This is a genomic window from Corynebacterium sp. HMSC078A10 (assembly GCF_001811565.1).
In the GTDB taxonomy this organism is placed as follows: domain Bacteria; phylum Actinomycetota; class Actinomycetes; order Mycobacteriales; family Mycobacteriaceae; genus Corynebacterium; species Corynebacterium hesseae.
On record NZ_KV805195.1, the window covers coordinates 89078 to 145615 of the forward strand.

General features: G+C 59.9%; 51 protein-coding genes and 1 pseudogene (1 of these 52 running past the window's edge). 28 read left to right on the forward strand and 24 right to left on the reverse strand.

Annotation, left to right across the window (positions count from 1 at the left end):
- Positions 1-224, reverse strand: a pseudogene (locus tag HMPREF2808_RS13685) (HNH endonuclease); the annotation flags it as partial.
- A gap of 310 nt (positions 225-534) precedes the next feature.
- Between HMPREF2808_RS13685 and dapB the strand changes: the two are divergent.
- From dapB to HMPREF2808_RS04100, 7 genes are all read left to right on the forward strand, one after another.
- Positions 535-1281: a 4-hydroxy-tetrahydrodipicolinate reductase gene (dapB, locus tag HMPREF2808_RS04070; protein WP_070524515.1), complete on the forward strand. Its 747-nt coding sequence runs from the start codon at positions 535-537 to the stop codon at positions 1279-1281.
- Positions 1281-2030 carry an FAD-dependent thymidylate synthase gene (thyX, locus tag HMPREF2808_RS04075; protein ID WP_070524513.1) on the forward strand — a complete coding sequence of 250 codons (750 nt, stop codon included), beginning with the start codon at positions 1281-1283 and terminating at the stop codon, positions 2028-2030. Before dapB ends, thyX begins: the two co-directional genes overlap by 1 nt.
- A gap of 71 nt (positions 2031-2101) precedes the next feature.
- Positions 2102-3010 (forward strand): 4-hydroxy-tetrahydrodipicolinate synthase, encoded by a 909-nt coding sequence (dapA, locus tag HMPREF2808_RS04080; protein WP_070524512.1) that lies wholly within the window; start codon positions 2102-2104, stop codon positions 3008-3010.
- A 2-nt stretch (positions 3011-3012) separates the two neighbouring features.
- Complete coding sequence (locus HMPREF2808_RS04085) at positions 3013-5082, forward strand: ribonuclease J (RefSeq protein WP_083299156.1); 2070 nt, start codon at positions 3013-3015, stop codon at positions 5080-5082.
- Positions 5083-5125: 43 nt separating this feature from the next.
- Complete coding sequence (locus HMPREF2808_RS04090) at positions 5126-5767, forward strand: TIGR03085 family metal-binding protein (RefSeq protein WP_070524511.1); 642 nt, start codon at positions 5126-5128, stop codon at positions 5765-5767.
- A 77-nt stretch (positions 5768-5844) separates the two neighbouring features.
- Positions 5845-9093 (forward strand): DNA translocase FtsK, encoded by a 3249-nt coding sequence (locus HMPREF2808_RS04095; RefSeq protein WP_070524510.1) that lies wholly within the window; start codon positions 5845-5847, stop codon positions 9091-9093.
- A 179-nt stretch (positions 9094-9272) separates the two neighbouring features.
- Positions 9273-10391 (forward strand): TerC family protein, encoded by a 1119-nt coding sequence (locus tag HMPREF2808_RS04100; protein WP_070524509.1) that lies wholly within the window; start codon positions 9273-9275, stop codon positions 10389-10391.
- Between the two features lie 43 nt (positions 10392-10434).
- On the opposite strand, the gene HMPREF2808_RS04105 is transcribed toward HMPREF2808_RS04100, so the two are convergent.
- Complete coding sequence (locus tag HMPREF2808_RS04105; protein WP_070524508.1) at positions 10435-10725, reverse strand: YciI family protein; 291 nt, start codon at positions 10723-10725, stop codon at positions 10435-10437.
- A 47-nt stretch (positions 10726-10772) separates the two neighbouring features.
- Here HMPREF2808_RS04105 and pgsA point away from each other — a divergent pair, with 47 nt between their 5' ends.
- From pgsA to HMPREF2808_RS04125, 4 genes are all read left to right on the forward strand, one after another.
- A complete protein-coding gene (gene pgsA / locus HMPREF2808_RS04110) occupies positions 10773-11363 on the forward strand; it encodes a CDP-diacylglycerol--glycerol-3-phosphate 3-phosphatidyltransferase (RefSeq protein WP_198530979.1) in 591 nt (196 codons plus the stop codon).
- Entirely contained in the window at positions 11360-11845 is a 486-nt protein-coding gene (locus HMPREF2808_RS04115; protein ID WP_070563138.1) for a nicotinamide-nucleotide amidohydrolase family protein, read from the forward strand. The genes pgsA and HMPREF2808_RS04115 overlap by 4 nt, the downstream gene beginning before the upstream one ends.
- Positions 11846-11890: 45 nt before the next feature.
- Positions 11891-12238 carry a helix-turn-helix domain-containing protein gene (locus HMPREF2808_RS04120; protein ID WP_070563143.1) on the forward strand — a complete coding sequence of 116 codons (348 nt, stop codon included), beginning with the start codon at positions 11891-11893 and terminating at the stop codon, positions 12236-12238.
- Positions 12239-12344: 106 nt separating this feature from the next.
- Positions 12345-13181 (forward strand): PspA/IM30 family protein, encoded by an 837-nt coding sequence (locus HMPREF2808_RS04125; protein WP_070623894.1) that lies wholly within the window; start codon positions 12345-12347, stop codon positions 13179-13181.
- Between the two features lie 12 nt (positions 13182-13193).
- Here the strand turns inward: HMPREF2808_RS04125 and HMPREF2808_RS04130 are convergent, their stop codons facing one another.
- From HMPREF2808_RS04130 to HMPREF2808_RS04140, 3 genes are read right to left on the reverse strand one after another with little or no spacing between them, the layout of a single operon-like run.
- On the reverse strand, positions 13194-13808 hold the full coding sequence (locus tag HMPREF2808_RS04130) for an energy-coupling factor transporter transmembrane component T family protein (protein WP_070524506.1): 615 nt from the start codon (positions 13806-13808) through the stop codon (positions 13194-13196).
- A gap of 5 nt (positions 13809-13813) precedes the next feature.
- Positions 13814-14506, reverse strand: a complete 693-nt coding sequence (locus HMPREF2808_RS04135) for an energy-coupling factor ABC transporter ATP-binding protein (protein ID WP_070524505.1) — start codon at positions 14504-14506, stop codon at positions 13814-13816.
- A 5-nt stretch (positions 14507-14511) separates the two neighbouring features.
- Entirely contained in the window at positions 14512-15087 is a 576-nt protein-coding gene (locus HMPREF2808_RS04140; protein ID WP_070524504.1) for a biotin transporter BioY, read from the reverse strand.
- A 228-nt stretch (positions 15088-15315) separates the two neighbouring features.
- Here HMPREF2808_RS04140 and HMPREF2808_RS04145 point away from each other — a divergent pair, with 228 nt between their 5' ends.
- The 6 genes from HMPREF2808_RS04145 to HMPREF2808_RS04170 all read left to right on the forward strand — a co-directional run bounded on the left by HMPREF2808_RS04145 (position 15316) and on the right by HMPREF2808_RS04170 (position 21031).
- Positions 15316-15720: a hypothetical protein gene (locus HMPREF2808_RS04145; RefSeq protein ID WP_070563145.1), complete on the forward strand. Its 405-nt coding sequence runs from the start codon at positions 15316-15318 to the stop codon at positions 15718-15720.
- A 238-nt stretch (positions 15721-15958) separates the two neighbouring features.
- Entirely contained in the window at positions 15959-17092 is a 1134-nt protein-coding gene (gene recA / locus HMPREF2808_RS04150) for a recombinase RecA (RefSeq protein WP_070524502.1), read from the forward strand.
- 9 nt (positions 17093-17101) lie between these two features.
- Positions 17102-17701, forward strand: a complete 600-nt coding sequence (gene recX, locus HMPREF2808_RS04155) for a recombination regulator RecX (protein WP_070524501.1) — start codon at positions 17102-17104, stop codon at positions 17699-17701.
- A gap of 8 nt (positions 17702-17709) precedes the next feature.
- Entirely contained in the window at positions 17710-19260 is a 1551-nt protein-coding gene (gene miaB, locus HMPREF2808_RS04160) for a tRNA (N6-isopentenyl adenosine(37)-C2)-methylthiotransferase MiaB (protein WP_083299157.1), read from the forward strand.
- A gap of 21 nt (positions 19261-19281) precedes the next feature.
- Positions 19282-19914 carry an Rv2732c family membrane protein gene (locus HMPREF2808_RS04165; protein WP_070623897.1) on the forward strand — a complete coding sequence of 211 codons (633 nt, stop codon included), beginning with the start codon at positions 19282-19284 and terminating at the stop codon, positions 19912-19914.
- A 28-nt stretch (positions 19915-19942) separates the two neighbouring features.
- Positions 19943-21031: an alkene reductase gene (locus tag HMPREF2808_RS04170; RefSeq protein WP_083306846.1), complete on the forward strand. Its 1089-nt coding sequence runs from the start codon at positions 19943-19945 to the stop codon at positions 21029-21031.
- Here the strand turns inward: HMPREF2808_RS04170 and HMPREF2808_RS04175 are convergent.
- Both HMPREF2808_RS04175 and HMPREF2808_RS04180 read right to left on the reverse strand, forming a co-directional pair.
- Positions 21013-22089 (reverse strand): GNAT family N-acetyltransferase, encoded by a 1077-nt coding sequence (locus tag HMPREF2808_RS04175; protein ID WP_070524497.1) that lies wholly within the window; start codon positions 22087-22089, stop codon positions 21013-21015. The genes HMPREF2808_RS04170 and HMPREF2808_RS04175 overlap by 19 nt on opposite strands.
- An 18-nt stretch (positions 22090-22107) precedes the next feature.
- The gene (locus HMPREF2808_RS04180; RefSeq protein WP_070524496.1) at positions 22108-23424 is read right to left on the reverse strand and encodes a DUF349 domain-containing protein; all 1317 of its coding nucleotides are present in this window, start codon (positions 23422-23424) and stop codon (positions 22108-22110) included.
- A gap of 131 nt (positions 23425-23555) precedes the next feature.
- Here HMPREF2808_RS04180 and HMPREF2808_RS04185 point away from each other — a divergent pair, with 131 nt between their 5' ends.
- Genes HMPREF2808_RS04185 through dapF form a run of 3 tightly spaced genes read left to right on the forward strand, consistent with a single transcriptional unit; the run spans position 23556 to position 25962 of the window.
- Positions 23556-24188, forward strand: coding sequence for a hypothetical protein (locus HMPREF2808_RS04185; protein WP_070524495.1), 633 nt, complete (start codon positions 23556-23558; stop codon positions 24186-24188).
- Positions 24188-25114 (forward strand): tRNA (adenosine(37)-N6)-dimethylallyltransferase MiaA, encoded by a 927-nt coding sequence (gene miaA / locus HMPREF2808_RS04190; RefSeq protein ID WP_070623900.1) that lies wholly within the window; start codon positions 24188-24190, stop codon positions 25112-25114. The genes HMPREF2808_RS04185 and miaA overlap by 1 nt, the downstream gene beginning before the upstream one ends.
- An 11-nt stretch (positions 25115-25125) precedes the next feature.
- The gene (gene dapF / locus HMPREF2808_RS04195; protein ID WP_070524493.1) at positions 25126-25962 is read left to right on the forward strand and encodes a diaminopimelate epimerase; all 837 of its coding nucleotides are present in this window, start codon (positions 25126-25128) and stop codon (positions 25960-25962) included.
- Positions 25963-25979: 17 nt separating this feature from the next.
- Here the strand turns inward: dapF and HMPREF2808_RS04200 are convergent, their stop codons facing one another.
- Together HMPREF2808_RS04200 and HMPREF2808_RS04205 are read right to left on the reverse strand one after the other, a co-directional pair.
- Positions 25980-26513: a hypothetical protein gene (locus HMPREF2808_RS04200; RefSeq protein WP_070524492.1), complete on the reverse strand. Its 534-nt coding sequence runs from the start codon at positions 26511-26513 to the stop codon at positions 25980-25982.
- 21 nt (positions 26514-26534) lie between these two features.
- Entirely contained in the window at positions 26535-27317 is a 783-nt protein-coding gene (locus tag HMPREF2808_RS04205) for a hypothetical protein (protein ID WP_070524490.1), read from the reverse strand.
- 122 nt (positions 27318-27439) lie between these two features.
- Between HMPREF2808_RS04205 and hflX the strand changes: the two genes are divergently transcribed.
- Both hflX and HMPREF2808_RS04215 read left to right on the forward strand, forming a co-directional pair.
- Positions 27440-28918, forward strand: a complete 1479-nt coding sequence (gene hflX / locus HMPREF2808_RS04210) for a GTPase HflX (protein ID WP_070524488.1) — start codon at positions 27440-27442, stop codon at positions 28916-28918.
- 34 nt (positions 28919-28952) lie between these two features.
- Entirely contained in the window at positions 28953-30233 is a 1281-nt protein-coding gene (locus HMPREF2808_RS04215) for a uracil-xanthine permease family protein (RefSeq protein WP_070524486.1), read from the forward strand.
- 363 nt (positions 30234-30596) lie between these two features.
- Here the strand turns inward: HMPREF2808_RS04215 and HMPREF2808_RS04220 are convergent, their stop codons facing one another.
- From HMPREF2808_RS04220 to HMPREF2808_RS04230, 3 genes are read right to left on the reverse strand one after another with little or no spacing between them, the layout of a single operon-like run.
- On the reverse strand, positions 30597-30866 hold the full coding sequence (locus HMPREF2808_RS04220; RefSeq protein ID WP_070524483.1) for an HPr family phosphocarrier protein: 270 nt from the start codon (positions 30864-30866) through the stop codon (positions 30597-30599).
- Between the two features lie 58 nt (positions 30867-30924).
- A complete protein-coding gene (locus HMPREF2808_RS04225; RefSeq protein ID WP_070524481.1) occupies positions 30925-33021 on the reverse strand; it encodes a PTS fructose transporter subunit IIABC in 2097 nt (698 codons plus the stop codon).
- A 22-nt stretch (positions 33022-33043) separates the two neighbouring features.
- On the reverse strand, positions 33044-34015 hold the full coding sequence (locus HMPREF2808_RS04230; protein ID WP_070524479.1) for a 1-phosphofructokinase family hexose kinase: 972 nt from the start codon (positions 34013-34015) through the stop codon (positions 33044-33046).
- A gap of 237 nt (positions 34016-34252) precedes the next feature.
- Between HMPREF2808_RS04230 and ptsP the strand changes: the two genes are divergently transcribed.
- Positions 34253-35947 (forward strand): phosphoenolpyruvate--protein phosphotransferase, encoded by a 1695-nt coding sequence (gene ptsP, locus HMPREF2808_RS04235; protein ID WP_070524477.1) that lies wholly within the window; start codon positions 34253-34255, stop codon positions 35945-35947.
- Positions 35948-36045: 98 nt separating this feature from the next.
- Here ptsP and HMPREF2808_RS04240 read toward each other — a convergent pair whose 3' ends face one another.
- Together HMPREF2808_RS04240 and lexA are read right to left on the reverse strand one after the other, a co-directional pair.
- Positions 36046-36828, reverse strand: coding sequence for a DeoR/GlpR family DNA-binding transcription regulator (locus HMPREF2808_RS04240; protein WP_070524475.1), 783 nt, complete (start codon positions 36826-36828; stop codon positions 36046-36048).
- 366 nt (positions 36829-37194) lie between these two features.
- Complete coding sequence (gene lexA / locus HMPREF2808_RS04245) at positions 37195-37917, reverse strand: transcriptional repressor LexA (RefSeq protein WP_070524473.1); 723 nt, start codon at positions 37915-37917, stop codon at positions 37195-37197.
- Positions 37918-38673: 756 nt separating this feature from the next.
- On the opposite strand from lexA, the gene nrdR reads away from it, so the two are divergent.
- Positions 38674-39132, forward strand: coding sequence for a transcriptional regulator NrdR (nrdR, locus tag HMPREF2808_RS04250; RefSeq protein ID WP_010190258.1), 459 nt, complete (start codon positions 38674-38676; stop codon positions 39130-39132).
- On the opposite strand, the gene hrpA is transcribed toward nrdR, so the two are convergent.
- Positions 39129-43004, reverse strand: coding sequence for an ATP-dependent RNA helicase HrpA (gene hrpA, locus HMPREF2808_RS04255; RefSeq protein WP_070524471.1), 3876 nt, complete (start codon positions 43002-43004; stop codon positions 39129-39131). The genes nrdR and hrpA overlap by 4 nt on opposite strands.
- Positions 43005-43112: 108 nt before the next feature.
- Here hrpA and HMPREF2808_RS04260 point away from each other — a divergent pair, with 108 nt between their 5' ends.
- Positions 43113-44180 (forward strand): hypothetical protein, encoded by a 1068-nt coding sequence (locus tag HMPREF2808_RS04260; RefSeq protein ID WP_070596681.1) that lies wholly within the window; start codon positions 43113-43115, stop codon positions 44178-44180.
- A gap of 140 nt (positions 44181-44320) precedes the next feature.
- Here HMPREF2808_RS04260 and HMPREF2808_RS04265 read toward each other — a convergent pair whose 3' ends face one another.
- On the reverse strand, positions 44321-45280 hold the full coding sequence (locus tag HMPREF2808_RS04265) for a hydrogen peroxide-inducible genes activator (RefSeq protein WP_070596682.1): 960 nt from the start codon (positions 45278-45280) through the stop codon (positions 44321-44323).
- 173 nt (positions 45281-45453) lie between these two features.
- Between HMPREF2808_RS04265 and HMPREF2808_RS04270 the strand changes: the two genes are divergently transcribed.
- A complete protein-coding gene (locus tag HMPREF2808_RS04270) occupies positions 45454-46047 on the forward strand; it encodes a peroxiredoxin (protein WP_070524465.1) in 594 nt (197 codons plus the stop codon).
- 43 nt (positions 46048-46090) lie between these two features.
- Positions 46091-46624, forward strand: coding sequence for an alkylhydroperoxidase, AhpD family (locus HMPREF2808_RS04275; RefSeq protein WP_070524463.1), 534 nt, complete (start codon positions 46091-46093; stop codon positions 46622-46624).
- A gap of 110 nt (positions 46625-46734) precedes the next feature.
- Here HMPREF2808_RS04275 and HMPREF2808_RS04280 read toward each other — a convergent pair whose 3' ends face one another.
- The 5 genes from HMPREF2808_RS04280 to HMPREF2808_RS04300 form a co-directional block, all read right to left on the reverse strand.
- Positions 46735-47445 carry a VIT1/CCC1 transporter family protein gene (locus tag HMPREF2808_RS04280; RefSeq protein WP_070562945.1) on the reverse strand — a complete coding sequence of 237 codons (711 nt, stop codon included), beginning with the start codon at positions 47443-47445 and terminating at the stop codon, positions 46735-46737.
- Between the two features lie 104 nt (positions 47446-47549).
- On the reverse strand, positions 47550-47927 hold the full coding sequence (locus HMPREF2808_RS04285; RefSeq protein WP_070522231.1) for a hypothetical protein: 378 nt from the start codon (positions 47925-47927) through the stop codon (positions 47550-47552).
- 28 nt (positions 47928-47955) lie between these two features.
- Entirely contained in the window at positions 47956-48981 is a 1026-nt protein-coding gene (locus tag HMPREF2808_RS04290; protein WP_369815747.1) for a PTS sugar transporter subunit IIC, read from the reverse strand.
- A 167-nt stretch (positions 48982-49148) separates the two neighbouring features.
- The gene (locus tag HMPREF2808_RS04295; RefSeq protein ID WP_070521984.1) at positions 49149-51722 is read right to left on the reverse strand and encodes a DEAD/DEAH box helicase; all 2574 of its coding nucleotides are present in this window, start codon (positions 51720-51722) and stop codon (positions 49149-49151) included.
- A 102-nt stretch (positions 51723-51824) separates the two neighbouring features.
- The gene (locus HMPREF2808_RS04300) at positions 51825-52844 is read right to left on the reverse strand and encodes a PAC2 family protein (RefSeq protein WP_070521987.1); all 1020 of its coding nucleotides are present in this window, start codon (positions 52842-52844) and stop codon (positions 51825-51827) included.
- A gap of 349 nt (positions 52845-53193) precedes the next feature.
- On the opposite strand from HMPREF2808_RS04300, the gene HMPREF2808_RS04305 reads away from it, so the two are divergent.
- Complete coding sequence (locus tag HMPREF2808_RS04305) at positions 53194-54348, forward strand: DUF4192 domain-containing protein (RefSeq protein ID WP_070521990.1); 1155 nt, start codon at positions 53194-53196, stop codon at positions 54346-54348.
- Here the strand turns inward: HMPREF2808_RS04305 and galE are convergent.
- From galE to HMPREF2808_RS04320, 3 genes are all read right to left on the reverse strand, one after another.
- A complete protein-coding gene (gene galE / locus HMPREF2808_RS04310; protein ID WP_070521993.1) occupies positions 54305-55288 on the reverse strand; it encodes a UDP-glucose 4-epimerase GalE in 984 nt (327 codons plus the stop codon). The two genes, HMPREF2808_RS04305 and galE, sit on opposite strands and share 44 nt — an antisense overlap.
- A gap of 4 nt (positions 55289-55292) precedes the next feature.
- Positions 55293-55973 carry a metal-dependent transcriptional regulator gene (locus tag HMPREF2808_RS04315; protein ID WP_070521996.1) on the reverse strand — a complete coding sequence of 227 codons (681 nt, stop codon included), beginning with the start codon at positions 55971-55973 and terminating at the stop codon, positions 55293-55295.
- A 283-nt stretch (positions 55974-56256) separates the two neighbouring features.
- Positions 56257-56538, reverse strand: the 3' portion of a protein-coding gene (locus HMPREF2808_RS04320; protein WP_010190233.1) for a sigma-70 family RNA polymerase sigma factor. It continues 714 nt past the right edge of the window; 282 of the gene's 996 nt are visible here — the last part of the coding sequence; its start codon lies beyond the right edge, outside the window — the gene reads right to left on this strand; the stop codon is at positions 56257-56259.

Here is a 56538-nt window from a genome sequence, read left to right on the forward strand (position 1 = left end):
ATAGCACGCAGACCTGCTTTGATGTGGCCTTCGGGCAGTGACCAGGCCGCCACTAAAGATAGTGCGGTGGTGTTGATATCAGCCTGCAGGCTGGGCATAGCACCAACCCAGGTGTTGTAGATAGCGCGGCGGGCTGCCGCGCGGGCTATAGCGTGTGGATTATTCGGATTCGTTGTTGAGAAGAAGAAAGAAGAGGAGGTTGAAGGGTGCGTGGCGGTGGTCATGAATGTCTCCCCCGAGACTGATACTATTTTAGAAGCTGTGTTCTAACGATAATTCTAGTACCACATGACCTGCATGGCTATAGGCCGTGGTAAATTGATGTCAAGTCGTTACTACAAACGGGGGTATCCGCGTCAAAATAGATTGGATGTGCGATATAAATGTGGAAGGTTGTAAAACCGCCTAAACGCCAGTGAACTACGCAATTGGTCGAGGTTTATGGCGGTCCTCTCCGCCCTGTCCCAAACCCTGCCGGCGGCGGGGATAGACTAGGCACAGCTAACCGTATGAACACGTATGAAGGGATTGTGAATGACTATCAAGGTGGGTGTCCTTGGCGCTAAGGGTCGCGTGGGGCAGGCAATCGTGGAGGGCGTCAACGCTGCAGAAGATCTGGAGCTTGTCGCTGAAATTGATCGCGAAACCCCGCTGGAGAAGCTAGTTGAAGCAGGCGCCGAGGTCGCCGTCGACTTCACTCAGCCCGCTTCGGTTATGGATAATCTTGAGTTTTGTATCGCCAATGGAATCCATGCTGTTGTCGGTACCACGGGCTTCGACGAGGAGCGGCTAGCCAAGGTAGAGGAGTGGACTAAGAAGGAGGGCGCTGGCAACGTTCTCATCGCTCCGAACTTTGCTGTCTCAGCTGTATTGACCATGGTGTTTGCTGCCCAAGCGGCGAAGTTCTTCGATAGCGCCGAAGTTGTTGAATACCACCACCCGAATAAGCTTGACGCGCCGTCCGGCACGGCGGTTCATACTGCGCAGGGAATTGCGAAGGCTCGTAAGGAAGCTGGCCTGGATGCAATGCCGGACAAGACCGAGCAGTCCCTTGACGGTGCGCGAGGTGCAGACGTTGATGGCGTCCACGTCCATGCAGTTCGCATGCAGGGAATGGTGGCGCATGAAGAGGTAATCTTCGGTACCCAAGGGCAATCCCTGACCATCCGCCAAGATTCCTATGACCGCTCTTCCTTTACTCCCGGTGTTTTGCTTGGTGTGCGCGAGATTTCCTCCCACGCAGGTTTGACCGTGGGGCTTGAGAAGTACCTGGGGCTGTAATGGCAAAGGTCTCTGAGCTTGATGTCCAACTCATCGCGGCAACGGCGTTTTATGCACCACGAGGGGTGGATTGGAAGGCGGACGAGGGGGCGTCGGAAAGCGAGGCTTTAGTCGAGTTTGCTGGGCGTGCGTGTTACGAGTCCTTCGATAAGCCAAATCCTCGTACCGCGTCGAACCAGGCTTATTTGCACCACATCTTGGAGGTAGGCCACGACGCGCTTCTGGAGCATGCCACCGCGACGCTGTATATAAGAGGGTTGTCGCGCTCCGCAACACATGAGTTGGTGCGCCACCGGCATTTCTCCTTCTCCCAGCTTTCACAACGCTTCGTACACTCCGACGAAGCAGAGGTCGTGCTGCCCAAGTTCATTGCAGAAGATGAGCAGCTAAAGCGGTTAACGCTACAGGCGGCCGACGAAGCGCGGTTTGTCTACGAAGAGCTGCTCGACGCCCTCGAGTCCAAACTGGAAGAGGAACCAAACGCATTGCTTCGTAAGAAGCAGGCGCGGCAGGCAGCGCGTGCGGTTTTGCCTAATCTCACAGAGTCCCGCATAGTAGTGACCGGCAACTACCGTGCGTGGCGCCACTTTATCGGTGCTCGGGCAACGGAGCAGGCTGATACTGAGATGCGCCAATTGGCGGTGACATGCTTGAAGCTGTTGAGAGAGCAATCGCCGGTGCTTTTCGACGACTTCCACATCACCACTTTGTCCGACGGGACCGAAATGGCTTCGAGCCCGTACGCTTAAAGGCTTTGCAGGAGACTCGCGCACGACCCCGATGCGGCCAATAGGGGCGAAAGCGGGTAATCTTGACGCCTATGAGCACAGGTATGACAGCACAGACAGGCGTCGACACCTTCGGACGCGTAGGCGTAGCTATGGTCACTCCATTTGACCAGGATGGCGCCTTGGACGTGTCCGCTGGTCGTCGCCTGGCAGCTCATCTGGTTGATAACGGTATTGATTCGCTCATTTTGGCTGGGACCACGGGTGAGTCACCGACGACGTCGTTGGATGAGAAACTGGAGCTGTTTGCAGCTGTAAAGGAAGAGGTAGGCAGTCGCGCTAAATTGTGTGCGGGAGCGGGAACCAATAACACCGCCACCAGCATTTCAGCAGCGCGCGCTTTCGCTGATGCGGGAGCAGACAGCCTCTTGGTTGTAACTCCGTATTACTCCAAGCCTTCCCAAGCCGGTGTGTATGCGCACTTTAGCGCTGTCGCTGACGCCGTGGACCTCCCCATTTGTCTGTATGACATCCCTGGCCGCTCGGGCATTCCGATTGAGACGGAGACCCTTCTTCGCCTCGCGGAAGTGCCGAACATCAAGGCCGTCAAGGACGCCAAGGGCGATCTTGTAGCGGCTGCACCGCTTATCCAGGAAACCGGATTGGCATGGTACTCCGGAGATGACGGGCTGAACTTGCCGTGGCTGGCCCTCGGTGCTTCAGGCGTTATTTCCGTGATTGGTCATATTGCCCCGCGTGCCCTGGCTGATCTCTACGTGGCCTTCGACGAAGGTGATATCGCACGTGCGCGAGAGATCAACGCGAAAACTTTGTCCCCGCTCGTCGAGGCGCAAGGCCGCCTCGGAGGAGCAACTCTTGTTAAAGCTGCCTTGCGCCTGCAGGGCATTGAAGTTGGAGAACCTCGTCTCCCGGTTTCCGCGGCTGACGCGGATGAGATTGAGGTTCTCCGTCACGATTTGGAAAAGGCTGGAGTCCTTTAAGAATGACTGAATCCCGTAACCGTTCCCGCAAGGTGACCCGTAAGGCGGGTCCGCCTTCGGAGACCGAGACCGCCTCGAATGAGGCGGCTTCGCCGGTTTTCCAAGCGCCGAAGGAATCGGCTGCTTCCGGTGCATCCTCTAAGGAGTCTGGAAGCTCTGACGACGGCAACCGTCGTTCCCGTTCTCGTGGTTCCCGTGGCGGCCGTGGTCGCGGCCGCGGCGGCAACAACAACCACAACAACGGCAATAACAACAACGGTGGTCGTAACAACCGCAATCGCAACAACAACCGCGGCCGTCGCAATGTACCTAAGTCCATGCAAGGCGCGGATCTGACCAAGCGTCTGCCGGAGCCGCCGAAGCAGCAGAAGGACTCTCTGCGTATCTATGCCTTGGGCGGTATTTCCGAGATCGGTCGAAACATGACCGTCTTTGAGTACCAGGATGAGATGCTCATCATCGACTGTGGTGTGCTTTTCCCGTCCTCCGGTGAGCCAGGCGTGGACCTGATTCTCCCGGACTTTGGTCCGATTGAGAAGAAGATTCACAAGGTCAAGGCGCTCGTCGTAACCCACGCGCACGAGGACCACATTGGTGCTATCCCGTGGCTGCTGAAGCTGCGCCCGGATATCCCGATCGTGGCTTCGCGCTTCACCATTGCGCTGATTGCTGCCAAGTGTAAGGAACACCGCCAGAAGCCGAAGTTCGTTGAGGTCAATGAGATGTCCGATGTGAATTACGGTCCGTTCCGTTGCCGCTTCTGGGCAGTGAACCACTCCGTCCCGGATGCCCTCGGCGTCATGCTGGGAACCCCGGCTGGCAACATCATCCACACCGGTGATATCAAGCTGGACCAGACCCCGCTGGATAACCGCCCGACGGACCTGCCGGCCCTGTCGCGCTACGGCGACGAAGGCGTGGACCTCATGCTGTGCGATTCCACCAACGCCAACATCCCGGGTGTGTCCGCCTCTGAGGGCGACATTCCGGCAACGTTTAAGCGCCTAGTTTCTGGGGCCAAGCAGCGCGTGATCATCGCTTCCTTCGCCTCGAACGTCTACCGCGTGCAGGCGGCTATCGACGCCGCCGTGGCCGCCGGCCGCAAGGTTGCGTTCAACGGCCGCTCCATGATGCGCAACATGGAAATCGCGGAGAAGATGGGCTTCCTGAAGGTTCCGCGCGGCACCATCATCCCGATCGATGAGGCAGCCAAGATGGCTCCGCACAAGGTACTGCTCATCACCACCGGTACCCAGGGTGAGCCGATGGCGGCGCTGTCCCGCATGGCCCGTCGTGAGCATCGCCAGATCACCGTCCGCGATGGTGACCTCATCATCTTCTCCTCCTCCCTGATTCCGGGTAATGAGGAGGCCGTGTTCGGCGTTATCAACATGCTGTCCCAGATTGGCGCTGAGGTCATCACGAACAAGGAAGCTAAGGTCCACGCCTCCGGCCACGGTTATGGTGGCGAGCTGCTCTTCCTTTACAACGCTGCACGCCCGAAGAATGCCATGCCGGTGCACGGCGAGTGGCGCCACCTGCGTGCAAACAAGGAGCTGGCAGTCTCCACTGGTGTGGCCCGTGATCGCGTGGTCCTTGCGCAGAACGGCGTTGTCGTCGATCTGCGCAACGGCCGTGCTGAGGTCGTCGGCCAGATCCCGGTGGGCAACCTCTACGTCGATGGTGTGTCGATGGGTGATGTCGACGCCGATACCCTCGCGGACCGCACCAACCTGGGTGCCGGCGGTGTCGTTTCCATCACCTGTGTCATCGATAACCGCACGTCGCGCCTGCTTGAGCATCCGACGGTGTCCACGACGGGCTTCTCCGACGATGATCGCGGTATCGTGCCTGAGGTCGCCGAGATGGTGGAGAACACCATGAATGACCTCGCCGCTGAGGGGGAGAACGATACCTACCGCATGGTGCAGAAGCTGCGCCGCAAGGTCTCGAAGCTCATGGACTCCAAGTACAAGCGCGAGCCGGTGATTCTGCCGACCATCGTTCCGACGAACTCGGATATCCTGCTGCCTGACGACGACGAAGTTCACGCTTCCCGCGAATCGCTCTAAAGCTAAGGCCGCAAGCGCCCCAGTGTTCCCGCCTCCGGTGGGTATGCTGGGGCGCATGTCGTTTTCTTCAGCAGAGCGCGCCAAGATGGTGGCGTTGTTCCATGAGCTTGGCCCTGATGCCCCGACGTTGTGCGAAGGGTGGACAACCCGAGACCTAGCAACGCACTTGTGGGTGCGTGAGAACCGCCCTGATGCAGCGCTCGGTTCCTTTATTCCAGCGCTGTCCTCTCATGCACGGAGCGTCGCTAATGGGGTCCGCGAGGGCATGACGTATGAGGAGTTGGTGGATGCGTGGGGGAGGGGAGCATCTAGGTTTAGCCCTCTGCGCTATGTAGACTCCGTGTTCAACGCGGCCGAGCACTTTGTCCACCATGAGGATCTCCGCCGAGCTAATGGCCACATTGAACCAAGGGATCTTTCACGAGCAGTCAACAAAGAGCTACTGGCGCCGTTGAAACTGCTAGGCACACGGCTGCTGTCGCACTCGCGCCTGCCCGTTGTCCTGGAGCCACAAGGTTTCCCGCCGATCGTGGCTGCGGATAGACATCGTGTGTCTGGACAAGGCGACGCTGTGGTTCGCGTACGAGGTACCGTGTCCGAGGTGCTCTTGTGGGCCTTCGGCCGCGACGCTGCTGATGTCGAGATTGAAGGCGATGAATCCGCAATCGTAAGGTCAAGCCTGTAGGCTGAACCGCTAATTTTCTTCGCCATACGTGTGTGGCGCATGTTGTTAATGGGGCTTTTGCTACTAGAGTGGCAATCATGTCTGTCAAGAACGCTCCGTCTCGCGCCTCCGGCCGAGGTCGCACGGCCAATCGCTCGCGACCGTCGGGCCGCACAAGCTACTCGCTGACGTCTGCTACTCGCGCTGCCGAGACCTCCGAAGAGAGGACCGGCAGCGCCTTTCGTGCCGTTGGTCACGGACTGGGCACCGTATTTGGCGCTACGGCCCGGGGCATGGGGAGTATGGCGCGGGGAGTCGGGCATGGCCTCGCCGGACTCAAGCCAGCTGAAGCGAGAGATCGGGACGAGGATCTTTATGATCCCGCTTATGATGCGTCCTATGACGAAGAGGCTTTTGATGATTACGACGATGTGAGGGAGCCAGGGGAAATTTCTGGACGCGCGAAGAATAAGAGAACTAGCAACAGGGCTGAGGGTGGCACTTCGTCGAAAAGCAAGGTGACCCGTGCCCAGGACGTTGACGGCGAGATGCCGACGAGCATCATGGAGCGCCCCGCCCGGGTAGAGAAGAGCATTCGCGTCTCCAACCCGGATGCGGTCGCGCTCGTGCTGATTGGTGTGGCCATCGTCTTGGCCTGCGCTACGTGGTTCCAGGTGGCTGGCATTATCGGTGAGTACCTCACCAATGCTGTGCGCTATGTGATTGGCGCGGGCGCCTATGTTCTTCCTGTTGCGCTCATCGCCGTAGCCATCGCGCTCATGATGGACCTTTCCGGCCCGGCCGGCCACTTCAAGCCGCGCGTGGTTGGCGGCACGGCCCTGATCGTGGTCTGCATGCTGAGCCTTATCCATATCTTTGCTGGGCTCCCGGACCTTACGTGGAATAATAACGCCGCCGGAGAGGCCGGAGGCGCTATCGGTTTTGCTATCGGTGAGCTGCTCGTAGCAGCCTTCTCTAGCTACGTGGCCGTGCCGTTGCTCTTCCTGTTGATTGTCTATGGGGCGCTCAACATCACTGGCATCACTCTGCGCGAAGCCTATGACTTCGTGGCTGCCCAATTCTCTACACTCGTCGGTGGACTCCGTGACCGGAAGGACCGCTCGGAGCATGAGCTGCTTGACGACGCCTCCGCAGACGACTACGGCTATGTCAGCGATGACATCGACGCCATTGCCGAGGGGCGCGAGCGCCCCACGCGCCCGGTCCATACCCCGCGTCCGCGTCAGCGCCAGCGCACGCAGCACACGCAGAGCTACCCGGCTCTGCCGGATGAAAACGCCACGGTCTCCTTTGACTCGGCGGCACAGCCCACGAAGCAGGAACCGGTCCAACACGGCCGCCCCTCCTTTGATGCCGTGCCCGAGCGCCGCGTCGATGACACCGACGAGATCCCCGTTGTTCCGGAGCCGGAGCAGAAGCAGAAGGCAGCACCGAAGCCTGTCGAGAAGCCGGTTGAGAAACCTGCGCACAAGCCTGCACAGCAGAAGCGTCCCCGCGTAGACGTTGGCGGTGCCGCCGGTGCGGCGCTGGGGGCGGCAGCCGCGGGGGCGTCGGCAAGCGTAGCGTCTGCTGGGGCGGCCGGGGAGGACGTTGTCTCTGCCGCACACTCCGAGGCCGTCCGTATGTTCCAGGAGCGTTCCGGCCGCGATGCGCGCACGGGCGCCAAGGTCGACGAGGATGTTCAAGACGCGGCGCAACAAGCACCCGCGGCCCCGAGCGGTGCGGAAGATACCGCACTGGGAGGCGGTTATGACGTGCCGACGACTGACCTGCTTACGGCCGGCAAGCCTGCGAAGGCTCGCACGGAGGCCAACGACCGCATCATCGAAGCCATCACTGAAGTATTTGAGGAGTTTAAGGTCGATGCCCAGGTCACCGGGTTTAGCCGTGGCCCGACAGTGACGCGCTATGAGATTGAGCTGGGACCAGGCGTCAAGGTTTCGAAGATTACCAACCTGCAGTCCAATCTGGCTTATGCAGTGGCGACGGATAACCTGCGCCTGTTGACCCCGATTCCGGGCAAGTCTGCAGTCGGTATCGAGGTGCCTAATGCGGACCGTGAAATGGTGCGCCTGCGTGATGTTTTGGATTCCCCGGCATTGCGTGCTGATAACGATCCGATGCTCATCGGCTTGGGTAAGGACATCGAGGGTCAATTCACCTCCTTCTCCGTGAAGAAGATGCCGCACCTTCTCGTGGCCGGCGCAACCGGTTCAGGTAAGTCGGCGTTCGTGAACTCGATGCTGGTCTCGCTGCTGACCCGCGCGACCCCGGAGGACGTTCGCCTCATCCTGGTGGATCCGAAGATGGTCGAGCTCACGCCCTACGAGGGTATCCCGCACCTCATCACCCCGATCATTACGCAGCCAAAGAAGGCTGCTGCGGCCCTGCAATGGCTGGTGGAGGAGATGGAGCAGCGCTACATGGACATGCAGGCTGCCCGCGTGCGCAAGATCGAGGATTTCAACCGCAAGGTTCGCAGCGGCGAATACCAGGCCCCGGCCGGCTCCCAGCGAGAGATGCGCCCGTACCCCTACATCGTGTGCGTCGTGGACGAGCTCGCGGACCTCATGATGACGGCGCCGAAGGAGATCGAGGACTCCATCGTCCGCATCACCCAGAAGGCCCGTGCGGCGGGTATTCACCTCGTGCTCGCAACACAGCGCCCGTCCGTGGACGTGGTCACCGGCCTTATCAAGACCAACGTGCCGTCCCGCCTGGCGTTCGCGACGTCCTCGCTCACGGACTCCCGCGTCATCTTGGACCAGGGTGGTGCCGAAAAGCTCATCGGTATGGGCGATGGCCTGTTTATCCCGCAGGGCGGGCGCCCAGTGCGCATGCAGGGCGCGTTCGTCTCCGACGAAGAGGTGCAGGCGGTTGTCGACGCCGCGAAGGCACAAGGCGCACCGAACTACACCGAAGGTGTCACGGAGGATAAAGCCAAGGACGCCAAGAAGGAGATCGACGAGGAGATCGGCAAGGACATGGACGACCTCTTGGAGGCCGTCGACCTCGTGGTCACGTCCCAGCTGGGTTCCACCTCGATGCTCCAGCGCAAGTTGCGTATCGGATTCGCCAAGGCCGGCCGACTCATGGACCTCATGGAATCACGCGGTGTGGTCGGGCCATCGGAAGGCTCCAAGGCCCGTGAGGTGCTGGTCAAACCGGAAGAGCTCGACACCATCATTTGGATGATCAAGGGGGCGGACCCAGCAGAGGCACCGAAGGAAGTCCAGGAAGCTGAAGGCACTGACGGTGCTGACGAGGAGTCAGCAGATACCCGCACCGTCGAAATCTCTGCCAACCCCTCCACAGGTGCGTTCTAAGTTCCGTGTAGGATAGGACGAGTCTTGGAGGGGAGTACCCCAATCCTCGGCGTCGATCGTCAACACGGCAACTGCGGTACAGTTCCCGGTCGCGCCGGCTAGCGTTGCTCTGCGTAAGCATCACTAGCGGGGGAGACCTCCGGTCTTTGTTGTCGCGTCGACCGGAGGGATAGCGCATTATGCACGTACCATTGTGGGTTTGGGCCATCACCATGGTGGTGATTCTGGGCTTTTTTATTTTCGATTTCTACAGCCACGTTCGCTCGCCCCATGAGCCTACGCTCAAGGAATCCGGTGGGTGGACGCTGTTCTATATGGCAATCGCCGTTGTCTTCGGCGGAGTTGTATGGGTGCTGTGGGACAGCGAACATGCCGCTCAGTTCTACACCGGTTGGGTGACGGAACAGGCGCTGAGCGTGGACAATCTATTCGTCTTCTCGCTCATCATGGGATCCTTCAAAATCCCCCGCAGATACCAGCAGAAGGTGCTCCTCATCGGAATCGTTTTGGCACTGGTATTCCGTCTCATTTTCATTTTGTTGGGCGCGGCAATTATCGCTGCATGGTCCGATGTCTTCTACATCTTCGCAATCTTCCTCATTTACACCGCAGTGAAGCTGCTCATCGATGAGATCAACGACGCCCCGGAGACTGACCCCAATGACATGTTGGTGGTCAAATGGCTGCGCAAGGTCGTACACGTAACCCCGCGCTACCACGGCGATAAGCTCACCCACCGTGAAGAGTCCGGGGAGAAGAAGGGGAAGTTCGCGCTTACCCCGCTGTTCGTGGCGCTGGCAGCAATTGGGCTTATCGACGTCATGTTTGCTTTCGACTCCATCCCCGCCATCTACGGCATTACCTCGGAGCCCTTCCTGGTATTCACCACCAACGCATTCGCGCTCATGGGGCTGCGTCAGATGTTCTTCCTCATCGATGGCCTGTTGGACCGTCTGGTTTACCTGCCCTATGGCCTGGGTATCATTCTGCTGTTCATCGGCGTCAAGCTGTTGTTCCACGCATTGCATGAGAACAACTTGCCGTTTATTAATGGCGGTGAGGATGTTTCCGCCGTGCCGGAGATTTCCACGCTGATGTCGCTGCTGGTCATCGTCGGCGTGCTCGCAATCACTGTGTTGCTGTCCGTGTGGAAAGACAAGCGCGACCAAACTCAGGGTGGCGTGGTGATTTCCCACAACCACTACGACTGGGACGATTTTGGCAACAAGATCGTTCGTAACAAGCAGGGAGAGCTTGTGGGCAAGGCAGAGGACCTGCCGAAATCCGAGCTGCCCTAACTCCGAGTGCTGCCCGAGTCCCGGGCAGCATGGGGGGAAGAGTTTAAAAGGAATTGATAACGGGATTCCACTCGCGGAAGGCACGGCCCGTAACAGCGCCTTCGGTGTAGAAGGGATCTTGGTCCATGAGGGCGATTACCTCGGCCACCTCAATTGACTCGTCCTCAAACTGCAGGACGATGAGAGCCCCACCCTTGGAATCGGTGAAGGGGCCCGATCCGCAGATCTGGCCTTTCTCATGGAGCGCGCCGATGAACTCGCGGTGTTTCGGGCGAACATTTGCGATGACTGGGTTGGATGGATTGTATTCATAGGAGACAGCGAAGTACTTCATATTTTCCATGGTAGTGCTCGCGCGAGGGGTAGGGAGGCCACGGTAGGATGAAGGGCGTGAATGATTCTCAGGCTGCGCACAACCACTCTCAAACCGCGGATGTAAATCCCGAGGTCTCCAATTGGAATCTTCCCAATATCTTGACCAGTTTGCGCATCCTCTTTATCCCCCTGTTCGCCTGGTTGGTTCTGGCCGGACATGAGTGGTGGGCCTTTGTATGCTTTGCGCTCCTCATGCTCACAGACAAGCTGGACGGCGATATTGCACGCTCGCGTGGGCTCATTACAAATTTCGGCAAGATTGCGGATCCCATCGCGGATAAGGCTCTGATGACTGCGGCCTTCGTGTGCCTCAACATCACTGGTGCTCTGCCCGTGTGGATCACCGTCGTCATTCTTTTCCGTGAGTTCGGGATTACTATTTGGCGCTTCTTCTTGCTGCGCCAAGGAAAAGTGGTGCCGGCTTCCCAAGGTGGAAAGCTCAAGACAGCGCTGCAGACCTTGGCGGTGGCGTTGTATCTCTGTCCGCTGCCGGGGTGGATGGACCTTCCGAGCTTCCTCGTCATGTTGGCTGCCGCCTTCGTTACTGTCCTGACCGGCATCCAGTATCTCATTGATGGCCGTAGGGAGAACCAGTGAGCATCGAGAAGCAATTAGTGTCCAAGCTCCGCGAGCGCGGCGAAACCGTGGCGTTCTGTGAGTCCCTTACTGCAGGTTTAGCCGCTGCCACTGTGGCGAGCGTGCCGGGAGCCTCGGCGGTGTTGCGGGGCGGTCTGGTGACGTATGCGACAGAGGTCAAGGCACATTTCCTCAACACCACCGTGGAAGAGCTTGACGATCAAGGCGTGGTGTCTGCCGCTACTGCCGCGCAGATGGCTGAGGCCGCAGTTGTCGAAACGCGTGCGGATTGGGGGCTAGGGCTGACTGGTGTGGCCGGGCCGGACCTCCAAGAAGGTAAACCTGCGGGAACCGTGTATGTGGGGCTGTGCGGGAGGGGCGACGGGGGCGTCGCCAAGCGCGGCGTCCTCTATGAGCTTTCTGCTGAGGGGCGCAACGCGATTCGTGCCGGTGCAGTTGAGGCAGCATTGAGTCTTCTCCTATCAACTCTTGAAGAAAAATAGTTGATTGTGGGAACAAGGAGGAGTGCTGGGCCGTTGTACGGAGTGATGAACACTTCAGTTGCATTACTTGATAAGCCCACCCAGACCAGCACGCGGTCGACGCGGACCCCTGAGCCGCTGCTGCGTGAGGCACTCGGACTGACGCTTCGCGCCTTCCGTGCGGATAAGGGCGTGACCCTTCGTGAGCTCGCCGGTGTAGCGCGCGTGTCCCCGGGATACCTTTCGGAGTTGGAGCGCGGCCGCAAGGAGGTTTCCTCTGAGCTTCTGGCATCCGTGTGCCATGCGCTTGATGTCAGTGTTTCCGATGTTCTCATCGAGGCCGCTGGCTACATGGCGCTGCCATCGATGGATGAGGAGCTAGCGTCCACCGCACCCGCAGCATCGGAACCGTAGAACTGCGGCGTAGCACTGCTTGCTTCGCTAATATTAGGCAGGCAGAGAATTCTTTTCGAACACTTTTTATAGACACAACGAACTGCTGAGAAAGGCACCTTCTGTTATGGCGAATCCATTCGTAAAGGCCTGGAAGTACTTGATGGCTCTCTTCGATTCGAAGATCGAGGAGAACGCTGATCCGAAGGTACAGATTGAGCAGGCAATCGAGGAAGCTCAGCGCCAGCACCAGGAGCTCTCGCAGCAGGCTGCGGCGGTCATCGGCAACCAGCGTCAGCTGGAGATGCAGCTCAACCGCCGTCTCAGCGAGATCGAAAAGCTGCAGCAGAACACCCGCAACGCTCTGAACTTGGCGGACAAGGCTCGTGCTGAAGGCGATGCACAGAAGGCTACCGAGTATGAGAACGCAGCAGAAGCCTTCGCCGCCCAGTTGGTAACTGCCGAGGAGTCTGTTGAGGACACCAAGAAGCTGCATGATCAGGCACTGCAGCAGGCGGAGCAGGCTAAGAAGGCCGTCGAGCGCAATGGCATGGCCCTGCGTGAGAAGGTCAACGAGCGCTCGAAGCTGCTGTCCCAGCTTGAGCAGGCCAAGATGCAGGAGAAGGTTTCCGAGTCCCTCAACTCGATGAATGAGCTTTCTGCCAACGGCAACACCCCGTCCCTGGACGCGGTGCGCGACAAGATTGAGCGCCGTTACTCCAAGGCCCTGGGCCAGGCAGAGCTCGCGGAGAACTCCGTGTCTAACCGTATGCAGGAGATTGAGCAGGCTGGCGTGCAACTGGCTGGCCACTCCCGTCTCGAGCAGATTCGCGCGGAGATGAATACCCCGAAGGCCGTGGAGGGCAACTCCCAGCAGGCAATCGGCTCGGCAGGAACCCAGGCTCAGCCGAACGTGCAGAACGATGCTGTTCAGGCTCGCCTGCGCGAGCTGCGCGGAGAATAGGCGAGAATAGGCTTAGTCGCCGACGCCGCGCGCTTGAAGCGCCTCACCCATGGCGCGTGCGCGGCGGATAGAGCGAATGATAACCGGGGTGCCAAAAGCGGTTAATGATGCCGTGGCGCCCCGGGCTTTTCGTGCGTCTAGCACCTCGACCACGGTTCCCAGCATGAGGGGAAGCAGTCGAATAGTCAGGGACATCGCCAGCGTGATGTTCTCAACGGGGACCCCGAGGCGCCCCAGCGGGGCAACGGCGCGATCCAGGGAGTCCATCATCTCCGAGACTTTCGTCGTGAGTGTCAGCAGGACTGCCGCGCTAATCGCCGCGTAAATCGTGAGGAACATGATGGCAGCCTCCGTGAAGTCCTTCTGCCACCACTGAAAAGCAGCGAGTGCGACGAGGAGATAGAGCGGCGGCGCGAGCTGGCCGAGCGCGACGCGGAAGGGGACCCGGGCAATGGGGAAGAGGGCAAGAGGGAGAGCGAGGCTTAGCGCTGCCCAGCCGATCGTGTGAACGGCCAGCGAAGTCACGAGGATGAAGCCGATGAGTACGAGGAATTTCACCGCGGCGGGGATGCGGTGGATGATGGTGTCGGCGTCGACATAGAAGCCGAGTGGGATGTTCTTGGGCATGATCGCTAGAGGGGGCGGGATTCCATGAGCTTCGTATAGAAGGGGATGACCTCGTTGGGTGTTCCATCGGCGGCTACGTGGTGGTCGTCAATGCACAGAACGCGGTCAAAGTCGGAGAGGAAGTCGAGGTCGTGAGTAACGACGATCAGCTGCTGCTCCAGGCTGGCGAACTCGCGGCGAATGCGGTCACGGTTGCGAAGATCGAGCAGGGTTGTCGGCTCGTCGGCGATGATAACGGTCGGTTCCATGACCAGCACCGCAGCCAGCGCAAGGAGCTGTTTCTGCCCGCCGGAGAGCGAGTGTGGGGATTGCTCGGCCAGGGCGTCGAGGTCGAAGCGTTCGAGTGCGGCGTCGACACGCGCGGTGCGTTCCTCCCGAGGCAGCTTGAGGCGCCGCAGGGAGAATTCCACGTCATCGCGTACCTGCGGCATGACGATTTGGTTCTCGGCGTCTGAGAACACGAATCCCACGCGGCGCCGGATTTCTTTGCCGTGCTTGGCGACGTCCATGTTGTCCACCAAGACCTCACCGCGTGAGGGCTCACCGAGACCATTGATGAGCCGGACGAGGGTTGACTTGCCGCCGCCGTTGGCGCCGATGATGCCGATGCGTTGTTCGCTCAAGTTGAGGGAAACGTCGTTAAGCACCGGCGTCTCGTCGAAGGTGACGGACACGTTACGGAATTCAATGAGCGGCACGGGAGCTACTTCGCCTTAGCGGTGCGTCGGCCCATCAGGTCTGGGAACGCTGCGTGGACGCCGACCGCAATGACAACCATTACGGCGACCTTGATGAGATCGGGGATGAGGAATGGCCCTTGGGCGATGGTGGCTGCACCGAAGGACATGTCAGAGCGGTACATCAGGCCGAGAATTCCGCAGAAGTACTGGACGGCGAGGCCAACGACGCCGGCGATAGCGAGGATGAGCGTCATTCCACCCTTGTTGCGCGGGGCGCGGTAGGCGATGAGTCCGGCGATGGCCGGGGCGACCACATAACCAACGAGGTAGCCAACCGTGGGGCCGGCGAGAGCGCTCAACGCGCTACGTCCGCCGGCGAGGATGGGAAGGCCGACGAGGCCGAGGGCAATGAAGAGTAGGCCTACGAAGAGGCCGCGGCGGCCGCCGAGCACTAGGCCTGCGAGAATGATGACCGCGTTTTGAAGAACGATGGGTACGCCCGCGGTGGGAGTAGGAATAGAGACAAAAGCAAAGACTATGATGAGTGCGGTAAAGACCGCGACGTACGCGATGTCAGTCGCGACGGAATTCTTTTTCATGGGCCAAAGTTTATCCAGTGGGATAACTGTGCAGCAAATAGTACCTTTTGAACAGTGTTCAAGCATGCATTTTGGGCAGCGCATCCACCCCGAACGGGGTATCTTTGGTGCATGGAAATTGGGCAGAAACAAGCGTGGCTTAAGGGTTTAGGGTGCCTTAGGGCGCGCTATGGGGTAGTAGCACTTCTTTCCGGTGTGGCCATAGGCGGCCTAGCTGGATGTTCGTTGGTGAATTCCGCGAACGTCATCGAAAATATCGATGAGGCCGCTGGGGTCGAGGAAGGGGAGCCGGGAAGCGTAGACATGCCGATCGGTGACATCTTCGATTCGGAGTATGAACGGGTGATCATTATTTGCCCTGGCGCTACCGAAAGGGATGTCCTCGCCGCCAGCGATGGAACCTGGCAGGGAGGTACAGATGAGGATGATGAGTGGGTGCCACCGGCGGCGGGTAGCGTTGAGCTGTACCGTGATGTGCAAGGGTCGGGGTATTCCAAGTATATGAGTAGCAGGGCTAACCTCGATGACCTGGATGTCTGCAGCTCGTTAGGGGAGGAGGTGGCCGTTCTTCAGACTGCTGAGAAGGTGACCTTCTCGCGGCAAGAGCAGGACGGTCCTTGGGTGCTTCAGTAGTGGAGGCTGTCGCTGGGACACGCGCTTGGGCGAAATGGAAAATCGAACACTTGTGTGTGTATTGTGGGACGTGGTCCGGCGGGCACGTTAGGGTGACTTCGTGGCTTGAGGAGAGGGCGCTAAGGCTGTTTGAGTCGCGCCAGGGAACCTCAGCTGCCACGTGGCAGTCTAATTAGGTGCCAGCTTTAATTAACGCGTAAGAACGCACTACAACTGACGCACGATAGTGAGGAAATGAATGGCTACGAAGAAGAAGTCCTCGGCAGCGAGCAAGGGCGATGATCGTCAAAAAGCCCTTGACGCTGCCATGGCGATGATTGAGAAGGATTTTGGTAAGGGTGCCGTTATGCGCCTGGGTGATGATGATCGCCCGCCAATCCAGGCTATTTCCTCCGGTAATACGGCCATCGATATCGCATTGGGCGTCGGCGGCTTCCCGCGTGGCCGTATCGTGGAGATTTATGGTCCGGAATCCTCGGGTAAAACTACCGTTGCTCTGCACGCGATTGCATCGGCGCAGAAGACTGGCGGTATTGCGGCCTTCATCGATGCTGAGCATGCTCTCGATCCGGAGTACGCACGTCTGCTTGGCGTTGATACCGATAACCTGTTGGTCTCCCAGCCAGATACTGGTGAGCAGGCTTTGGAAATCGCCGATATGCTCGTGCGCTCTGGTGCTATTGACATCATCGTGATTGACTCGGTTGCTGCGCTGACCCCCAAGGCGGAGATCGAAGGTGAGATGGGTGATAGCCACGTTGGCCTCCAGGCTCGTCTCATGTCCCAGGCGCTGCGTAAGATGACGGGTGCTCTGTACAACTCGGGGACCACCGCCATCTTCATCAACCAGCTGCGTGAAAAGATCGGCGTGATGTTTGGTTCGCCGGAGACCACGACTGGCGGTAAGGCGCTGAAGTTCTACGCCTCGGTGCGCTGCGATATTCGCCGCATTCAGACCCTCAAGGACGGTCAGGATGCCATCGGTAACCGCACCAAGCTCAAGGTTGTAAAGAACAAGGTCTCCCCGCCGTTCAAGATCGCTGAGTTCGACATCATGTATGGCGAAGGTATTTCGCGCGAGTCTTCCATTATTGACTTGGGCGTCGAACACGGCTTCATCAAGAAGTCTGGTTCCTGGTTTACCTATGAGGGTGACCAGCTGGGCCAAGGCAAGGAGAAGGCTCGTAACTTCCTCAAGGATAATCCGGATCTGGCGGATGAGATTGAGAAGAAGATCTTCGTCAAGCTCGGTGTGGGTGCTGCCGCTGCCGAGAGTGGCGACAACGTGGCCATGGATGTGCCAGGAGCAGATGATCCGCTGACGGATGAGTCTGTGGATCTGGTTCCGAACGTCGATTTCGACGACGACTAAACGGGATCTATGGCACAACCCTCATCGGAGAAGATTGAGAAGCTGCGCCAGGCCCTCGAATCCTATGAATCAGGTGACGCGGGCGGACAGCTAGTTGACGCAGAAGCCGAAGCTGCGAAGGCTCCCGTGCGTTCTCGTGCGCTCGGTCTGCTGGACCAGAGAGCGCGTTCCCGCAAGGAACTGCGTGACCGCCTCGTTGCTGCGGACTTCGAGCCCGACGTGGTCGAGGAAGTTGTTGATGACCTCGCAGATGTCGGCCTTGTTGATGACGCGAGCTTTGCCAAGGAATGGGTTCGCCAGCGTCATGCGCGGCGCGGCAAGTCGTCCCGCGCCCTCAACGTGGAGCTCAAGGAGAAGGGCGTTGATGCCGCTGATCGGGCCGCAGCCTTAGAGCAGATTACAGACGAATCTGAAGAGGCCGTCGCCCGCCAGGTCGCGGAGAAGAAGGCGCGGACGCTTAAAAAGGTTCCGGCCGACCGGCATGAAAGGGACAAATTCCTGCGCCGCATCGTGGGAACGCTCGCGCGGCGCGGCTACAACCAGGAACTTGTCATGCGCATATCCATCGAGGCTCTTGATGCGCGCATCGCCGAATTAAAGGCATTATGAGTAGCCGGATGGGCCAGTTAGAATGTCCCCCCGTGAGCTCCCCCGAAATCAATAGCCAGCCCCGCACCTATGAGGTGCGGACTTTTGGCTGCCAAATGAACGTTCATGACTCCGAGCGCATCTCCGGTTTGCTCGAGGAAGCCGGCTACTCGGCGGCACCGGATGGCGCCGAGCCTGACCTCGTAGTCTTCAACACCTGTGCTGTGCGTGAGAACGCCGACAAGCGTTTGTATGGAACCCTAGGTGCGCTCAAGAAGACGAAAGAGAACCACCCCGGCATGCAGATCGCTGTGGGCGGCTGCTTGGCGCAAAAGGATAAGGACACAGTCCTTGACCATGCGCCGTGGGTCGATGCGGTATTCGGCACCCACAACATGGCGGCTTTGCCGACACTTCTTGAACGCGCTCGCCACAATGATGAGGCCCAGGTTGAAATCGTCGACGCGCTTGAGGCTTTTCCCTCCGTGCTGCCGGCCAAGCGCGAGTCCGCCTATGCCGGGTGGGTATCGGTCTCCGTGGGCTGCAATAACACCTGTACTTTCTGCATCGTTCCTTCCCTGCGCGGCAAGGAGGAGGACCGCCGCCCTGGCGACATCCTCGCAGAGGTTCAGGCCTTGGTGGAGCAGGGCGTGTCCGAGGTGACGTTGCTGGGCCAAAACGTCAATGCCTATGGCGTCAATTTCGCTGACCCGGACCTGCCGCGAGACCGCTTCGCCTTTTCCAAGCTGCTGCGGGAAGTGGGCAAGATCGAGGGGCTTGAGCGCCTGCGCTTTACTTCCCCGCACCCGGCAGAGTTCACCTCCGACGTCATCGATGCCATGGCGGAGACTCCGGCTGTGTGCCCGCAGTTGCACATGCCGCTGCAGTCTGGCTCCGACAAGGTCCTCAAAGACATGCGCCGTTCCTACCGCACGAAGAAGTTCCTGGGCATCCTCGACGAAGTGCGCGAGAAAATGCCGCACGCCGCCATCACCACCGATATCATCGTGGGCTTCCCCGGTGAGACGGAGGAGGACTTTGAGGCCACCCTGGATGTGGTGCGTCGCGCCCGCTTCGCCTCCGCGTTTACCTTCCAGTATTCGCCGCGTCCGGGAACCCCGGCTGCGGTCATGGAGAACCAGATCCCGAAGGAGGTAGTGCAGGAGCGCTTCGAGCGCCTTGTAGCGCTGCAAGACTGCATCCAGGCCGAGGAGAATGCGAAGCTCATCGGCACCGATGTGGAGCTCCTGGTCCAGGCGGAAGGCGGCCGCAAGTCCGCCGAGACCCACCGCCTTACCGGTCGTGCTCGCGATGGCCGCCTCGTTCACTTTGCTCCCGTCGATGGTGAGGGCAAGGACATCTCCACGGAGATTCGCCCTGGCGATGTCGTGCACACCACCGTGACGGATGCGGGTTCCTTCTTCCTCGTGGCCGATTCCGGTGTCAGTGAGCACCGCCGCACCAAGGCCGGCGACATGTCGGCTGCGGGGCAGACCCCGACCACGGCGCCGATTGGGGTGGGGTTGGGGCTGCCGGGCGTCGGCAAGCCCAGCGCTCCCGCTGATTCCTGTGGCTGCTAGAAGGGAGTAGGCTCCGATTCTATGAGTGATGACTTGAAGCAGGTGCGCGATGCTGTCGCCGCAGAAAAGCGCGCGGCGAAGACCATCGAACTGGGAAAGCACAAATATGCGCTCATCGTGTCTGTCGTGGCGTGGGTAGCGTATCTGGTTCTGCCTTATGCCGGTGACGCCCGTGGATGGGAAGCACTCTTCGTAGGCGGAACCGCCGAGGGAGTGCGAATTTCACTTATGGAGACCGTTAGCGCCTGGTTAGCGTTGGGTGGCGTGGGAATTCTGACTACCGCTACGATCCTTACGCGGCGGACGTCTGTGGCTCTCGCCGCATGGATGATGGTGACCATCTCCTTTTTCGTTAACTTGTGGGGATTCTGGTACCGCGGCGGTGCCGCTGAGGGGGCATCTATTGGCATGTACGTGGGCGCTGTGTCTACGTTGGTGGCCTTCCTGGTGTACTGCCAAGTGGCGTTGCGCCACAGCCCTGAGCAGCTAGCCGCCGCGGAGCGTGTCCGTGAAGTCTCGGGGCAGCTTGACCACGTGGGAGTCCTGCAGAACGAAGCCGCGACCGCGCTTCCAGCGGAACAGAACCCGCTGCTTATCGACGACCGCCGCTCACGCGCCGCCTCACGCCACCGGAGCCAGCAGGGCGAGGAATAAGCGTTCCTAGATTCGTGTTGTGGAGTGCATGGCTACACTCTTTGACTCTTTAGAACTGGGACGACTAACGCTTCCAAACCGCGTGACGATGGCGGCTTTGACCCGGTCGCGCGCAGGTCGCGACGGTGTCCCCACGCAGTTGCACGAGAGGTACTACGCGCAACGCGCCTCCATGGGGCTTATCGTGACAGAAGGTGTGTTCCCAGCGGTGACCAGCCGTGCCTTCCCAGGCCAGCCTGGTATCGAGACACCAGAGCAGATAGCTGGGTGGCGTCGCGTGGCGAAGTCCGTTCACGATTCCGGCGGGCGCATCTTCATGCAGGTAATGAATGGCGGGCGTTTGTCTCATGCCAGCCTTCTTGAAGGAGCGGAGCCGGCAGCTCCCTCCGCGCTGGCCTCCGGCACTGCGGTGAGAGATTTCGAATCCCGTAAGGAGTGCCCAGTGCCCCGAGCACTCGATAGTGAAGAGATGCCGCGCATCATCGATGAGTTCCGGCAAGCCGCACGCAACGCCATTGACGCAGGCATGGATGGCGTAGAGATCCACGGTGCCAACGGCTATCTCCTGCATCAATTCCTTTCCCCGAGCTCGAATCACCGCGACGATGCTTATGGCGGAAGCCCGCAGAAGCGCTACCGTCTTGTGGAGGAGATCCTGCGTGCGGTGGCTGAAGAGATTGGCGCGGACCGCCTTGCGCTGCGCCTATCGCCGCAAAACAATATTCAAGGCATTGAGGAAAGCGATACTGAGGATGTGCGCGCCACCTATGGTGGGCTGCTTCGCGCCATCGAAGACCTCGGCTTGGCCTATGTTTCTTTCCTTCACGCAGAGCCCACTGGTGAGCTCATCACCGAGCTGAGCACTCATGTTCGCGCCAACGGGAAGACACGCGTCATCCTCAACTCAGGCTTTGGTCGTATCACCCAGCGGGAGGAGGCCGAGCAGCTGGTGCAGCACGGCGATGCCGTGGCGGTGGGGCGGCTGGCCATCTCGAATCCGGACCTAGTCCGCCGCTGGCAGGAGGAATTGCCTGTCACCGCGCCGGATGAGAGAACGTTCTACACGGGAGGGGAGCGCGGCTATACCGACTACCCCGTTTATACAGTGAGCTCGTAGGCGCTGCTGGCGGAAATGACGTGCGCCCCGAGGCGGGCATACAGCGCGTTCATCGCTGGATCGGCCTGGGCCACTGAGCAATACGCACGGCGCACGGTGGGCCAGTGGTGCGCCACTGCGTACTGAGCGTGCTGTTTGGCGCGCGTGGCGAACCCGCGGCGTCGGTATTCACGGTCAGTCACTGTAAGCGTCCACTCGCACACCTCGGGGTCTGCATCGCCGTGACGGGAGAGCTCCGTGAGGGCGACGACTTTACCTCGGTCGAGAATACCCACGAGCAGAGTGTGCGCTCCGCGGGAGCGCAGTCGGGCGTGAGCCTCCTTGAGGCGCTGCCGCGTCCACACGATGGGCTCGACGCTCAAGTCACCGTAGACCGCGTCGGTGGAGGCGAGGGTGAGCAAGCGGAGGACGTCGTCAAGCAGTGCATCCGGAATGTCGTAGTCCGGCCAGACGTGCGCGCCGAGGACCGGGGAGGTGGCAGCGATGTCGATGTACATCTGGCGCTCGGCGTGCTTCTGGCGAAAGCCCAGTTCGAGGTAGGCCTGCGACATCGGATCGTATGAGTAGTCCGCGTCCGGCGGGTACAGCATGCCAACCTGGGCATTCTTGCGGCCTAGCTGGCGGGTAAGGCGGAGGGCTTCGCGGGCCAAGATCCGCGTGACCTCGAGGGCTTCCGGCTCCAGCTCTTCTCCAGGCAGCGGGAGGAGATCGGCGGCGAGGACGCACTCGATGTCGGCGTTATCTGTCTCTTCCAAAAGCGGAAGCGAGATGTGGATGAAACCGTCGAAGTCAATTTCCGGGCTGGGCTCGGCGGCCGAAATAACCGGCAAGCCCAACTCTCCAGCTGGGCCCAAGACGGAGTCTGTCAGACCAACGAGGTAGGTGCGTGACTCCGTAGAACCTTGGAGACGCTGGAGCACGCGACGCGGAGAGCCACTGGCTGCAGGATCACCGCTGGCCTCTTGTGCGGCAAGGTTAGCGTCGAAGACGAAGCTGCGGAGACAGTCAGCCGGCTCAGCGTGTGCTGAGCCCGGCGGGGCGACGATGTGAACGAACACTCAGGCTACGCGGCGCGCTTACTTGCCGTTGACAGCAGCCGCGGCGGCATCCGCGAACTCCTGCCACTGCTTCGCCTGGGCACGCAGATCCTCTGCCTTCTTGGTATTGCCCTTGGCCTCAGCTGCTTCTGCTTGAGCGGTGAAGTCATCCACCTTGGCCTGGAACTGAGCCACGCGGGCCTGGGCCTCCGGATCGGTCCGGCGCCACTCTGAATCCTCGGCATCGCTTACGCGCTTTTCCAGAGCGGAAATCTTAGCCTCGAACTCGCGCACCTGATTGCGTGGGACGAAACCAATCTCCTCCCACTTTTCTTGCAGCTCTCGCAGCTTGGCCTTCGCCGCGTCGAGCGACTTGGTGGGATCAATCTGGGAGTCATATTCCGCAATGAGTGCGTCCTTGGCGGCGGCGTTCTCTGCGAACTGCTTGTCGCGCTCATCGTTGACGGCGTTGCGGGCATTAAAGAAGTGGTCCTGCGCGGCGCGGAAGCGGGCCCAGAGCTTGTCATCAATCTCGCGCGGCGCGCGGCCAGCGGCCTTCCACTCCGTCATGAGGTCGCGGTAAGCGCGCGCCGTCTCACCCCAGTTGGTGGATTCCTTGATAGCTTCTGCGCGCTCAACCAATTCTTCCTTCTTGGCGCGGGCAGCAGCGCGGTTGCGGTCGAGCTCAGCGAAGTGCGAGCCGCGGCGGCGGTTGAAGGAATCCCGGGCGCGGGAATAGCGCTTCCACAGGGCATCATCCGTGTGGCGGTCGATGCCGCGGATCTGCTTCCATTCCTCGAGGATGGCGCGGATTCGGTCGCCGGCGGCCTTCCACTCCGTCGAGTTAGCGGCGATGTCCTCGGCCTCTGCGGCGAGCTTCTCCTTCTTTGCGATTGCCTCCTCGCGGCGGCGGGCCTTATCGGCCTGTGCTTGTTCGCCGGCCTCCACAGAATGCTCGATGACGGTGCCTAGGCGCTGATCCAAGGCTGCAATATCACCAATCACCGCCTGCGTGGGCAGGGATTCCCGCAGCTCTGCCGCGGTAGCCTTAATCGATGCTGCATCGCCCGGATGTGCATTCAGGCGGGATTCCAGCAGCTCGATCTCGGTAGACAGATCATCGTAGCGCGCGCCAAAATGCGCTAGGCCTTCTTCGGGAGTACCGGCCTGCCATTCACCGATCTTGCGTTCGCCCTCGGGTGCTTTGACATACACCGAACCATCAGCATCAACGCGGCCCCACTGAGTGGGATCGTTCTTCACGGGCTGCACCGGGCGAGCTGCCGGGGCGGACGGAGTTGGGCCGGGACGAGAACCCTTGCGGGGCATGGCTCCAGGGGAAGGAATAGCGGACATGGTAGGAAACCACCTTCGGTACTATCGCGCCGCGCGACACGGCTGCCAGAACTTATGTCACACAACACTACCGTTTCAGCCGCGCAGCCGCGTGTTAACCCCGAAAAACTAACCTTATAGGATGGGAGTCGATGCAGAATCTCATGATTATGCCAGCCTCACCGGCCTTGGCGGAAGAACTCTCACCCAGCGACGATGCCTCGCGTGCGCTGCTCAGTGCTGCGTGCGAGCTGGTCCGTGATGCCGCACGCGTGAGCGGCAGCAGCCCCCTCCAGGTGGACATTGTGGGATCGTGCGACGTGCGTTGGCGTACCGAGCACACAGGGAGCTTGAAAGCATGGGGAGCACCACAGGTCAATGTCGGCGGCGGGAATTTCCTTCCGGAAATCATGGCCCGCTACGTGCTTAGCCGTGCGCTTAATCTCACTTCCGATGAACCGGGCTTCGTGGTGGAGGATTCTCGCGCTGAACTCGGTGAGGTCCGCCCCGGGCGCTTGACTGTGGTCTGTGTTGACGGTTCGGCCGGCCTGACCGAGCGCGCGCCGCTTGCGCTTGTCGATGGCGCACGGGATGCACACCTGTGGTGCGAAAGCATCCTAGCGGGAGGGGAAGGCCACTGCGACGAAGAGCGCCTCCGCGCTGCCGGTGTGCTCGAGACGAGCCTCTGGGCACGGTTGGCAAGCGTGCACCCGCGTCACGCGGAACTGCGGGCGGCGGATTCAACCCTGGGGGTAGGACGCTATGTGGCGGGGTGGCAGTGCTAATGCCTGAAATTCAAGCACCCGGCCCAACCCCTATCGCGGTGGTGGGGCCGACGGCCTCCGGGAAATCAGCGCTCGGGGTAGCCCTGGCCCACGAGCTCGACGGGGAAGTTGTCAACGTCGACTCGATGCAGCTCTACCGGGGCATGGATATCGGCACAGCCAAGCTGACAATGGAGGAACGCGAAGGCATTCCGCACCATCAGCTCGATGTGTGGGACGTGACGGAAACGGCGTCGGTAGCGCGCTATCAGGCCTCCGCCATCGCGGATATTGACGGCATCCGTGCACGCGGTAAAACCCCGATTCTGGTGGGCGGCTCCATGCTGTATATCCAATCGCTCGTGGATAACTGGCAGTTCCCACCCACTGACCCGCAGGTGCGGGCCCGCTGGGAGGCCCGGCGCCAAGAGATTGGTACCGATGCCCTGCACGCGGAGCTGGCCGCTGTGGACCCAGCGGCCGCAGCCATCATCGAGGACAAAGACCCGCGCCGCACCGTGCGCGCGCTGGAGGTTATCGAGCTAACTGGGAAGCCCTTCAAAGCCAGCCAGCCACCGAAGAACGCCCCGCCCCGGTGGGGGACGATAATCCTCGGTCTGCGCACGGATTCCAGCTGGCTGAACCCACGCATTGAGCTGCGCAGCCGCCTCATGTTCGATAAAGGGCTCGTGGAGGAAGTCGAAAACCTCCAAGCCCACGGTCTGAAGGCTGACTCCACAGCAGGCCGGGCGATCGGCTACGCACAGGTGCTGCAAGCCCAGCGCGGCGAGCTGACATGGGAAGAAGCAATGGAGCGCACCATTACCGGAACCCGCCGCTATGTGCGCCGCCAGCGCTCCTGGTTCAACCGCGACAAGCGGATCCAGTGGCTCGATGCTGCGGCCGAGACGACGCCGCAGGCATTGCGTATCGTGGAAGGACAGTAGACTTTAAACCTATGAAGTTTGCAAAAGGCCACGGAACTGAGAACGACTTCGTCATTGTGGAAGGAACAGAAGCGCTGCCGCCGGAAAAGGTAGTGGCTCTGTGTGACCGTCGTGCGGGAATCGGTGCGGACGGCGTGCTGCGCGTTATCCGCGCCGGTCAGCTGCTTGCCAATGGGGAGATTGAGGAACTCGCGCCGGGCATCGCTGCGGAGGACTGGTTCATGGACTACCGCAACGCAGATGGCTCGATTGCGGAGATGTGTGGCAACGGCACCCGGGTCTTCGCGCACTGGGTCCGCTCCCGGGGGTTGGTGGATACGGACACCTTCACCGTGGGCACACGCGCCGGAGCCAAGCAGGTGACCGTGCACTCCTTCAACGACTCGGCGGCCGAAGTCAGCGTGGAGATGGGCCCAGCACAGGTGCTCGGCGTCTCCACAGCGTCGATGGCGGGGGAGAGCTTTGCCGGCCTTGGCGTAGACGTGGGAAATCCCCATTTGGCGGCGGTTATCCCAGACCTTAGCGCAAAGGAATTGGCTGGAAAGCGCCTCGAGCAACCGGTATTTGATACGGACTTCTTCCCGGCTGGCGTCAACGTTGAGCTGGTCACGCCCTTGGAGGACGGAACGGTTCACATGCGCGTCTTCGAGCGCGGCTCGGGCGAGACCCGTTCGTGCGGCACCGGGACGGTGGCGGCAGCGTGCGCCGCGCTTGCCGACGCCTCCCGCATCACCGGTAGCGTCCGCGTCATCGTCCCCGGCGGCCAGGTCCAGGTAGAAATCACCGAGGACGGTTCCACGCTGACGGGCCCTTCGCGCATCGTGGCAACTGGTGAAACGTCACTATAGGGCTTTCAGGACGGCGTTTAGCGTCCGTCCTCCTTTTCGTAATTGGTTCCCAAGGCCAAGGCGGCGCGGCGGGCGGCGAGCCAGGCTTCTTTGAGCTCGGCGGCGCGCTCATCGGCTACCTTGAGCAGGGATTCAAGCTCACTTGTCTCGGCATTCGGCGAGTTTACTCGAGCGTCGAGGCGGCGTAAGAAGCGTTGCGCGCCATGCATCTCGTAGTGGAACGCTTCGATGGCGGGGTTGGCGCAGTCGGCGTCGACAAGCGCCGGGCGGTGCAACGTGCGGTCGGCGAGGGACTCTGCGTCGTCGCTCGTGGCAAACGTCGCGTAATCCTCAAGCACTCCCGTGATGTCCTCCACCGTGAGCGCAATAGAAGCCCGCAGTGCTGCATGTTCCGAGGCGTTGGGGCGGGCGTCGGCAAAGAGCCACAGCGCTGCGCACACAAACGCGGCGAGGATAACCCCCGGCAGCTTCAGCGTCAGAATCAACACCGCAGCGGTAACCACGGCGAGAAGCAGCGCGAGGCCGCGACGCTGAGATGCGGAAAAACTCATGTGAACTACTCTACGGAAGTTCTAGTGACCGCCGCAGCCGCCGGAGCCGCAGGCGCACCCGCCTTCGCCGCCACAGCCACCAGTGGGCAGCGCGATCGAGGCGGTCAGCATTGCCGAACCCGCAAGAACGGAATCCTTTACCGGGAGGTCTCCAAAGCTCTCGGGCAAGCAGAGATCGAAGGGGAATGCACCATCCATGACCAGATGAATGAAGCGTTCACCGGTGAGCTGGTTGTGGCGCCACTCGGATTCCATGACCCGTGCGGCAAAGGTGCAGCGCGGGGTGGGGGTTTCGGCGCCGGAACCAGCCGCGACAATGTCCGCACCCACGGACTCAAACGTGGCCGGGTAGCTTCCCTTCGCTGCTTCGTAGGCGTCTGTGCTGTCGAATGCGGAGACGTTGAGACCCATCGCAGTGAGCTCTACTTGCTGCCACTGCTGGGTGTCTTCGTCAGCGAGGAGCGGGCCCTGCGCCAGATTTGCCGTCGCCTGCGCGAGCACGTTGCCGAAAGGATCAATGATGTCCAGGAAAGCCAAGACATCATTAATCATCGACACGTGGGCGAAGCCCTGGGTAACGCCCTCGAAACCAATGAAGGTGGCGAAAGGCTCGACGGCAAGGATATTGAGTTGCGCGCCGGAAGGATCCGCGAACTGGATAAGTTGTCCCCCGCGAACCTCCCCGGTCACTGCCAGTTGATTGCTGGAAATGGCTGCCTCAACGGCGTCCTGCCAGCGCTCGTAGTTGAGGCCGATGGCCTGCATCTCTGGGTGGGAGGTTTCTTTCACGGTCATGCGCACCATTGTATCTGTCTCAGAGGGGACTCAAAAACCAGCGCTGATACGTCACCGTGCTGCGGAAGTCTGTGGGAACAGGAAGCGGAGATTCCCAGTTGAGAGGGACAACGTGCAAGAATAGGGGACATATGACAAAAGAAACCCATGATGATCTCCTCGCGCAGGCTTTTGGTGAGCCGGCGCCCAATTCACAGGAGCCAACTACCGGTGATCTCGACCTTGCGGAGCGCAACGCCTTCCGGCGAGTAAACCGTGAGACCACCATCCGCGCGGAAGACACCACCGATGGCTACGAGGTGGAGTATCGAAAGCTGCGCCTTGAGCAAGTGGTGCTCGTGGGAGTGTGGACCGAAGGTACCGTGGCCGAGGTTGAGGCCACGATGGCGGAGTTAGCCGCTCTGACGGAAACCGCGGGAGCCGAAGTCGTCGAAGCCTTGTACCAGAAGCGAGATAAACCGGATCCAGGCACCTATATCGGTTCGGGAAAAGTGAACGAGCTCAAGGACATCGTGGCTGCTACTGGCGCGGATACCGTGGTGTGCGATGGCGAGCTAACCCCCGGTCAGCTCTCTGCCCTGGAGCGTGCGCTCAACACCAAGGTCATTGACCGCACCATGCTCATCCTGGATATCTTTGCGCAGCACGCCAAGTCCAAGGAAGGCAAGGCCCAGGTCTCGCTCGCGCAGCTGGAATACCTCTATACCCATACCCGTGGTTGGGGTGGAAACCTCTCGCGCCAGGCGGGCGGCCGTGCTGGTTCCAACGGCGGTGTTGGTCTGCGCGGTCCCGGTGAGACCAAGATTGAGACGGACCGCCGCCGCATCCGCACGCAGATGGCCCTGCTTCGCAAGGAGCTTAAGGCGATGAAAACGGCACGTGAGATTAAGCGTTCGCGCCGTGCGTCATCGACGATCCCTCAGATCGCCATCGCCGGCTACACCAACGCTGGCAAGTCCTCCCTCATTAATGCAATGACGGGTGCCGGCGTGCTGGTGGAGGACGCGCTGTTCGCGACCTTGGATCCCACCACTCGCCGCGCCGAGCTTGCCGATGGCCGCCAGGTCGTCTTCACCGATACCGTTGGGTTCGTGCGCCATCTGCCCACGCAGTTGGTGGAAGCCTTCAAGTCCACCTTGGAGGAGGTCCTCGCAGCAGACCTGATGCTGCACGTGGTGGACGGGTCGGATCCCTTCCCGCTGAAGCAGATAGAGGCCGTTAACCAGGTCATTTATGACATCGTGAAGGAGACCGGTGAGGAGGCACCGCCGGAGATCGTCGTGATCAATAAGATTGACCAGGCCGATCCGCTGGTGTTGGCGGAACTGCGTCACGTCCTCGACCGCGACAACGTTGTGTATGTTTCCGCCAAGACGGGGGAGGGCATTGATGAGCTCACCACGCGCGTGGAGCTGTTCCTCAACTCTCAGGATGAACACGTGCGGCTTCTCGTGCCGTTTACCCGCGGGGACGTGATCGATCGCATCCACACCCAAGGCACCGTGCGCGGCGAGGACTACACGGGGGAGGGCACGCTTGTCGACGTCCGCCTGCCAGCCTCCGTCGCCGCCGAGCTCAAAGAATTTCGAGTTTCTGACCAAGACGCTTAGGTTTCGGTGCTCGCGTGAGCCATAATTAGGGCTCGTGAGTAATTTTGGCTGGGCCGTCCACGGGGACGGAAAGACGATTAAGCCGGGCGCGGTTGTCGCACCCGAAGAACGATTGAGCTGGGGCCGCACCATCGGCATCGGCATGCAGCACGTGGTGGCCATGTTCGGCGCGACGTTGCTCGTGCCCACCCTGACCGGATTCCCGGTCAACACGACGCTACTGTTTTCGGGTTTGGGAACGATACTGTTCCTCCTGATTACCCGCAACCGCCTGCCTTCTTACCTAGGTTCCTCCTTCGCGTTCATTGCGCCGTTGAGCGCCTCCCAGCAGTACGGCATTGGCGCGCAGGCAGGTTCCGTCCTCGTGACTGGCCTGGTCTTGGTGGCCATTGGTCTCGCGGTGAAGGCGGCGGGCCGAAAGGTCCTCGACGCTGTCATGCCGCCGGCCGTCACCGGTGCCATTGTTGCGCTGATCGGCCTCAACTTGGCTCCCAATGCGGCCACCAACTATTCGAGCCAGCCGCTGGTTGCCACGGTGACGCTGGCGGTCATCATCCTCGCCACTGTCGCTGGGCGGGGCATGGTTTCGCGTCTGTCGATTCTGATTGGTGTCGTCGTCGGCTGGGCTTTCGCGGCCGCCACAGGCAACCTCGGTGAGGGCGCGGTGGAGTCTATCCGCGAGGCGGCTTGGATTGGCTTCCCGCAGTTCCATGCGCCGGAGTTCCACGTTTCAGCCATCGCGGCAGCACTTCCGGTGTTGGTCGTTCTGATTGCTGAAAATGTCGGCCACGTTAAGGCGGTCTCTGAGATGACCAAGCGCGACCTCGATGATCTCGCTGGCGATGCTCTCATCGCGGACGGCCTGGCCACCTCCCTGGCCGGTGGTTTCGGTGGTTCCGGCACCACAACCTACGCGGAGAACATCGGAGTCATGGCCGCCACCCGTGTCTACTCGACGGCCGCCTATTGGGTGGCTGCTGTTACCGCTATCGCGCTGGCCTTCATCCCGAAGTTTGGCGCGCTTATCTTCACCATCCCCACCGGCGTGCTGGGCGGTGCTTGCATCGTCCTCTACGGCCTCATCGGCATGCTTGGCGTGCGCATCTGGATGGACAACAAGGTCAACTTCAACAACCCGGTGAACCTCACTGCGGCGGCAGTGGCGCTCATCGCGGGCATTGGCAACCTCACGCTCGACGTCTTCGGCGTGACCCTCGAAGGCATTGCCTGGGGCTCCGTCGGCATCATCGTGCTCTACCCAGTGATGAAGAAGCTTTACGGCACCATCGGTGAAGGCCGCGGCGCGAAGTACTAGAGGCGCTTCCGCCGACTAGCGAGGATAAGGGACCGGAGCAAAAGCACCATCTGGACGCGTATTTATGCAAAACCACAGGTGAATGTGTGCAGAAGTCTGCATAAGGTGCTTTTACTTCGGTCCCTCTGCGGTATGAGGCAGCGCATCCACATGGTTCTACTCACATGGTTCGGGTCAGAAGGTTTTCTTGGGGTCAAGTGAACCTTATAGGCACCTCTATATGGTTTCCTTGCCCCCAGCAAAACCGTTTGAGTAGAGCCCGATGACTAGAACCTTTTGCTAGACAACCAAGCAACGAAAAGCTCCCGCCACCCTCAGCGCAAGAGGGAAGCGGGAGCTGCCGTTCTATAAACGGGAAGTGCTTTAGGAAGCGTCGAGGTCCTGCTCGATGAGGCCGGCGATCTTCTCGACAGCCGCCTCGTTCTCGGAGGTCACGGTGACTTCGTCGCCCTGCTCGGCGCCGAGAGCCATGATCATGAGGGAGGAAGCAGCATCGGTCTCATCCTCGTCCTCATCGCCAACGAGGGCGAGGAAGATGTCCTCATCGAACTCAGCGGCAGCGTCTGCGATGATGGAAGCCGGACGTGCGTGCAGTCCGACGGAGGAACCAACCTTGACGGTCTTAGAAGCCATGATGATAATCCTTTCGAATTACGGTATTTCGTGCTTACAAGTGTACGCGGGTTAAGGGTTAGGCGGCAGCCTTGGCCATGTCGGCCTTTGCTGCAGCCTCTTCAGCAGCCTTGTTGGGCCAGAATCGCTTCATCGCGATGACCGCGATGGTGGACACGATGACGCCGGCAAGGATGGCCACGAAGTACGCCCACGCAGGTTCGATGGCGAAGATAACGAAGATTCCGCCGTGCGGGGCGCGAGACATGACGTCCAGGGACATCGACAGCGCACCAGTGACCGCGCCACCGAGCATCATCGAAGGGATGACACGCAGCGGGTCGGCGGCAGCGAACGGAATGGCGCCCTCGGAGACGAAAGACAGGCCCAGCAGCCACGCGGACTTACCATTCTCCTGCTCCGCAGGCGTGAACAGGTTCTTGCGCACAAAGGTCGCGATGGACAGTGCAATTGGCGGAACCATGCCGGAGGCCATGACGGCGGCCATGATCTTCATGGAGGCCTCGTCGCCCGTGGACAGGCCTGCGGTGGCGAAGAGGTAGGCAGCCTTGTTGACCGGGCCACCCAGGTCGGAGCACATCATCAGGCCGAGGATGATGCCCAGAAGGACAGCGGAGGAACCAGACATCGAGGACAGCCAGTTCTGCAGGCCCTCCATGATGGCGGCCAGCGGGGCGCCGAGAAGCAGGTACATGAGCAAGCCAGTGATCATCGTGGCGAGCAGCGGGATGATAACGACAGGCATGAGGGAGCCGATCCAACGCGGTACCTTCCACTTGCCAATCCACATCGCAACAAAGCCAGCAATGAGACCGGTGACAAGACCGCCGATGAAGCCAGCGCCGAGAGTCACGGCAATGGCACCACCCGCGAAGCCCGGCGCGATGCCTGGGCGGCCTGCCAGCGCGAAGGCGATGTAGCCGGAGAGCGCCGCGACGATGAATCCCATCGATGCTTGACCGATGGCGAAGAGCACGGCGCCGATGTACAGGGCGAACCCTGCCTTCTTGAAGGTCATCATTTCGCCGTCGACCATGACGTCATGGCTCGGCAAGTTGGTCAGCGAGTAGTCGGTGGTGATGGCCTGCCAACCGTTGGCCATGTCGTAGCCACCGAAGAGGAATCCCAGTGCCAGGAGGAGGCCGCCCGCGGCAACAAACGGAACCATGTAAGAAACGCCGGTCATGATGGCTTGCTGAATACGCTTGCCCCAGCCCAGACCCTGGCCATCTTCCTCAGCGCTAGAGGAGGACGCGCCGGCAGTTCCTGCCACCTTGTGCGCGTTGGGGTTCTTCGAGGCGGCGATGGCCTCATCGATCATCACGCCCGGTTCGTTGATGGCGCGCTTGACGCCAGATTCGATGACCGGCTTGCCGGCGAAGCGCTCACGGTCACGAACGCCCACGTCGGTAGCGAAAATCACGGCGTCGGCAGCCGCAATCGTGTCTGCCGAAACAGAGGTGTTGTTGGAGGACCCCTGGGTCTCCACGGTGAGCTCGACGTCGTCGCGTTCCTCGGCGGTTTGAGTGAGGGCATCGGCAGCCATGTACGTGTGAGCAATGCCGGTCGGGCATGCGGTGACGGCCACGATGCGCGTCTTCTTCGACTCTGCAGTCTTGCTCGAAGCAGGAGCCGCTGCCGCTGCACTCGCACCTGCAGTGGATGCTGATTCGGTAGCTGCAGCCTTCTTCTTCGGCTTTTCTGCGTTGACAACGTCGAGGACGAGGGAGACGATCTCTTCTTTGGTCTTCGCAGTTCGAAGGGCTTCCAGGAAGTCCTTCTTCACCAGCGCGCGAGCGAGCTTCGAGAGAATCTTCAGATGGGCCTTGCCGCCTCCTTCCGGAGCAGCGATGAGGAACACCAAGTGGGCGTCACCGTCGGGGCCGGAGAAGTCGACCCCGCGCGAGAGACGGGCGAAGGCCAGGGTGGGTTCAGACACGGCAGCAGAGCGGCAGTGCGGGATGGCAACGCCGCCGGGGACACCGGTGCCGGCTTTGGCTTCACGCGCGATGGCCGGGCCTGCCAGCTCGTCCACGGAGGTAGCGCGGCCGGTGTCGTGAACAAGCGAGGCCAGATTGGTAATGACTGATTCGATGCTGTCACCGAAGTCGGCGTCGAGCGCCACGAGGTCGGTGGTGATGAGTTGTGATGACATCGGTAGGTACTCCTCAGTACTGCTAAAGGCCGGTGACGGCCGAAACCGTCGTGTGTTCGATATCTAGTTCTTCGGGGGTTGGAATTTGGGTTCCCGGGAGTGCTGCGGCTGCTGAACCGTAGGCCACAGCCTGGCGCAGGGCCTCGGGGTACGAGGCGCCGGAGCGGCGGGCGAGGATATAGCCGGAGAGCGAAGAATCGCCGGCACCCACGGTGGAGCGCAGGGTAATCGGCGGGGGAGTAGCAGCCCATGCTTCATTGGCCGTGACCAGCACCGCGCCAGCGCCACCCAGGGTGACAAGAACCTCGGGGATGCCGCGCTTGACGACGACCCTCGCGGCCTCAACCACTCCGCTGAAGTCGCCGTCTTCGGCGGCGGCCTCAAGGGCCTGACCATCGACACCTGCAAGCTGGCCCAGCTCGAGGCCGTTTGGCTTGATGAGGTCGGGGCTGGTTACTTCGAGGTTGTCACCGAGAGCCACCATGGGCGCATCAGAGGTATCGACGGCTATGCGGAGGTCAGGGTTGGCTTCGCGGGCTACCCGGATGAGCTGCGTGTACCAGTCGGTGGGAACGCCTTGGGGGAGAGAACCTGCCATGACTAACCACTCGGCGTCGGCGCAGTGTTCTGCGAGTGCCTGTACAACGGCTTGCTGCACGTCCGCATCGAGCGTGGCGCCGGGGCCATTGAGCTTGGTCGTGCGGCCATTCGGCTCGGTCAGAGTGGTGTTGGTACGCACCGCGCTGTGAGTGGGCACGGCCTGCACGGGAATCGATGCGTCGGCCGCGAGGACCAGGAAAGGATCGGAGGCAACGGCGGGGAGCAGCGCCAGGCTGTCGACGTTGGCGAGCGTTACCGCGTGCGTAACGTTGACGCCTTTACCACCGGCAACGCTGGAGACGGATCCTGCGCGGTGAACAGCACCAGGTTCGAGTTCCTCGTTCAAGCGCACGGTGGCGTCGATGCTCGGGTTGGGGGTCAAAGTAAGGATCATCGTGGAGAATGTCCCCTTTCGCGGAGTGCGTATATTGGGGGCAAACGCGCCTCAGCGGCGTGAACAAGAGCTTCGGTGCGGATTGCCCGTTGTCAGCGTGAAATTAATGTTGCTTAATGTTGATTATTGCCCGTATGTGTCCGAATGTCAATGGAATCACTGTGGGTTTCGTTGCATTTTTGGCCGACTTGTGATGATCTGGAAAGAGAAAACATCGTCTCCGTAAGGAAATGTGTCATGGAAAACGCATCCCCATCCATCATTAAAGGCACCGGCGTCGTCGCTGGCGTTGCATACGCTGAGGCGGTGTGGGTCCGCCCACGCCCAGAACTGCCCACGGCTGGAGAAACCGTGGCGGAAGAGCAACGTGATGCCGAATACGATCGCTTCCTCGAAGCGGTAGATATGGTTGCTAGCCGGTTAGAACAGCGCGCAGCTGGGGCCGAAGGCCAAGCGGCTGAAGTTCTTGGCGCAACCGCCGGAATGGTCAAGGATCGAGGCTGGCACAAGGCAGTGCGCAAGGGTATTCGCGGCGGTAAGAACGCCGAGTATGCAGTTGTGGGGGCCACGGACAGGTTTGTCACCATGTTTGAGGCCGCCGGCGGCGTCATGGCTGAGCGCACGACGGACCTCAAGGACGTGCGCGATCGAGTGATTGCTCAGCTGCGCGGTGAGCAAGAGCCGGGCCTACCCATGGTCGAAGGAGAGGCTGTACTGCTGGCTGACGATCTAGCCCCGGCGGATACCGCAACCTTGGACACCACTCACATCAAGGCGCTCGTGACCGAGCTTGGCGGGCCAACCAGCCACACCGCAATTATTGCTCGCCAGCTTGATCTTCCCTGCATCGTGGCAGTGGGCGCTAAGCTGCGAACGATTGAGGCTGGCACCCAGCTCTTCGTCGATGGCTCCGTAGGATCGGTGTCCCTGGGTGCAGATCGTGCCTCCGCGCTGAAGGCCGTGGAGGAATACCGTGAGAAGGCGGCACGAGTTGCCCAGTGGCGGGGACCAGCCCAGACCAAGGATGGTCATCGCGTGCAGTTGCTGGCCAACGTTGCTGACGGAAACGCGGCCCGCATTGCCTCTGACTCGCAGGCAGAAGGCATCGGCCTATACCGCACGGAGCTGTCCTTCCTCTCTGCCAGCGAGGAACCGACCGTCGAGGAGCAAGCGCGCATCTACGGCAAGGTTTTCAACGCTTTCCCGGAGTCCAAGGTCGTTGTACGCACGCTCGACGCCGGTTCGGATAAGCCGATTTCCTATGCCACCTTGGACTCGGAAGAAAACCCCGCATTGGGCGTTCGTGGTTTGCGCATCGCCCGCGACAACGAGGCGCTGTTGACTCGTCAGCTCGACGCTATCGCCCAAGCCGCGGAAAAGCGCGGAGATGGGGCTACGACGTGGGTTATGGCGCCGATGGTGGCTACAGCAGTGGAAGCGAAATGGTTCGCTGGTCTGTGCCGCGAGCGCGGTTTGACTGCCGGTGCGATGATTGAGGTTCCCGCCGCAGCCTTGATGGCGGATACCATCATGCCGCACCTCGATTTCGTGTCCATTGGTACCAATGATCTGACGCAGTACACCATGGCCGCGGACCGTCTGTCGCCGCAGCTGGCCTACTTGACCGATCCGTGGCAGCCTGCTGTCCTTCGCCTGATTCAGCACACCTGCGTGGTGGGGCGCGATAACAACGTTCCGGTTGGCGTCTGTGGCGAAGCCGCAGCTGATCCCATGCTTGCCTGCGTGTTGACTGGCCTAGGTGTGACTTCGCTGTCGGCGGCGTCGACTGCGGTTGCTGGCGTCGGTGCGCAGCTGGCTGAGCTCAGCCTTGAGCAGTGCCAGAAGATGGCAGAGGCGGCTGTCAACGCCGAAAGCCCAGCGGACGCTCGTGCCGCAGTGATTGCGCTGCTGGAGGAATACCAGTCCGCTTAGAGCGCTGAATTGCACAGGAGGTGTGCGCCCTCATCATGCGGGGTGCACACCTCCTGAATTGATCTATGGGTGCTGAATTGATCTATTGGTGAAAGCGCCTACTTGTCCGCGGCGACAATCACCTCGATGCCGTGCTCGCGCAGAGCCTCAACGTAGGAATCGGGGGCGGCAGCGTCGGTAATGACGACATCAATCTCATCGAGTGATGCAAAGCTGACCAAGTAGTCGTTGCCCAACTTCGATGAATCACACAGCACGACAACGCGGTGTGCATTGGTGACGAATGCTGACTTGATAGCCGCCTCTTGCGAATCGGCCGTAGAGAGCCCGTGGTCAATGGTTAGAGCATTGGTTCCGATGAAGGCGACGTCAGCACGCATCAGGGCCATGGTGCGAAGCGCAGTGTCACCGACGACGGCCTGGGTAATCGCGCGCACGGTGCCTCCCAGCAGCTGGACGTCAGATACCCCGTTGCTGGCTAGTGAAAGAGCGATCGGGAGACTATTCGACACAATGCTGAATTGCCCGGCCGAGTAGCGCTGGCCTATGAGATCGGCAAGCGCATTCGTGGTGGTTCCGGCATCGAGAAAGATGCTTCCTCCGTCGGGAAGCTGCTCTAGTGCGGCGCGTGCGATTGCCATTTTGGCGCCCGTGGCCGAACGTTGGCGAGTATCAAGGGTGAATTCGGCGGTCTGGAAGGATTGGGAGGCGACTGCACCGCCATGAACTCGGTGCACAACTCCCTCTCGGTCCAAGACCGCGAGATCGCGGCGAATCGTCTCAGCGGTGACATCGAAGCGCTCGGAGAGCTCTGTGACATTGACTCGTCCTTCTACAGCGGTCAATGACGCAATTTGTCGGCGACGCTCTTCTGCGTACATGGTTCCTCCAAATGAAGTCTGCCTTGTGGTGGTCACTGCGCCCGCCGGTGAAGGAAAAGGGGCTGGGGCGTGTGAACGAAAAGAACAACGGATGTTGTGGCGATACTTCTATTGTCCCACTGAATGCGAACAAAACGGAACTAAACAAAGAAAAGCTCACATCGAATGCGTGCCTTAGTCACTAAAACCTATAGTTGTACTGCAAGTATCCGAATGTGTGATCTCGGACGCTAAAACGGTCGAAATCGGGCATGTACACACACAAGGGGGTAAAAAGAAACAATCCCCCAGTCCGGTTCGCCCGCACCGAGTGGGTGATTGGTGTGGAGCGGGGAAGGCCTGAGGGAGCGCTGAGGTGGATGGTTTCTAGAGTTTGCGGAATACGGATACTACCTTGCCCATGATTTCGGCTTCATCGCCCTTGATGGGTGAGTAGGCGTCGTTGTGGGGGAGGAGCCATACACCGGAGGAATCTCGGTGAAATTCCTTCACGGTCGCTTCTTCACCGTCCAAAAGTGCGGCTACGAACTCGCCTTCTTCTGCAACAGACTGCGAGCGAATAATAACCCAATCCCCGTTGAGGATTCCCGCATCCTGCATTGAATCTCCCACGACTTGCAGCATGTATAGTTCGCCGCTGCCTAGGATTTCACCCGGCATGGGGAAGTAGGCGTCGATGTTCTCCTCGGCGGTGATGGGGGAACCAGCAGCAATGCGGCCCACAACAGGAATGTAGTTTGGGGTGGCGGCGTCTTCGGGTGCGTCAGGGGTGGAGGTTCCCGATGATGCGATTGCCTGCCCGGTCTTTCGTCCGGGCTTTTTGGGGTCGTCGGCGCCGGGGAAATGGCGCACATCAACAGCTCGTGGCTTGTTTGGATCGCGGCGAAGGAAGCCCTTCTCTTCCAGCTGCTTTAACTGATAGGCCACGGACGAGGTGGACTGGAGGCCTGTTGCGTCACCGATTTCGCGGATGCTTGGCGGATAGCCGCGCAACATGACGGCGTCATGGATTACTTCCAAGATGCGGCGTTGGCGAGGGGAAAGTGAATCGAGGGAAGGGTGGTCGCTTCGCTTTGGATTGCGGGCCATTCTTGCTCCTAGGAACTGTCGGGGTGTGCAGAGATGATGTGCGCGGCTTTGGTGTGCCGGACATAAGTGGGAGTGGGCTGCTGGTGATACTTCCGCTTCCCTTTTTAGCACGGAAAGAAAAAATGTTCGACTAACGCCGCCCGAGTGTGGACAAATTTTCGAAGGCCTGCTATAAATCGAACATACACACCAAATCGAACGGTTGATCGAAGGTGATGTTCGAAAATGTCGGGCTTTGTTCGTACACTTCGGGCATTGTCTCATTGAATAAGGAAGACCTAGAAAGGAACCGTCATGGCTATCGCATTAAACAATGCCTCTGTACTGCGCGGGGTGGCCCTCGAGAAGTCTAGTAATCGGGCTGTGCTAGTGCCGCCAGCGGCGGTCTGGGATCCCGCTCAGTCTCGGTCGCTCACGTCTGATGCCCCGCGCAACCTTCCGTATGGGCCGTCTCGTGTTCGAACTCTTGCCGTAAACGATAGAACACAGTGCCGTCCGGAAAATCCGGTGAATTCCCAGGTTTCGGCCGCCGGAGCAACATCGGGCAGCCATCGTAGTCGGTCGAACGTAGGTAACTATGTGCTCGGAGCAGTCTTTGGCGCCGCGGTATTCATCGGCACAGTATGGGGTGGCCTCAGTATCGATAGTGAGGTTGACAGTGCGAGCACCTCTTCGTCCACGACGGTCGTGTCTTCGCGCTAGAATTCCTTGGGCCAGCAGCATGTGCGCATTGGTCGAAAGGAAGGATACGGCACTGTGTATTGCCCGTTCTGTCACAACGAACAATCACGCGTTATTGACTCGCGCGTGATCGACAGTGGAACCTCGATCCGGCGGCGTCGCGAATGCGCCGCGTGCAAAGGTCGCTTCACCACCATCGAGAAAGCAGTCTTGTCAGTAGTCAAGCGAAATGGCTTGGCTGAGCCTTTCAGTCGCGACAAGCTGATCCGAGGCGTCAAACGTGCATGTCAGGGGCGCGACGTTAGCGATGATGCTTTGAAGAAGCTCGCTCAAGAAGTTGAAGAGACCGTGCGCAGTCACGGCTCCTCGCAAGTAAACGCCAATGACATCGGCCTTGCCATCCTGGAACCTCTGCGAGATCTCGATGAAGTGGCCTACCTGCGCTTTGCGTCCGTGTATAAGTCTTTTGAAAGCGCCGACGACTTCGAATCAGAAATCCGCCTCATGCGTCGGCGCGACCGCGATAGCTTTTAGCGTAATTTATCCACTGCCTTTTGGATTCTCCTCAAAGACACCGCGTGGGCAGTGCCCAGGCGTTGTGCGAAGAGCGATACGCGCAGTTCCTCAATCATCCAGTAGATGTCTTTAACCTCACGCGTCTTTTCACGGCCAGGAGGCAGGGAACGCAACCGATTGGCCACATAGGCTTTGGCCTCGTCGACGTCTGCCTGCCGGTCAGCATCGCGGTCCGGGTCCACGTTCATTTCCTCAAGCCTGATGCGCGCGGCCTGGATATAGCGCGGTAGATGGCGCAGATGTTGGATCCCGTGGACGGTGATGGCGTGCGCGGGCAACAGGAAATTGAGCTGGGCCCGAATATCATCGATGGCCGGCCCCTCCCAGTGCTTCAGCTCAGCATTCAGATTGGAATACTCTGCCAGGCCCGGCGCAATTGCAACGACTGCCTGGCGCACTCTGCCCGGGACCTCCGGTTTGACCGCGTTGAGCAATGCATTGAAGTCACCGGGGGTGCGCACGGGGCCGCCCTTTTCCATCATGATGTCGCGTACTGCGGCTACCCGGGCATCGCTGACAAGTCCTTCCGCCCCGCCGTGGGGGTAGGAGTCGACGGCTACCCGCTGCTGTAGAGGAAGCCCTTTGACCATCTGCTGCGTATTCACCGTAATTTCTCGGAGCAGCAAGGTTAGGGTGGTGGTGATCATGGAGGCGTCGGCAGCCGCCTTGGTGGGATGGACCTTGAGCGCCACGCCGTCCTTGGTCGCTACGAGCGCGGGGTAGGCGGTGACCTCATGCCCATCGACGACGGTTACCACTTCCTCATCGATGGCGCCGAGCGTATCCTCCGTCCATTCCTTGACCGCAGTGGATTCGGCGGCGCGGCCAACGCGTGAGACCGAGGAGGAAATGTGGCCGGCTTGGCGTTGGACCAGAGCCTGCAAGTTGCGGTCTGAGTCGATGACCTTGCCCCGCTTGTCCACTGCGGCATAGTTCATGCGCAGATGCGGAGGGAGCTGGTCGGGGCGGAAATCGCCGGCGTTGATGCCTTGGCCGCCCATCTCTTGCAAAATCGCAGCGAGTTGCTCGGTGAGTGTGCCCTCATAGGGCAAGAGCTTGGGCAGTGCGCGTTCAGCGAACTCGGGTGCCGGAACCACGGTGCGTCGAAGCGCCTTCGGCAGCGAGCGAATAAGCTCTGTTATGAGCTCTAGGCGCAGGCCCGGTACCAGCCAATCGAAGCCTTCTGTGTCCAACCCCGCGAGGAGCGGGACGGGAACCATGAGCGTGACACCGTCGAGTGGATCGCCCGGCTCGAACTTGTAGGACAAGTCGTAGTCGATGCTTCCCTTCAACCAGCGGTCGGGGAAGGCATCCTCGGTGACATCGTGGTCCTCCTCAAGGAGCGCTTCTGGGTCGAAGTCCAAGGAATGCTTGTTCTTCTGCTTTTTCCACCAGGAATCGAAATGCCGAGCGGTGGTGACAGACGCAGGGATTCGCTGATCGTAGAAATCGAAGAGACTGTCTTCGTCCACGACGAGTCCGCGCCGGCGGGCCTTCTCCTCATATTCGGAGGCCTCGGCGAGTTTGCGCTTGTTGTCGTGGAAGAAGTGGTGGTGGGTGGTCCAGTCGCCGTCGACTAGCGCGTTACGGATGAACATATCGCGCGCTGCCTCAGGATCCACGCGGTGATAGGGCACGGTCCGGTCGGCGACAACAGTGACGCCATAAAGCGTCGAGCGTTGGGTGACGACCGCAGAGCCGCGCTTTCGCGACCACGTCGGGTCAGAATAGTTGTGCTTCAGCAAATCCTTCGCCAGCTTTTCAACCCATGCTGGGTCGATGGCAGCAACGTCGCGCGCCCACAGGCGCGACGTTTCCACCAACTCAGCCGCCATGACGAACTCGGGCGGTTTCTTTGCCAGTGCCGATCCGGGGAAGACGAGGAAGCGGGTATTGCGTGCACCAATGAACTCCTTAGAGTTGCCATCACGCGCGCCGATATTAGACAACAGTCCAGAAAGCAAGGCCATATGGATGTCATCGGGGCGACGCTCTGTGCTTTCCTGGGCTTTCCACCCGAGCTGCTTGGCGACGTCCCGCAGCTGCCGCACCAGATCGAACCACTCGCGGATGCGCATATAGTGCAGGAAGTCGGCCTTCATCCGTTTGCGGAAAGCATTGCCGCTCATCTCATCGCGAGCTTCCTGGACAAAGTCCCACAGGTTGAGCATGGCCACAAAGTCGGAGGTTTTATCCTTGAAGCGGGCATGTGCCTGGTCGGCTTGAGCTTGCTTGTCGCTGGGCCGCTCGCGCACATCTTGAATCGTCATGGCAGCAACGATGACCATGACGTCGTGGAGACAACCGGAAGTCTTGGCCTCGACCAGCATGCGGGCCATGCGTGGATCTACGGGGATGCGGGCAAGATCGCGTCCTATTCGGGTCAGGACAGGTAGTCCGTCTTTTTCTTTGCCCTCGAGGGCGCCCAGTTCGTGCAGAAGAAGTAGGCCGTCTCGTACGGCCTTCGGCTCAGGGGGTTGGACAAAGGGGAAGTCAGCAATGTCCCCAAGGCGCAGCGAAATCATCTGTAGGATGACGCTGGCCAGGTTGGTGCGCAGAATCTCGGGATCCGTAAACTCCGGGCGGGATAGGAAATCCTGCTCGCTGTACAGGCGGATGGCGATGCCATCCGCAACGCGGCCACAGCGGCCCGAGCGCTGGTTGGCGCTTGCTTGGGAGATCGGCTCGATGGGGAGGCGCTGCACCTTGGTGCGCGTGGAATAGCGCGATATACGCGCCGTTCCCGTATCCACGACGTAGCGAATGCCGGGCACCGTCAATGAGGTCTCAGCAATGTTGGTGGAGAGCACGATGCGCCGTCCGCGGTGCGAGCGGAAAACGCGATGTTGTTCCTGGTTGGACAGGCGTCCGAAGAGCGGAGTGACCTCCACGTTGCGCCAGTGGCGCCCCTCGATGGCCTCCATGGCGTCGCGGATATCGCGCTCTCCGGGGAAGAAGCACAGAATATCTCCTTCGCCTTCGGCCATGAGCTCCTCGATGGCTTCGCAGAGGGCGTCGAGAGGATCGAGGTCGATGGTCTTGCCGCCCGATTCGACCTCGAGCGGGCGGTAGCGGATCTCCACGGGGTAGGTGCGCCCGGAGACCTCGATGATGGGGGCAGGTTTGCCCCCAGCGTCCGCGAAGTGTTCGGCGAAGCGCTCGGGATCAATCGTTGCTGAGGTGATGATGACCTTCAGATCCGGACGCTTGGGAAGCAGCCGCTTGAGGTAGCCCAAGAGGAAGTCGATGTTGAGTGAGCGCTCGTGTGCCTCATCGATAATGATCGTGTCGTAGGCATTGAGGAAACGGTCGCGCTGCATCTCTGCCAGCAGGATGCCGTCGGTCATGAGCTTCACGGCGGTGGTGGAGGAGACTTTGTCATCGAAGCGAATGGCATAGCCGACTGTGTCCCCGATGGACTGATCAAGTTCTTCTGCAATGCGCTCGGCGACGGTACGCGCTGCTAGTCGCCGCGGCTGGGTATGGCCAATGAGCCCCCGCCGGCCGCGGCCGAGTTCCAGGCAGATTTTTGGAATCTGTGTGGTCTTTCCCGAACCGGTTTCACCAGCGATGATGACTACCTGATTCTTTTCGATCGCCTCGGCGATATCGTCGCGGCGTCCGGTGACGGGAAGCTCCTCGGGGTAGGTAATCGGCGGCACGTTGGCATCGATGGTGCTCACCTTGTCTTGGGCGGCTGTGATATCGGCCTGGATCGCAGCAAGGGCCTTAGGAGAGCGAGCCTTGCGCAGGCGGCGACGGAATGCGCGCTCATCACTCAAAGAAACTGTTGTGAGAGCGCCGTAAAGATCTTCGCGAGTAGCAGTCATAGTTGACCTAAAAGTCTACTCGGAAGGCTATTCGCTCACAGGTCCAGGTAGAGAAAATGTTACCCTCGTGGTGACTGTGTGAACAATGATTAAAGAAGGGCACAATCAATGACTAATCCTTTTGGTTCGAATCCGGAGGACAACGGCTCCAACGGAGGGTTCGGGAGCAACCCGCAGAACGGCCCCGGTAATTCCTCCGGGAACACAGGTGGACTTCCAAAGTACGAACCCACCAGCCACCCGGAAGACCAGGCTGGTTTCGGTCAATCCGGCAACTATGGCAACTATGGCGGCGGAGCTTACGGCTCTCAGTCCTATGGTGGGTACGATGCTGGCCAGCCGGGTTATGCCGGTGCGAGCTATGGAAATAGCTCCGGTCATGAGGGCCCCGGCCCAGGAGCCGGTCCGGCCTATACGGGTCCAGTCAGCGCTATCGAAGCGATCAAATGGGGATTCAAGGCCACGCTCGGCAACGCACTTTTGTGGGTGTTGGGCGCCGTTGTCGTGTTTGCTATTCAGTTTGTCCCACAAATTGGAATCAGCGTCGGTACGCAGAGCGCCGAAGGGGCGGAGACCTCCGTCATGTTGGACCTCTTCTCCTTCGCGGTGTCCATCCTGTCCTTTGTCATTTCTCTGGTCGTCTATCGTTTGGCCTACCGTGAAATCGATAAGCCGAGCCCCACATGGGGAACCCTGTTCCAGGGAGTTCGCTGGGTGCCGCCACTCGTAGTGAACCTTGTTTTGGGTGTTCTTGTCGCGATTTCCATCGTCATCGTGGTCGTCGTTCTGTTTGTTGTCGGCCTGGGTGGAGTCTCTTCGATGGATCTCCAGAATCCGGAGCAACTCAGCCAGAGCGATGTTTTCGCGCTCGTTGGCTCCATCTTTGGTGGGCTCCTTGTAGTGATGCTGATTGCGCTGTTTATTCAGCCCTTCTTTACCCTCATGCCCTGGTTGGCAGCCGATACCTCCTCGATCGGCGAGGCTTTCTCCCAGGGACTCAAGCTGGGCAAGGAAAACTACAGCCACCTTTTGCTGTTTATTGTCCTGTCTGGCCTCTTGGGTTTCGCGTCCCTTATTACCTTGGGCTTGGCTCTGATTATTATCGCGCCGGCCCTTCAGCTGGCGACAGCGCACCTGTGCCGCCAGTGCCAGGGGCGTTATGCTCCGGCAGCTTAAGGCTTAAGCCAAACCTATAACGCAACGCCGCCTAAGCTTTCCTCTTGCCCAGCCACCGCCTACCGAGGCGGGCCGGGCTACAAGAGGTAAGCCAAGGGCGGCTTTGTAGTATTTAAAGCCATCAGAGTTGGGGGCTTGAATTACGAGGCCGGGAAAAGGGCTCGGGAGCGTTCCGCAGCGTCCTGGAAGGCGGCGGTGACCAAAGAACCAAAGGCCCGAAATTCATCAGCGCGGGCAGCAGACGATCGGAAAACGAGTCCAACCGGGCGCTCCGCTGTTACCGTGGGGGCGAAACGGGCGACCGCAAGCTGCGGGTTTTGGCATTCCGTTGCGAGCGCTGATTCAGGGACAAGGGTAGTGCCTAGATTTCCCATGACGAGCTGCAGGATAGTGGTCAGCGACGATGCTCGGGTGACGGCATTGGTGGCTTCGGAGGGGTTTACCTTGGCGCGACGGCATAGGTCGAGGACTTGGTCGCGGAGGCAGTGGCCGTCGTCAAGCAGCAAAAGGTCAAGGTCTGCAAGCTCTTCGAGTGTGAGATCCTCGCGCCCCGCGAGCGGGTGTCCTGCCGGTGTTACGACGGTAAAGGATTCGCTATAGAGAGGAGTCTCGACCATCCCGGTGGCCTCGGTGGGCAGTGCGGCCACAGCGAGGTCTAAGCTGCCCTCGCGCAGCTTGTCTAACAGGTGTTGAGTCTGTTCCTCGACGAAGCGTGGTTCTAGATCGGGGTAGGTTTCGCTGATGGATTTCAGCAGCCCCGGCAAAATATAGGGCGCGATGGTGGGGATGATTCCGATGGTGAGGGGGCCAGTTAACGTACCGCTTGCACCGTGGGCTTGGCTGAGGAAGGCATCGGACGCTTCGAGCGTTGCCTTGGCGTAGGGGAGGAGCGCCTCGCCGGTGGACGTCACGATGACTTTGCGGGTAGAGCGCTCGATGAGCTGGACTCCCAAGCCTTGTTCGAGGGCGACGAGTGCTTGGGAGAGCGAAGGCTGGGAGATATCGAGTTTGGCGGCCGCGGAGCCAAAGTGTTTGTTCTCCGCAATCGTGACGAAGGTGCGCAACTGGGCGAGGGTTGGGCGATACTCCTTATTGTTCATGCCTATAACTCTAACATCTCTAATTCGTCGGGCCTATTGACGTGCGAGGGGGTTCGTGGCATACTTAACAAGCGAGCGGCTGCGTACCAGCTAAAAGGTAGAATGGTGTGCGGTCGTAGAGATTTACATCACTTTTGTGCATTGTTGTGACTATTGAAGGAGTTGAATCTTCTATGCCTATCTTGACCGTTGGTGAGAAGTTCCCAGAGTTCGAACTGACTGCGCTGAAGGGCGGCGACCTCCACGACGTCAACGCTAACCAGCCGGAGGATTACTTCGAGCAGGTGTCTTTGGACAAGTACCAGGGGATGTGGAAGGTTGTATTCTTCTACCCGAAGGACTTCACCTTTGTGTGCCCGACTGAGATCGCAGCCTTCGGCAAGCTGGATGAGGAATTCCAGGACCGCGATACCCAGATCCTCGGCGGCTCCACCGACAATGAGTTTGCGCACTTCAACTGGCGTGCAACCCACCCGGAGCTGAAGGAAGTCCCGTTCCCGATGTTCTCTGATATTCGCCACGACCTCATCCGCGCCCTCGGTGTGGAGAATGCCGACGGTGTTGCTGACCGCGCGACCTTCATCATTGACCCGGACGGTGTTATCCAGTTCGTGTCCGTGACCCCGGACGCTGTGGGCCGCAACGTTGATGAGGTTCTGCGCGTGCTCGATGCGCTGCAGTCCGAAGAGGTTTGTGCCTGCAACTGGGAGGCTAATGACCCGACGAAGAACATTGACAAGCTCGAGGTCGTTCAGTCCGCACTGTAAGACAACGCTAAGCACAACCGTCCAACCATAAAGGAGTTACTCAGTGTCCATCGACAACCTGAAGTCCGCACTTCCGGCGTATGCCAAGGATCAGAAGCTCAACATCGGTACGCTGACGCGTACGACCGAGCTGAATGAGGAGCAGCTGTGGGGCAGCTTGGTCGCTGCTGCGGCCGCCACCCGTAATGATCTGGTCCTGAAGGAGATTCTTGAGGAAGCCCGCGAGCACCTCAGTGAAGAGGCAGTTGACGCAGCTCTCGGCTCCGCCACGGTGATGGCTATGAACAACGTGGCCTACCGCGCAAAGAGCTGGTTGGGCGATGATTTCGCTCAGGTCAAGTTTGGTCTGCGCATGAACATCATTGCTAAGCCTGGCGTAGACAAGGCAACGTTTGAGCTGTGGAGCACCGTTGTCTCCGCTATCAACGGCTGCGAGCACTGCTTGACTGCACACGCCAATACTCTGTTGGAGGAGGGCGTGACCAAGGAGCAGATTTGGGAAGGCGTCAAGGTCGCAGGCGTTGTTCAGGCTGTGGCGCAGGCGCTGCAGGCTGAGGCTGTGCGCTCCGCTGAGTAGATAAACAGCATGCCTTCTTAGGCGCACGATAGAGAAGTCCCACTCCCGTGATTATGTACAGGGGAGTGGGACTTTTTGTGCCTCAAAGGGCTGGGGAGGTTTGCGGCCTTCTAGCGGATGACCCCGCCGAAGGCAACGCCGATGCCATAGGTAATGGCTAGCCCGAGCGCGCCACCAATGACGAGGCGGAAGACGGAACGTGCGGCATTTGTACCGGCGAGGCGAGCAGACACGTAGCCCGTAATCGCCAGGGCAATGAGAGTGATCACGGCGACGACTGCTGCGGCCATGCTCATCGGGGCTATAAAGATTGACAGGAGGGGTAGCGCTGCACCGGCAAGGAAAGATACTGCCGACCAGAAAGCGGCGTGCCAAGGGTTCGTCAGGTCCTCACCATCGATGCCCATCTCCAGCCTCAGGTGTGCCTCCAAGAGCCTATCTTTGGCGGCGATCTCATGTGCGGCGGTGTCTGCGGTAGCGGTGTTCATGCCGTAGTCAGCCAACATGGATACGAGTTCGGCGTGTTCTTGTTCAGGAAGCTCCGCCAGTTCGCGAGTCTCCTTGGCTATCATCATCCGTTCGGAGTCACGCTGCGCTGACACCGAGACGTATTCTCCCAGCGCCATCGACGCGGCTCCCGATACGGTTGCGGCCAAGCCGGCGGTGAGGATGGCGCTTGCCGACGCCCCCGACCCCACGACGCCGAGCAGAAGTGCAGCGACGGAGACGATGCCGTCATTGGCGCCGAGAACTCCCGCCCGAAGGGAATTTAACCGCGCGTTGTGTGAATCGCCATGGGGCTCATTGGCATGGTGTGCCATTTCCAGCTCCTTGAATCCTAGAGAACTGCTCTTACTCCAGTATCGTCGCTGGTCAGAGTCCTGTAAAGCGTGTATAGGCTTCGCTGTGTGTAGGGAGTGAAGGCTTAGGTAATCGTTCCCGTCCACTCACCGCAGGGGATGCCGTCCACTGACAGGCCCATCGTGAAGACTTCCTCTTTTAGATTAAAGTGGGCGGTGGGCAGCGTGATTGCGAGTGCCTCGGGGGAGTAGTTGTATTGATAATCAACTGGACGGTGGGCGTCCCTCGTGTCTTCTCCGTATGAAGCGATCTCCATCGAGCTGAGGTTGGCTTGCTCGAAGTGGGCGATGAGCTGAAGGTCGAGGGTGTGCAGCTTAAAGACGACGTCACGGTGGTGGGGCATGCCTCCGAGGAGCCAATGCACAGTGACTGAGTCCTCATGCGTCTCAAAACGAACGCCGGCAAGGTGGATGCTGGTGGCTGGGGATTTTGGGTTAGTCATAGTGGCGCCCACTGTACTCCCCATGTCGCTACTTGAAATCGAGGGAAAAGTATTCAGATTTGGTTAAGTGCAGAACCTTTTCAAAGAGCCAGCAAAAGAGCAGCGCAAGGGCGAGGGGAAGTACGACATAAACGAAGGTAATGATCATCACGTTGCCGGCGCTCCATCCCCACCCTTCGTAATTGAGAGCCGCCAGCGGGCCCATGAGTCCGGAAATTCCGAAACCGGCGGAGATTGGTGTGCCCGAGATCCCTAGAGCGCCACCAATGCCGCCCAGGATTGCGGCGGAGCAAATAACGGGAAGGAAGGTGACAGGCTTGGACAACATGTTGGCCATCTGCACTTTGGGAGAGCCCAGAACATGCAGGATGGAGGTGGCGAAGCCGTTGACGCGCCAGCCGGCAACGAGGAGCGTGAACCCCGCAGCAACGGCTCCGAGGTTGGCGGTGCCAGAGGCGATGCCGTCGATAAAGATGGCGGTAGCAATGCCGACGGTGGAGACTGGGGAGACGATCATGACTGCAAAAAGAACAGCGAGGACTACACCCATGAGGACCGGCTGCAAAGTTGTCGCACCGTTCACGAGGTCACCAAGCCACAGCGTAAAGACCTTGACGATGGGGAAGGTGATAACCCACCCGATGCTGCCCGCAACGAGCGTCACAATGGTGGACAGCAGCAAGATGGAGTAGTTCTTGAGCCTATCGCCGATGAAGAGGAGCAAACCAACTGCCATGGCTGCGGTTAATCCAGAGTTGATGACGAGCCCGGTGCCTTTGAGGAAGAAGCCGCCTTCGGGATTGACGGTGGCCACCCCGGAGCCGCAGAAAGAAGCAATGCCCACGGCTGCGGTCTGAATCGGCGTCATCTTGAATTCGATGCCTACGAGGACACCAATCATCACAGGTAAAAGGCTGGCGGCTAGACCCGTCAGCGCTATTACTGTGGACGCGCCGGACCAGAAGGGGAGCAGCGCCTTGGCCAACTCGCCGAGCAAGGCCTGCGGGACGAGCGACACGACGACGGCGATCGAGATGCCGTTGAGAACCTTCATGGTGAAGGATCCGAGGGTGAGATGCTCGGCCGCGGGCGCGGCGCTGGCGTGGGGGATGGGGGAAAGCTGGCGTTCGTCTATCTGCTGTGGCGTACTCATTCCCCAATCATACGCATAATATGCGGTTGACGGAGAATAATAACAAAGAAAGGGCGTATTTAAATTCCCTAGTATTCCACGCGTAGTTCGGACAGCCGGACTTCACCAGCCTCATCGGAGGCATCCAAATCGACAGTGCCAACGATGTGGTAGGAGTTGTCCCCCTCTGGGTCCTTGAGGATCTGCCGGACGGTCCACGATCGTGAACCCCCGACGCTACGAGCCCCTGAGCCCTTGGCGCCCTTGTCCAGGACAAAGTACTCCGGGCCCCGTGCTGCTGGCCCAGTATCGATGTCATCGTAGTCATCGAAGTAGTCATCGAGAGCTTGGCCAAAGTCGGGGATCTCCTCCAAATAATCCAACAAATCTGCCAAGCGATCTTCCTTCTCCAAGGCAAAGAGCTGCGCGAGCCGGAAGAAGTAGTTGCGCACCATGATGCCAAAGGCACGCTGATTGGCTGTCAAGGCAGTGGGATCCTCAACGCCGAAGGCCAATTCGCGGTCCAAATCCGCCTGGGAAATGGGGGAGTCCTCGCCGGCCATTTCAGCCCACTCGTCGACGAGCGAAGAATCAACCTGGCGGATAAGCTCTCCGAGCCAGACGATGATGTCCTCGAGCTCCTCGGTAAGGAACTCGGCAGGGATCGACTGTTTGAGCGTGCGCCAAGCATCAGTGAGGTAGCGCAGGATGACGCCTTCAGAGCGGGCGAGTCCGTAGGTGGCGACAAGGTCGGAGAAGGTCATGGCGCTCTCTAGCATGTCGCGAACCACGGACTTAGGACGCAGCTCAAATTCCTTGGCCCAAGGATTGGTTTCGCAAAAAGTGTCGTAGGCCTGCTCCAAGAGCTCTTCGAGTGGCTTCGGCCACGTGATGTCTTCCACGATGGCCATGCGTTCGGTGTAGTCCACCCCGTCTGCTTTGAGCGCCGCGATCTCCTCGCCACGGCGTTGCTTTTGCTGAGCAATCAGGACTTGGCGAGGATCATCGAGCACCGCCTCGAAGACGGAGATAACGTCGAGTGCATACGTGTCCGAATCCGGATCCAGCAAGGTGAGCGCCGCCAACGCGAAGGGCCCCAAAGGTTGATTCAAGGCAAAATCGCGCGGCATTTCCCGCACCACGTGGTAAGGGCGGCCATAGATATCGAGGCCCTTGGTGGATTTTTGGACCACGCCTGAATTGAGAAGCCCTCGAAACAGGCTCAGCGCCGTTAAGATGTCTTCGTTCTGGCGCGCACGCGTGTTGTGGCTCGTACGCAGCAGGTGTTTTAGGTGTTCGTAACCGTTGCCGTGGCGGGCGAGCACATTGAGCAGCATGGAATTGGAGACTCGGAATTGGGAAGTGAGCTGCTCCGGTTCGGCGTCGATAAGCCGGGCATAGGTCTGTTCCGACCACGAAACCTCGCCATCGCGCGCGGACTTCTTCTTCAGTTTCTTTAGGCGCGCCGGGTCATCGCCCACGCGCCGCCGCGCTTTGGCGTTTTCGATCTCGTGCTCCGGCGCCTCTACGACGACCGTGCCTTCCGTGTCATAGCCTGCTCGGCCGGCGCGACCGGCAATCTGGTGAAACTCGCGGGACTTGAGGATCCGCTGACGGGTTCCGTCATACTTGGCCAGGCCCGTCATCAACACCGTGCGGATCGGTACATTGATGCCAACACCTAAAGTGTCGGTACCGCAGATGATCTTGAGCAGACCCTTTTGGGCCAACCGCTCCACCAAGCGCCGATACTTCGGCAACATGCCGGCATGGTGTACACCAATTCCCTTACGAAGCAGCTTAGACAGGTCCCTGCCGAACGTCGTGGTGAATCGGAATCCCGCGAGCTCAGCGGCAATGGACTCCTTCTCCTCTGAGGTGATGATCTTTGACAGCGACGTCAATGCTTGCGCGCGCTCTGAGGCCTCGCGCTGGGAGAAGTGGACCACGTAGACAGGTGCCTTGCCACCAGCGAGCAATTCCTCGATGGTTTCATGGACAGCGGAAAAGACGTAGGAGAAGTCCAACGGGACCGGGCGGGTTGTCCCAGCCACGAGCGTCGTCGTGCGTCCGGTGCGCTCAGTTAAGTCCTTCTCCAGCCACGTCGTATCGCCCAAGGTCGCGGACATGAGCAAGAACTGTGCCTTCGGCAATTCCAACAGCGGAACCTGCCAGGCCCAGCCGCGATCCGGCTCGGAATAATAGTGGAATTCATCCATGACCACCTGATCGATGGCGGCTTCCGCGCCATCTCGCAGTGCAATATTGGCGACGATCTCCGCGGTCGCAGCAATGATGGGCGCGGAACCGTTCACCGTGGCATCGCCGGTCATCATGCCAACGTTTTCTGGGCCAAAAATCTCACAGAGAGCGAAGAATTTCTCGCTCACCAAGGCCTTGATAGGGGCGGTGTAGAAGCTGCGCTGCCCTCGCGCTAAAGCTATGAAGTGGGCGGCATTGGCTACCATGGACTTACCGGATCCGGTAGGCGTGGCCAAGATGACGTTATCCTGCGCGAGGATAGCTAAAGAGGCCTCTTCCTGCGCCGGGTACAGCGAGATTCCACGGCCGGAGGTCCACGATAAAAACGTGTCCCAGATGGCCTCATCAACCATCGACTCGGGGACTTCGGCGAGATCGGGCAACATCTGAGAAAGGTTCACCCGTCCCACCTTAGGCGAAAGCCTTAGAGCATAAGTCTCCGCCCTGCGGCTGTGAAAGACCGAGACTCCTCGACAGCCGCGGCGTGCTGAGCTTATCTGAGGTTAGACGTCATCGTCCATGTCTGAGCCGGGGCCCTCGTCGCGCCCGTAGTTATCCTCGCGGTCGTCGATGTCTTCAGAGAGGATATCCGGGTTGTCATCGAGTCCGGCAAGGAAAGCCTCGAAGTCAGCCCCGATTTCCTCGCCCGTAGGCATGTGCTCTTCACCCGGCATAATGGCCTGCGGATGGCGGGAACGGTAGCGCTCCATATAAGCGTCGTACTGCTCTTCCAACTGGCGGACCACGCCCGCGATCTCTTCAGAATCCGTCACCTGCTCCTCGAGCTGCTGGTTGACGCGAGCCACGTCTGCCTCCAAGCTACCCAAGGGAATGTTGAGGTCGACGGCTGAGGCAACCGAATCCAGAAGACGGAGCGTGGCCGCTGGATAAGGCGAGGCCGCCAGATAATGCGGCACATGCGCGGTATAGCCGGCCACGCGGCGGCCCTTCTTATCCAAGGCACGCTCAATATACAGGGCGGCTGCGCCGGGGACCATCATGGTGGATTCCATGCGTACCATAGAGTTAAGGAGTTCCGGGGCATTGCCGTGCGCAGTGACCACCGTGGGGCGGGTGTGTGGCACCGGCATGGGCGCGGAGTAGAGCATGATGGTGTTCTTGATATCGAACTTTTCAACCAAGTTCACTACCGCATCCGTAAAGGCCTCCCACCGCAAGTCCGGTTCCGGTCCGGACAGCAGCAAGAAAGGCGTGCCGGAATTATCCCGCAATACCTTGATGCCCAAATCCGTGTTCTCAATCTCCACGGTGCGGTCATGGTCGATAGTGACGGCAGGGCGGCGTGAACGGTAGTCAATGAGTTCGTCGTTATTAAACGAGGCCAGCTGGCGGTTTTCCAACGCGGCTTTGAGGTGATCAGCACTGGCTTCAACGGCCTGGCCTGCATCGGCGTAGCCATTCATGGCAACGATCATTGTGGGGCCTGCGCCTGGAGTGGAATCATCCTTGACCACTGGAGCGGGGTACTCCAGCTCGTACATGCGGCGCTGTTCTTCCTGCATGGTTGTGACTCCTCCTTCTAGCCGTGTGCTTGTTCTCGAGCGTACGACCTCAATCAGTGTTCTGTGACATGCAACGCTTAAGGCTTACCGCCTATTCCCAGAGGCGACTGGGCGTCCGGGGCGAACGCGAAGCTGGTCCGTACACGCGGGGCTCCCGCAGGGAACCAGTGATGATCGTTCAAGCATGCCATATGGAGGCTGGTTGTGCCAGGATTCCACTTGCTGGGTGTGGAAAACCGGGCTACTTCCAGTGGACTGCGCACTAGCCCGGACTCGTTATCCACAGATGTGCCGTGGACGGTCTTAGTGCTCTAGCGAACTGAGGTAAGTGTGGTTCAGGCTACAAGGTATGAACACACTCTCAACGCATACAGACCGCACTCCACCGATAACGACCCCAGGTCACCTCCTCGCAAACATCCCTGGCCTCCTAGGCTTCTATCCCACTGAATCGGTGGTTTTCATGGCTATCGATACCACCCCGCGAGGCCCAGCCATGGGCCCGCTTGCTCGCGTCGACATTGCTGATGCCCAAGGGGCAGTAGCGGACATCTCGCCGTTACTGGCCGAGCACGCCCGCGAAGGTGTGTTTGCATTCCTTATTTCGAAGCGTCCCCTCACCGAGCTCAGGGAGGTGGCTCACTGGCTATATGGCCTAGACCGCGCCGAGGACGGGCTGGAGGTCGACGCTGCGTGGCATACCCGGGAAATCACCAAACATGAGGCTTATGTCTTGCTTCATGGAACCGTCAACGCGGATGGAAGCGGGCCAATGAAGAAGTGGGTTGAGGGGACAATACCGGCGCTGACCGACGCCCCCTCGATGCGCTCTTGCGTCGACCACAATGTTGTACCGGAGCTCAATAGGGAGGAGTTCTTTGCTGTCTTTGCCGCAGGGAACCAGTATCTGGATGCTGCCGAAGCCGATGCCTTGGCACGGCAAGCGCGAGAAACGGCGACGCAGTATCGTGCGCAGGTAGCAGCTGTGCGGGGAAAGAAACGAAAGGACCTCTTGGATCACTTGCTCGACGATGCTCGGTGGGCGCTTCACCAGGTGGCGTCGGTGGAGGAGGCTGAGCAGGACAGTGAGCTGCTGGCAACCTGTGCTGTGTGGCTGTCAACGACGTGGACGCGCGACCTTGTCGTGAACGTGTGCGCGACGTCGGGCGAAAAGGGAGCGCATCTCCTTCTGGCGGCGGCGCGGACATTCGGCGGCGAGTTGCGGGCAAACGCGCTGACTCTCTTTGCGCTGGCGCAGCTGGAACAGGAGTGGGATATCCTCGCGGGTCCTGCATTGCAGCTCGTCGTGGAAGAATTTCCCAGCCACCGCCTAGGCTCACTCCTGTGCCAGGCATACCGTCATGGCCTGCACGAAAAGATTCGGGACTCAATTCATACAGGCGCCCTCAAAGCCTATGAAAACGCTATAGGGGAAGGGGAGGAGCATTCAGAGGATGCGGCTAGCGATGCGCAGAATGTGCCCGCTCGCCGAGCTGCTGGGTGAAGTTCCACGCGTCTGTCACGATGGTGGTCAGATCGGTGCGGCTGGGGTTCCACCCGAGCTCGGATTTGATCTTTTCCGAAGAGGCCACGAGTGTTGCGGGATCCCCAGCGCGGCGAGGTGCAAGCTCAGCCGGGATGGGGTGACCGGTTACTTCGCGGCAGGCCTCAATGACCTGTTTGACGGAGTAGCCATCCCCGGAGCCAAGGTTGTAGATGCGGTGCGTTCCTGCGGCGTTGCTCTCCAGCGCTAGGACGTGGGCCTCTGCCAGGTCTCGGATGTGGATGTAATCCCGGACCGCGGTGCCGTCGGCGGTGTTGTAGTCATCGCCGAAGATGTAAATCTTGTCGCGGTGCCCCAGCGCTACCTGCAGGACGAGGGGAATGAGGTGGGTTTCTACTTCGCGGTTTTCTCCAATGGTGCCGTAGGCTCCGGCGACATTGAAGTAGCGCAAGGAGGTCGCCCCAAGGCCGTAGGCAGTGGCATAGGACGTGATCATGTAGTCAATTGCGAGCTTGGACGCGCCGTAGGGATTCGTTGGCTGCGTAGGCATCGACTCCGTAATTGGCACTTGCGCTGGCTCGCCGTAGGTTGCAGCGGTCGAGGAAAAGACGAGGTTTGTGACCTCGAATTCCCGCATGGCGTTTAGGAGCGTCAGCGTGGTTACGACATTATGTTGCCAATAGTCAGCGGGGGCTTCAACGGATTCACCGACGAGGGAACGCGCCGCAAAGTGCAGCACGCCGTCGAATCCACCTTCAGACAACACCTCACGGGCGACATCAGCGACGTCGCCTTCAACGAGACGTGCCTGCTCTGGGATGGCCTCGCGGTTGCCGGTAGAGAAGTTGTCGATGATGGTGACGTCGTGGCCTTTTTCAACCAAGACTGCCGCGCACACACTGCCGACATATCCGGCACCACCGGTAACTAACAGCTTCATCGTCTTACTTCTCCTTAACTCGGATGGCGTGGGCGAGATCGTCGACAAGCTCGACAGTATGGCCCGACTTCGTCGTCAGCGTAATGGTTCCGCTCTCATTGACCACCGTCACCTGCGAACCGATTTGGATTCCGCAGGAATAAAGATCATCGAAGGTCGAGCTGTCGGCCTGCAACACCTCATTGATTTGCACGATGGTGGCTTCAGTTTCTTGTCCCGTGGGGAGGTCGATGGCGCGGGTTCCCAAGTCGAGCTCCACCGGGGTCGTGCCCAACTGTGCCAAGCCTGGGATGGGGTTGCCGAATGGTGAGCGCGAGGAATCCTCCAATACCGCGACGACGCGCTTTTCTACCTCTTCACTCATGACGTGTTCCCACCGGCAGGCCTCGTCGTGGACCTTGTCGATGTCCAGTCCAAGGACGTCTGTGAGCAAGCGTTCAGCTAGGCGGTGCTTGCGCATGACGTTGGTTGCCAATTCGCGGCCCTGTTGGGTGAGGTCGAGGCTGCGATCAGTGCGCACGTGGAGCAGACCATCGCGCTCCATACGAGCCACGGTCTGGGATACGGTCGGCCCAGACTGCTCTAAACGCTCTGCGATCCGCGCGCGGAGGGGAGTGATGCCTTCCTCTTCGAGCTCGTAGATGGTGCGCAGATACATTTCCGTGGTGTCAACTAGGTCCCTCACGTGGGCTTACCTTTCTGCGTTGTGGGCGGTGCGTAGCCACATAGGTTTAGACGCGGTAATAAGGATGTATTAAGAGAATATCTTAAACAATAGCGCATTCATTGAAAGTATTGAGCGCGCAGCGCTGTGCCTCCGGCGGGGTTCGACGGGGCACGGCAACCTCGCGGGACCTTGTGGAACGACGAAAGCCACCGAGCGCTGACCGCCAAAGCCCACAATGCTGTTTCAGCTGGGCTAGCAGGTAGCTGGCTCGATGGCTCATGCCAGGATTCGAATAAAAGATTTAGAGTGCGTATTCGCGGAGGCGATCGGCGCGGTTTCCTTCGCGCAGCTTGGCCATGACCTCACGTTCAATTTGGCGAACGCGTTCGCGGGAGAGACCGAACTTGCGGCCAATCTGGTCGAGGGTGCGCGGAACCCCATCGTCCAAGCCATAGCGCAAACGGATGACGTCCTGCTCGCGCTCCTCCAAAGAACCAATGACGGAGCGGATATCGGAGTGGCGCATGGAAGCAACCACGGCGGTTTCGGCGTCCGTTGCTTCGGCATCCTCGATGAAGTCTCC

Excerpts from the sequence above, each read along its gene's own strand:
- HMPREF2808_RS04290 (WP_369815747.1), bottom strand. The coding sequence starts at position 48,981 with ATGAAGGTTCTCAACGGCATCTCGATCGCCGTCGTCGTGTCGCTCGTC.
- HMPREF2808_RS04220 (WP_070524483.1), bottom strand. The coding sequence starts at position 30,866 with ATGGCTTCTAAGACCGTCAAGGTTGGTTCCTCCGTCGGACTGCACGCA.
- pgsA (WP_198530979.1), top strand. The coding sequence starts at position 10,773 with ATGAAGGGCGTGAATGATTCTCAGGCTGCGCACAACCACTCTCAAACC.
- HMPREF2808_RS04225 (WP_070524481.1), bottom strand. The coding sequence starts at position 33,021 with ATGTCATCACAACTCATCACCACCGACCTCGTGGCGCTCGACGCCGAC.
- HMPREF2808_RS04265 (WP_070596682.1), bottom strand. The coding sequence starts at position 45,280 with ATGAACAATAAGGAGTATCGCCCAACCCTCGCCCAGTTGCGCACCTTC.
- HMPREF2808_RS04270 (WP_070524465.1), top strand. The coding sequence starts at position 45,454 with ATGCCTATCTTGACCGTTGGTGAGAAGTTCCCAGAGTTCGAACTGACT.
- recA (WP_070524502.1), top strand. The coding sequence starts at position 15,959 with ATGGCTACGAAGAAGAAGTCCTCGGCAGCGAGCAAGGGCGATGATCGT.
- HMPREF2808_RS04090 (WP_070524511.1), top strand. The coding sequence starts at position 5,126 with ATGCTGGGGCGCATGTCGTTTTCTTCAGCAGAGCGCGCCAAGATGGTG.
- HMPREF2808_RS04205 (WP_070524490.1), bottom strand. The coding sequence starts at position 27,317 with ATGGTGCGCATGACCGTGAAAGAAACCTCCCACCCAGAGATGCAGGCC.
- galE (WP_070521993.1), bottom strand. The coding sequence starts at position 55,288 with ATGAAGCTGTTAGTTACCGGTGGTGCCGGATATGTCGGCAGTGTGTGC.
- HMPREF2808_RS04180 (WP_070524496.1), bottom strand. The coding sequence starts at position 23,424 with ATGTCCGCTATTCCTTCCCCTGGAGCCATGCCCCGCAAGGGTTCTCGT.
- HMPREF2808_RS04285 (WP_070522231.1), bottom strand. The coding sequence starts at position 47,927 with ATGACTAACCCAAAATCCCCAGCCACCAGCATCCACCTTGCCGGCGTT.
- HMPREF2808_RS04140 (WP_070524504.1), bottom strand. The coding sequence starts at position 15,087 with ATGAAAAAGAATTCCGTCGCGACTGACATCGCGTACGTCGCGGTCTTT.
- ptsP (WP_070524477.1), top strand. The coding sequence starts at position 34,253 with ATGGAAAACGCATCCCCATCCATCATTAAAGGCACCGGCGTCGTCGCT.
- miaA (WP_070623900.1), top strand. The coding sequence starts at position 24,188 with ATGCCTGAAATTCAAGCACCCGGCCCAACCCCTATCGCGGTGGTGGGG.
- hflX (WP_070524488.1), top strand. The coding sequence starts at position 27,440 with ATGACAAAAGAAACCCATGATGATCTCCTCGCGCAGGCTTTTGGTGAG.
- HMPREF2808_RS04125 (WP_070623894.1), top strand. The coding sequence starts at position 12,345 with ATGGCGAATCCATTCGTAAAGGCCTGGAAGTACTTGATGGCTCTCTTC.
- HMPREF2808_RS04100 (WP_070524509.1), top strand. The coding sequence starts at position 9,273 with ATGCACGTACCATTGTGGGTTTGGGCCATCACCATGGTGGTGATTCTG.
- HMPREF2808_RS04095 (WP_070524510.1), top strand. The coding sequence starts at position 5,845 with ATGTCTGTCAAGAACGCTCCGTCTCGCGCCTCCGGCCGAGGTCGCACG.
- HMPREF2808_RS04230 (WP_070524479.1), bottom strand. The coding sequence starts at position 34,015 with ATGATCCTTACTTTGACCCCCAACCCGAGCATCGACGCCACCGTGCGC.
- HMPREF2808_RS04280 (WP_070562945.1), bottom strand. The coding sequence starts at position 47,445 with ATGGCACACCATGCCAATGAGCCCCATGGCGATTCACACAACGCGCGG.
- dapF (WP_070524493.1), top strand. The coding sequence starts at position 25,126 with ATGAAGTTTGCAAAAGGCCACGGAACTGAGAACGACTTCGTCATTGTG.
- HMPREF2808_RS04240 (WP_070524475.1), bottom strand. The coding sequence starts at position 36,828 with ATGTACGCAGAAGAGCGTCGCCGACAAATTGCGTCATTGACCGCTGTA.
- HMPREF2808_RS04170 (WP_083306846.1), top strand. The coding sequence starts at position 19,943 with ATGGCTACACTCTTTGACTCTTTAGAACTGGGACGACTAACGCTTCCA.
- HMPREF2808_RS04185 (WP_070524495.1), top strand. The coding sequence starts at position 23,556 with ATGCAGAATCTCATGATTATGCCAGCCTCACCGGCCTTGGCGGAAGAA.
- HMPREF2808_RS04120 (WP_070563143.1), top strand. The coding sequence starts at position 11,891 with ATGAACACTTCAGTTGCATTACTTGATAAGCCCACCCAGACCAGCACG.
- HMPREF2808_RS04130 (WP_070524506.1), bottom strand. The coding sequence starts at position 13,808 with ATGCCCAAGAACATCCCACTCGGCTTCTATGTCGACGCCGACACCATC.
- dapA (WP_070524512.1), top strand. The coding sequence starts at position 2,102 with ATGAGCACAGGTATGACAGCACAGACAGGCGTCGACACCTTCGGACGC.
- dapB (WP_070524515.1), top strand. The coding sequence starts at position 535 with ATGACTATCAAGGTGGGTGTCCTTGGCGCTAAGGGTCGCGTGGGGCAG.
- thyX (WP_070524513.1), top strand. The coding sequence starts at position 1,281 with ATGGCAAAGGTCTCTGAGCTTGATGTCCAACTCATCGCGGCAACGGCG.
- hrpA (WP_070524471.1), bottom strand. The coding sequence starts at position 43,004 with ATGACTGCTACTCGCGAAGATCTTTACGGCGCTCTCACAACAGTTTCT.
- recX (WP_070524501.1), top strand. The coding sequence starts at position 17,102 with ATGGCACAACCCTCATCGGAGAAGATTGAGAAGCTGCGCCAGGCCCTC.
- lexA (WP_070524473.1), bottom strand. The coding sequence starts at position 37,917 with ATGGCCCGCAATCCAAAGCGAAGCGACCACCCTTCCCTCGATTCACTT.
- HMPREF2808_RS04300 (WP_070521987.1), bottom strand. The coding sequence starts at position 52,844 with ATGCAGGAAGAACAGCGCCGCATGTACGAGCTGGAGTACCCCGCTCCA.
- HMPREF2808_RS04165 (WP_070623897.1), top strand. The coding sequence starts at position 19,282 with ATGAGTGATGACTTGAAGCAGGTGCGCGATGCTGTCGCCGCAGAAAAG.
- miaB (WP_083299157.1), top strand. The coding sequence starts at position 17,710 with ATGGGCCAGTTAGAATGTCCCCCCGTGAGCTCCCCCGAAATCAATAGC.
- HMPREF2808_RS04305 (WP_070521990.1), top strand. The coding sequence starts at position 53,194 with ATGAACACACTCTCAACGCATACAGACCGCACTCCACCGATAACGACC.
- HMPREF2808_RS04105 (WP_070524508.1), bottom strand. The coding sequence starts at position 10,725 with ATGAAGTACTTCGCTGTCTCCTATGAATACAATCCATCCAACCCAGTC.
- HMPREF2808_RS04200 (WP_070524492.1), bottom strand. The coding sequence starts at position 26,513 with ATGAGTTTTTCCGCATCTCAGCGTCGCGGCCTCGCGCTGCTTCTCGCC.
- HMPREF2808_RS04260 (WP_070596681.1), top strand. The coding sequence starts at position 43,113 with ATGACTAATCCTTTTGGTTCGAATCCGGAGGACAACGGCTCCAACGGA.
- HMPREF2808_RS04085 (WP_083299156.1), top strand. The coding sequence starts at position 3,013 with ATGACTGAATCCCGTAACCGTTCCCGCAAGGTGACCCGTAAGGCGGGT.